The following is a 57671-nucleotide window of genomic DNA, read 5'->3' on the forward strand; positions in this document are numbered from 1 at the left end:
TTAACGAAGATTATGCACCCTTAAATGTGAAAAACATGGGTAGCAGTTTTAATGGAATAATTGATGGGTTTCAGGAAGCTTTTAAAAATAAACCATTTAGAAAACTATGCATCGCCACATTTTTAGTTTACAATGCTTTTAATACTGTTGCAGCATTTACTTTTTTCATTGTTGTATACTATTTATTTAATGGAGATGCTGGTGCAGCTGGAATTTGGCCAACGCTTTTTGGCAGTATTGGTGCTTTGGCAACTACATTTTTGGTTATACCAATTGTAACGAGAATGTCTAAAGTAATGGGTAAGAAAAAAGCGTTTATAACATCTCAAAGTATTTCAATATTAGGTTATATATTACTTTGGTTTCTATTTATTCCTGGAAAACCATATATGTTCATTTTTGGGTTACCATTCTTTGCCTTTGGAATAGGAAGTTTATTTACGCTTATGATGTCCATGACAGCAGATGTAATTGACCTTGATGAATTAAACACAGGTTTACGTAGAGAAGGTGTTTTCGGAGCCATATACTGGTGGATGGTGAAATTTGGATTTGCAATAGCTGGATTATTGAGTGGAATAATCTTATCAAGTATAGGTTTTAATGCTGACTTTGCTTCACAATCTGAAGGCGCAATTACTGGATTACGTCTATTCTTTTCTGGATTACCAATATTAGGAACATTATTCGCCATAATAGTAATGCGTAAATATGATCTTACTGAAGAACGTGCTCATGAAATTAGAGCAGAACTTGATAAACGAGCTAATGATAATGCTATTGAAGACAATGGATCATCAAGACACAATAAAAGTAAAATAACATCTAAAAATAAAAAATACAATGTCGGTTAGAGCTGGTAAAATAATGTCACTGGCAGGAGTAACTCTTGCCCAAAAGTCTGATAAAGAATTACAAGATGAATTCAATAACATTTTAGATAATGGAATGCATGGGTTGTGCTTTAGCCCTTATGAAGAAGGTCAGGAAGCTGGCGATCAAATTTCTGAAGCACAAATTCGTACACGTATGGAAATTATCAAGCCATATACAAAATGGATACGAACGTTTTCATGTACAGATGGTAATGAAATAATACCGAAAATAGCTCACGAATATGGAATTAAAACTATGGTTGGCGCTTGGTTAGGTGATGATACCGAAATTAACAAACGTGAAATTGCAGGTTTAATAAAATTGGGAAAACAAGGCTATGTAGATATAGCTGCAGTTGGTAATGAAGTTATGTATCGAGGAGATTTGAGTGAAGAAAAATTATTAGATTTCATGAACCAAGTAAAACAAGCCATACCAGATATACCTATGGGCTATGTTGATGCCTATTACGAATTTACTGAAAGACCAAAAATCACAGAAGCTTGTGATGTCATATTAGCCAATTGTTATCCGTTTTGGGAAGGTTGCCCTCTAGAGTATTCACTCTTGTATATGAAGGAAATGTTTGCTCAAGCAAAAGCTGCTGCTAATGGAAAAAAAGTAATTGTAACAGAAACGGGTTGGCCAAATTTAGGTTCAAGTTTTGAAGGATCACATCCATCATTTGAAAATGCAATGAAGTATTTTATAAATGCCCAGAAATGGTCTAAAAAAGATGATATAGATATGTTCTATTTTTCTTCTTTTGACGAGTCTTGGAAAGTTGGGGATGAAGGCGATGTTGGTGCATATTGGGGACTTTGGGATAAAGATGAAAAGTTAAAATTCTAGTCATTGTTCTTAACTGCATACTAGTAAATGACTGTTGTTATTCCTATATTTAATTAATTTAAATTGAAAATGAAAAAGACAATTATTCAATATTTAGTTTTAATCCTTGTCATCACTACTTTTTTTAGCTGTCAAGACGAACCTCAAAGAGATTTATATCCTGAGGAATTAATAGGTGGTCTTGTGCTATTGCCACAAGAAAGTACTGGAATAGATTTTAGTAACACAATACAGGAATCTACTTATTTCAATCATTATTACTACAGTCAAATGTATGTTGGCTCAGGAGTAGCAATTGGAGATTTAAATAATGATGGACTACCAGATGTTTTTTTTGGTGGCAATCAAGTTGCTGATAGATTATATCTTAATAAAGGAAATTTTGAATTTGAAGACATCACTAAAAAATCTAAAGCGGCAAAGAACTCTGGATGGACTTGGGGTGTAACCATGGCTGATGTAAATGCAGATGGTTATCTCGATATTTATGTGAGTCGAAATGGTAATTCTGATAAGCCTGAAGACCGTAGAAATCAATTGTACATTAATAATCAGGATTTGACTTTTACTGAGTCTGCTCTTAAGTATGGTTTAGGTGATTATGGTTTTTCTACACAAGCTGTCTTTTTTGACATGGATAATGATGGTGATCTTGATATGTATCAGGTAAACCAACTAGCTGACAAGAAACTATTACTTATTAATAAAATACCTAGAAATCAATTCAAATTTTTTAGAGATAGAATATATAGAAATGACAATGGGAAATATAAAGATGTTTCAGAAGAAGTTGGTATTTCTAGAGATGTATCATATGGGTTGAGTGTAAACGCTACAGATTTCAATAATGATGGTTGGATGGACTTGTATGTTGCAAATGATTATGCTGAACCAGATTATATGTATTATAATAATGGTGATGGAACATTTACAAATGTAATTAATGAACAATTAAACCACATCACACAGTTAAGTATGGGTTCTGATACTGGTGATATTAATAACGATGGATTACTTGACCTAATTACTACAGATATGACTCCTGATGATCATTACCGTTCAAAAACGAACATGGCTTCAATGAGTACTAAAGCATTTAATAGTATGGTAGAAGCTGGTGCTCATCGGCAGTACATGACTAATACATTGCAGATTAATACAGGTTTAGGTAGCTTTTCAGATATAGCAAATATGGCTGGTGTTTCTTTTACAGATTGGAGTTGGGCAAGTCTACTTGTGGATTTAGATAATGACGGTTGGAAAGACATTATGATTTCGAATGGGATAAAAAAAGATGTCGATAATAATGATTACAGAACTAAAGTTCAAAATTTAAGCAAAGGTGCTACTGCCGAAGATTTATTTCAACTAAGTAAAGACACGCCTTCTCAACCTATTTCTAATTATGCATTCAGAAATAAAGGAAATTTAGAATTTGAAAAGGTTACTAAAGATTGGGGTTTTGATACACCTAGCTTTTCAAACGGAATGGCTTACGGCGATTTAGATAATGATGGCGATTTAGATATAATAACTAATAATATTGATGCGCCAGCATTCGTATATGAAAATAAAGCGACTGGAAATTTTTTAAAAATTGACATCCAAGGTTCCGAGAAAAACACTTTTGGTATAGGAGCTAAAGCTATTATTTATCACAATGGTAAAATGCAAATGGCTGAAAACACTGTGACAAGAGGTTTTATTTCTTCAGTAGAACATAATTTGTTTTTCGGCTTAGGTAAAGATATCGAAGTAGAAAAAGTAGAAGTAATTTGGCCTAACGGGAAAGTGAATGTTTATGAAAATGTACAGGCAAATACTAAAATAGTTGCAAAATTCTCTAATGCTAAGTCTATTGAAAAGAAAGAAGAAAAAATAGAGACATTAACTACTCAAATAAAAACTAAAGAGATAGGTATTGATTTTGTTCACAAAGAAAATGATTATGACGATTTTCAAGAACAAATCCTCCTTCCTCATAAGTTATCAGAAAACGGACCTTTTTCAGCGGTTAAAGATGTAAATGGAGATGGATTGGAGGATCTATTTATTGGAGGAGCTCTAGGTCAAAGCGGAATGCTCTATTTACAGCAATCAAATGGTCAATTTACAAAGAGTATATCCCAACCTTGGAATAAAGACAAAGCTTCTGAAGATATGGGTTGTCTTTTTATTGATGTCGATGGCGATAAAGACTTTGACCTTTATATTGCTAGTGGAGGAAATGAATATAATACTGGTAGTACACAATTAAGAGATCGATTATATATTAATGATGGTCAAGGTGATTTTTCTAAGAATGAAAGTGCATTACCTGGAATTGCACAAAGCTCTCAATGCATTAAAGCGTCTGATATTGATAACGATGGAGATTTAGATCTATTTGTTGGAACAAGACTCATTAGAGGAAAATACACATTTCCCGCAACCAGCTATTTGTTGATTAACGACAATGGGAATTTTAAAAAAGCTGAAAACAAAATTGCTCCAGCTCTTACAGATATAGGAATGGTAACTGAAGTTGTTTTTACTGATATTGATCAAGATAATGATGAAGACTTGATGATAGTAGGTGAGTGGATGGGAATTAAAGTACTTACAAATAATGATGGTGTTTTTGAAGATGATTCAGAAAAGTACGGACTTAAAGACACAAGAGGAATGTGGTGGTCAATTACTGCTAGTGATTTAGATAATGATGGTGATGACGATTACATCATTGGTAATTTAGGTAAAAACAACAAGTTTAAAGCGTCGGCAGAACATCCTTTTAAAGTCTATACAAATGATTTTGATAATAATGGAACTAATGATGTTGTATTAGCTAAGTTTTATAAAGATGGTTATGTACCTGTTAGAGGCAGAGAATGCACAAGTCAGCAGATGCCTTTTGTTGCTGAAAAATTTGAAAGCTACGATAGTTTTGCATCATCAAAATTGATAGATATATTACCGGAAAACAAGATGGACGATGCCGTTGTATATGAAATCAAAAGTTTTGAAAGTATCATTCTTATTAATGACAATGGCAAATTGGTCAGTCAATCACTACCTAATGAAGCTCAAATTTCACCAATTAAATCAACACTTGTATTTGATATTAATAAAGATGGTCATCAAGATATAATTACCGTTGGTAATCATTATGGAGTTGAAGTTGAAACCACACGTTATGATGCTGGTTTTGGAAGTGTGCTTCTTGGTGATGGAAAAAACAATTTTAATTTTGTCTCTCCAAATAAAAGTGGCTTTTATGTGCCATTTGATAGTAGAGATGTAAAGCAATTGCATTTAAAAAATAAAGTCTTAATTCTTGTGACTAATAATAATGCCGACCTATCTGTTTTTAGCATGAAGCCTTAAATTTAAATTTGTATAGGTTTGTTTTTTTTGATATTTCTTCTTTTTATTTAATTTAACTTATTCGAAATCAGTTGATTAAATCTTAAATTATGTTGTGCCTTCAAATCATTTTTTTTTCAACTGTATGGTTTTTGTATAGGTGCCTTTAACAGTGTAATTGAATATAATTCATTTTCTTGCATGTATAAATAACAAATTCCTAAAAATTATGAAAAAAATTACATTATTAACATTCTTATTAACTTCATTGTTTGGCTTCTCGCAAACTTATACTTTGTTGGATAACTTTGATGCTGTTGTCACTGGCACTACTTGGATAGATGATAATGGTAGTACTACATCTACTATTGAGTCTGCACCTATTTCTGGATCAAATATGGTTGCATCTGATGGGAATTATGGGCAAATTATTACAGAAGAAGCCTCTGCTCCTTGGCAGGCTGGTGCATTAATACTACAAGATAATTATATAGATCTTGCTAACCAAAGAACAATGCAAGTAGATGTTTATTCTGATGTTACAACTTGGATTTTAGCTAAAGCTGTTGGAGTTGTTGGTGGTGGTGGTTCTGATGGAGCTACTCATGCAGAACATCCTGGTGGAGGATGGGCTACGTTAACATTTGATTTTGATGATATTCAAGATAACCCACCTTCAGGTGCATCAAATAGTGAGTTTGAGAGCATCTTCTTTTTTCCAAATTGGAATGGAGCAGGATGGGATGGTAATGCAGATGCAAATGGTCCTTCTCCAGTTACTACAACACTATATGATAATGTTAAAGGGCTAGTCGGTTCTGCAATACCACCAGATCCACAAGTTTACGACTTAATAGATAATTTTGATGCTGTTGTCGCTGGTACAACGTGGTTAGATGATAATGGTAGTACTACATCTACAGTTGAATCTGCACCTATTTCTGGATCAAATATGGTTGCATCTGATGGGAATTATGGACAAATTATTACGGAAGAAGCTTCTGCTCCATGGCAGGCTGGTGCATTAATACTACAAGATAATTATATAGATCTTGCTAACCAAAGAACAATGCAAGTAGATGTTTATTCTGATGTTACTACTTGGATTTTAGCTAAAGCTGTTGGAGTTGTTGGAGGTGGTGGTTCTGATGGAGCTACTCATGCAGAACATCCTGGTGGAGGATGGGCTACGTTAACATTTGATTTTGATGATATTCAAGATAACCCACCTTCAGGTGCATCAAATAGTGAGTTTGAAAGTCTCTTCTTTTTTCCAAATTGGAATGGAGCAGGATGGGATGGTAATGCAGATGCAAATGGTCCTTCTCCCGTTACTACAACACTTTATGATAATATTAGAGGATTACTCGGTGCTGCAATTACTCCTGATGATCCAGATCCTGAAGCTGCTCCAATACCAAATGCACCTGATGGTGAGACTTATAGTATTTATAATGATACCAACAGTTATTCTACAGTATTTCCTTTTGCATATGATTTTGGTACTATAGGTGGCGAGCCAGATTTAGATACAGGCGCTGGAGAGAATAAGGCTTTGAGATTTGATTTTACCTTTGCTGGGTATGGTCAAGGAGAAGGTGGTCCAGATGATGTGTCTGCTTATGGTTTTGTTCATTTTATGTATTGGGCTGAGGTTGGCGTACCTGGTTTTCAGTTTAGAATGATAAGTAATAATGGTGGTGTCACTGAACATACTTATGAAATTGGAACACAAGAAGCAATTGTTAATGGACAATGGATTCAAGTATCGATACCAATGACTTATTTTACGAATCTTGGGTTTTCTAGTACTAACTTGTTCCAATGGAAATTTGAACCATTTATGCAAGCTGTCACAGATCCTGGAAAAGTTTTTATAGACAATATCATACTTACTCAAAATCCGTTATCTGTTGATGAATTTGATACAGCATCTTTTAAAGCATATCCAAATCCAACTTCAACAAATTGGAATATCACTAGTAATAATCCAATTTCTAAAGTAACAGTATATGATGTATTAGGAAAAGTAGTAAGAACATTGACTTTTAGTGAAAATGAAGTTCAAATAAGTTCTGCTGGTTTGAATTCTGGAATATACTTCGCTAAATTAGAAAGTACCAAGGGATCTAAGACGATTAGACTTATTAAAGAATAAGATTGTAATATTATTGCTTAATAGCATTAAAAGCGTGTTTAATTTATTAAACACGCTTTTTTTATTTAACTGTTTTATACTATAACCAAAGAGCCATTTTTACTATATTGATAAAAAATTCAGCATTGAAAACTATTATCTATTTCATACTCGTTTTAATTCTATTTTGTAGTTGTTCTAATAAGAACAATTCGGCAATAACTGAAGATAAACCATTCACGAACGACTTAATTAATGAAACAAGTCCGTATCTGCTTCAACACGCCTATAATCCTGTAGATTGGAAAGCATGGAATCAAGAGACTTTAAAATTGGCAAAAGAGGAAAATAAACTCATCATTATTTCTGTAGGATATTCAGCTTGCCACTGGTGTCATGTAATGGAAGAAGAAAGTTTTGAAAATGATTCTGTAGCCAATATCATGAATGACAACTTTATTAATATTAAAGTAGACAGGGAAGAACGACCAGATGTGGATCAAGTGTATATGAATGCTGTTCAGTTAATGACTGGCAGTGGAGGTTGGCCTCTTAATTGCATAGCTTTACCAGATGGTAGACCAGTTTTTGGCGGTACATATTTTACAAAAACACAATGGACAAAAATATTAGAAGATATGTCCGACTTGTATCGTACAGATCCTGATAAAGTAATTGCATACGCTGAGAAATTAACACAAGGCGTTAAAAACTCAGATTTAATAGTATTAAACAAAGAAGATATTCAATTTACAAAGGAGTCTCTTAATGAGTTGAAAGATAAATGGATGCCAACTTTAGACTTTAAAGATGGAGGTCAAAAGAATGCTCCTAAATTCCCGATGCCATCCAATTTAGATTATTTGTTCAGATATGGTTTTCAAAATAATGATTTAGAGTTGAATGATTTTGTTGAATTGACATTAACTAAAATGGCTAATGGTGGAATTTATGATCAAATAGGTGGAGGGTTTTCTCGCTATTCTGTTGATGAGAGATGGCATGTGCCGCATTTTGAAAAAATGCTCTATGACAATGCTCAATTAGTGAGCCTTTATTCAAAAGCGTATCAGCTTTCAGGTAAAGAAGAGTTTAAAACTGTAGTGGTTGAAACTTTACAATTTATAGAAAAAGAACTTACAGATGATGAAGGTGCTTTTTATTCATCTTTAGATGCCGATAGTGAAACTGAAGAAGGAGAATTGGAAGAAGGTGTATTTTATACATGGACTAAAGAAGAATTGAAAATTATTCTGCAAGGAGATTTTGAGCTTTTTAAATCTTATTATAATATAAACTCAACAGGGAAATGGGAAAACAATCATTACATCTTATTTAAAACCAAAACCAACGAAGAGTTTTTAAAAGGAAACTCCTTGTCTCTAAAAGAATTAAAAGCTAAAGTTTCCGATTGGAAATCTAAATTGTTTAAAGCTAGATCAACTAGAAAGCGACCAAGAACAGATGATAAGGTGTTAACCTCTTGGAATGCTATGATGCTCAGCGCTTATATTGATGCCTACCGAGTTTTAGGAGAACAACAGTATTTAGATACCGCACTAAAAAACGCACACTTTCTAAAAGAGAATCAGATATCTAAAAAAGGTTCATTGTTTCATAATTATAAAAATGGAGTAAGTACCATTGAAGGATTTTCAGAAGATTATGCTCATGTTATTTCTGCTTATATAGATTTATATCAAGTGACCTTAGATGAGGTATGGTTACAAATTGCAAATGAATTAATGGATTATACTATTGCCCATTTTTTTGATAAAGATAATGGCATGTTTTATTTTACGTCAGATACTGAAACCAATTTGATAGCAAGAAAGATTGAAGTTTACGATAATGTAATTCCCTCTTCAAATTCAGTTTTAGCACATAATTTATTCAAATTAAGTCATTACTACTCAAATAATTCATACTCTAAAATGGCAAAACAGATGTTGAGTAATATTATTTCTGATTTAGAAAAGTCACCTTCAGCATATTCAAATTGGGGTAATCTTTATTTGAATTACTCAAACCCATATTATGAAGTTGCACTCTCTGGGGCTAATGCAAAAGAAAAAGTTAGTGAGCTTAATGGATATTACTTGCCAAACATTTTGGTAGCTGGAGCTATTACTGAAAGTGAAATTCCTATAATGAAAAATAGATTCAACGATGATGAAACTTATATTTATGTTTGTGTAGATGGTTCATGTAAATTGCCCGTAACCGAAACAAAACAAGCAGTAAGTCAATTATTGAAGTGATTATATACTTAATTAAAATCCAATGGTAACACTAAAACACTTAGCAGAACAATTAAACGTTTCAATTTCTACGGTTTCAAAAGCACTACATAATAGTGAAGAAATAAGTCCAGATACAATTGAACGCGTTAAAGCATTAGCTAAGCATCTTAATTATAAGCCTAATAAGGTGGCTATTAGCCTCAAGAATAGTAAAACAAATACGATAGGTGTAATTATACCCAATATCCTTAATCATTTTTTTGCGAAGGCGCTGTTAGCAATCGAAAAGGAAGCTTCTAAACAAGGGTATAATATTATTACATGTCTTTCAAATGAGAAAAAATCTAAAGAGATAAATAGCCTTCAATTATTATCTAACGGAAGCGTAGATGGTTTTATAATGTCTATTTCAGAAGAATCACAGATTTCAAATAATGTAGATCATATTAATCAAATACTTAGTCATAACATTCCCGTTGTTTTATTTGATCGAGTTTCAGATAATATAGACTGTGATAAAGTGATTATAGATGATTTTGGTGCTGCTTATGAAGCCACTAAGCATTTATTGTCTGAAGGTAGAAAACATATTGTTTTATTAAGTGACATTCATGATTTGAGTGTCGGTAAACTTAGAACAAATGGTTATATTGAAGCATTGAACGATGCTAGTGATTATAGTAATAAGCCTACTGTTATTTCTATAAAAAGAGGTGATGATTCAGCAGATGCAACGATTCAAGATCTATTTAAAAATAATCCTTCCGTTGATGGGATTATTTCTATTGACAATACATCAGGAGTTGTAGCTCTTCAAAAGGCTTTAAAATTGAATTATAATATTCCTGAAGATTTATCTATCATTGGTTTCTCTGACGAAAACGTACTTCAATTTACAGACCCAAAATTATCTTCTATTTCTCAAAATACATTAGATATCGGAAAAGCATCTGTGAAGCTATTACTTAATCGCTTAAATAATAAAGATCAGGTTAAGTCTACAACTAAAATTATAAAAACGAAGTTGGTTTTAAGAGAAACAACAAAATAAGATACTGTAGATTTAAGTAATTTCGAAAATCATTGTTTGTTAAATGAAGTCGATTGGCTTTTCTAAACTTTCCAAATGAGTTATATTTAAGGCATAAAATAAATTTATGTTAGAAGCATTAGAGGCAAATTATGGGTATTTATTTGAAGAAGAGTTACTTCAAGAAATAAATAGTGTAGGCACCTGCAAAGATATACCAGAAGGATATAAGCTTATAGAAATAGGAGATTACATTAGATCTATGCCACTTTTAGTGAGTGGAGCTATAAAAATTCTTCGAGAAGATGAGAATGGCGATGAACTCATCTTATATTTTATAGAGCGTGGAGATACGTGTGCCATGACGCTCTCTTGTTGCTTAGGTCAATCTAAAAGTGAAATAAGAGCTGTGGCTGAAACTGACACAAAATTGATTATGATTCCTGTTCAAAAAATGGAAGAATGGTTAGGGAAATACAAAAGTTGGCAAAAATTTATTTTGCAAAGTTATCATGATCGAATGTCTGAATTGCTTAATGCCATTGACACTATAGCATTTTTAAAAATGGATGAGCGTTTGTTTATATATTTAAAAGATAAAGCGATGGTCAATCATAATGATGTTATACATGTAACTCATCAAGAAATTTCACAAGACCTTCATACTTCACGTGTAGTAATTTCTAGATTACTAAAAAAGTTGGCTATTAACGGTAAAATTGAGCTTCAGAGAAATAATATTAAGGTTATAGACCTATAAAAGGTGACTTTTGTTACCAAATACCGTTCAAATTCAATTTAGATTTGAATGAAAATATAAGGTATGGATGTACAACAATTTTTAGGATACTTTGGAGCACTTTTAATAGGTGTTGTTTTAGGACTTATTGGCGGAGGTGGCTCTATTTTAACAGTTCCAATTTTAGTGTATCTAATGTTTATTAATCCAGTAACTGCAACTGCATATTCTTTATTTATTGTTGGAGTATCTGCATTGGTAGGTGCCATAAGGAATATTCAAAAAGGCCTTGTCGATTTTAAAACAGCTATTGTATTTGCAATTCCTGCATTTATTGCAGTGTATGCAACTCGAAAATATTTGGTGCCTGCCATTCCAGAAGAATTGTTTACCATCAATTCCTTTATAATGACTAAGAACATAGCAATCATGCTGTTCTTTGCACTAATAATGTTGGTGGCTTCTATATCAATGATAAGAAATAAACGAAACGATTCTGGAGAAGAAACCGTTGTTGTTTATAATTTCCCATTAATAATAATTGAAGGCTTTGTGGTAGGTGTTCTAACAGGTATCGTTGGAGCAGGTGGCGGATTTCTAATTATTCCAGCGCTAGTTCTTTTAGCCAAGTTGCCAATGAAAAAAGCAGTTGCAACGTCTCTTTTAATTATTGCAATTAAATCACTAATTGGTTTTATAGGAGATGTTGAAAACTTAGATATCGATTGGATGTTTTTAATCAAATTCACTTCAATTTCGGTCTTCGGGATCTTTTTAGGTATCTACTTGTCAAAGTTTATCAATGGTAAAAATCTTAAAAAAGGATTTGGTTGGTTTGTACTGGTAATGGGAGTTTATATCATCTTCAAAGAACTAACTAAGTAAGAGTGTGTAACTTTTGTTACATCACAGCATAAATTTATATACTACTTTTATACTGTTCAAATTAAATAACATTAAAAACATAAATGTTTAAGGATAGAGTTTGATTGCTTGTCCTAAAACAGCAAGATAGATTACATGATTTTTGGTTGGTAAAAAGCGTGTCCGAAATAATAGTAGGATGCGCTTTTTTGTGTAACAAAGGTTACAAATCTTAAACTGAAAATGGAGTACTTTTATTATGTTTTAGTTCTAGATTAATTATAATAAAAATAGTAAATAGTATGTCGTTTTTGTCTACAATTTTTGGTGGAAAACCACCTCACAATGAATACATTGAAGTGCTTTCGCCTATTGACTTTAAAAGTCAAATAAACGGTAAGAGCATTCAATTAATTGATGTAAGGACATCTAAAGAATACAAATCTGGTCACATTAAAAACGCTAAAAATATTGACTTTTTTTCAAGAAACTTTGATTTAGAGTTTAATAAACTTAGTAAGGAAAAACCTGTTTATGTGTATTGTAGAAGTGGGAGTCGCAGCAGACAGACTGCTAGAAAACTGTCAAATATGGATTTTAAAAAAATCTACGATTTAAAAGGAGGAATTCTAAATTATTAAATCATGAAAAATATAATATTTGTGTTTACATTATCTATACTGATTTTTAGTTGTAACGACACTAAAAAAGAAACAGCGTATGTATCAATGAAAGCGCTTGAAACGGAAAGTACACATCCTGGAAAGAAATTAATGGAAACAAATTGTTATGCTTGTCACAATCCAACAGCAAGCCATGATGATAGACTTGGACCTCCTATGATAGCTATCAAAAAGCATTATATAAATGAAGGAGTAACCAAAGAAGAATTTATTAGTGCAATTCAAAATTGGATTAAAAACCCAACTGAAGATAGTGCTAAAATGAATGGAGCAGTGAGACGTTTTGGAATAATGCCAAAGCAAGTGTTTCCAGAAGAAACAATTGAGCAAATATCCAACTATATTTATGACAATGAGATTGAACAACCTGAGTGGTTTGAAGAACACTTTAAGTCAAGAAAAGGGAAGAACAGAGGATAATAATTAGTTGAAATAAATATATAAATGTAATTTTAAACACGTAATAGTTTGTCAGGTATGAGCAAGTTTTTAGAAATAATAAATCAAAACAAACCAGTGTTAATCGACTTTTTTGCGGACTGGTGTGGACCTTGTAAAACAATGAGCCCTATTTTGAAAGATGTTAAACGTGTTTTGGGAGATAAGGTATCAATTATAAAAATCAATGTTGATAAAAACCAATCCTTAGCCGCTAAATATCAAGTTAGAGGCGTACCAACATTTTTATTATTTAAAGAAGGGAAGCAGATTTGGAGACAGTCTGGAATCATTCAAAAAGAAGAATTGCTAAATATTATTTCAAAAAATAATTAATGAATTTAAATGAAGATTTCTGGGATCATCGCTATAAAAACAATGATATAGGTTGGGATCTTGGGCAAATATCTACACCACTTAAAACTTATATTAATCAACTAACAGACAAATCAATAAGAATTTTGATTCCTGGAGGAGGAAATTCTTATGAGGCTGAATATCTATTTAATCTTGGTTTTAAAAATGTCTTTGTTGTTGATGTGTCGCAAACAGCGCTAGACAATATAAAATCACGAATTCCTAGTTTTCCTTCAGAACAATTGTTGAATAAAAACTTCTTCGATTTGAATATGATTTTTGATTTGATCTTAGAGCAAACGTTCTTTTGTGCAATCGAACCTCGGTTAAGAAATGATTATGTGATTAAAATGAATGCCTTGCTTTCTAATAAAGGAAAGTTGACAGGCCTTTTATTTAATGTTGCATTGTATACAGAACGTCCGCCATTTGGAGGTTCTAAATCTGAATATGTTAAGCGTTTTGGTAACTGTTTTAATATAAGAACTATTGAAAACGCATATAACTCACATGAGTCTAGAGTAGACCAAGAACTATTTTTTATATTAGAAAAAAAGACTAATTAATTATTTATGATACTTTTTAATTACTGACAATTATCATAGTTAATTGAACAACACAATTATAATTTTATAATCTCAAAACAACGACTAAATCTAAATAATATGATATCTCAAAGCATTGGATTATACAACTGGAATAATGGAGTAATAATGATAGTTATTTTTGGGCTAGTTTGTCTGACTCTTGTAGGTTTTTTAGTGAAATTTATGACAACTAGTGATAGAAATAAAGATGAGCCTAAAGAAAGGTAGCATTTAGTTTTCTATGGTTATTAAAAAAGGGACGCATTTATAATTCGTTCCTTTTTTATGTTCAAGATTGTCCTATAAAAACTTAATCCTTTAATAATTACCCAATTATCGATTTTATTATCCATTTGAGTAAATTATTTTATTATTTGAAGTTATCGCCTTATCTTTATTTTGATTTCTAGCAAAATTTGTATTCAACCAAACTAAAGTATCAGTTATGTTTTGCTATAATCGTATTCTAAATTTAAAGACTCTATGTTCTATTAGTCTTTTTCTTCTATTTTTTTCTAACGCTTTTGGACAATTACCTTTAGGATATACAGCATCTGAAGTTCAAGATAATTACAATACTATAATGGGTGTTGTTTTTAATGCTGACGGAACAAAAATGTTCGTTTGGGAAAAAAGAGGTCATGTTTATGTGTCCAATTGGGATGGATCCCAATACACAAGACAAGCTTCTCCTATTCTCGATATTTCTGATGAAGTTGGAGATTGGAGAGATTTTGGTTTTGCTAGTTTTTGTCTAGACCCAAATTTTGATACTAATGGTTTAGTATATATGTACTATATGGTAGATAGAGAGCATCTTATGAATTTTGGAACTCCTAGTTATGATCCTAACGATAATGATTATTTTGAAGCTTCTATCAGTCGAGTAACTCGATACCAAATTAATATTGGAAGTGATCCATTAACTACTGATTATAATTCTCGAGCTGTTCTTGTTGGTGAATCTGTTTCTACAGGAGTACCTTTAACACACGAATCTCATGCTGGTGGAACAGTCATTTTTGCAACCGATGGAACCTTATTGGTTTCAACTGGAGATAATGCTAGTTATTCTTCAACAGACACTGGAAGTGCTGGCGAAACATATTGGCAACAAGCTATTAACGATGGCATTATGCGTACTGAAGAAAATGTAGGCGCATTTAGAGCTCAAATGACAACCTCGCTTTGTGGAAAAGTATTGCGTTTAGATCCTGCGACTGGAGATGGAATTCCTTCAAATCCGCATTATAATGCATCTAATCCGCGTTTACCAGAATCAAGGATGTGGGCAATGGGTTTACGTCATCCATTTAGAATGTCAATTCAACAAGGAAGTGGAAGTACCAATCCAACTGATGGAAATCCAGGTATTATTCAAATTGCTGATGTAGGTTGGGGAACTTGGGAAGATTTACACATTTTTGATAAAGGAGGTCTAAATGGAGGATGGCCTTTATATGAAGGTTTAACACAACACAATGGTTACTATAATAGTGGTACAACAAATCCCGATGAAGGCAATGTGCTTTTTGTTGACAATTGTCCGCAACCAACAGATTTTATAGATAATACTGATCCAGCATTAAGACGTTTTGTACATGATCGACCAGAAGTAGCTTGGCGACATGGTGGTAGTAATGAAGCTAGAGTACCTTGGTTTAGTGGAACAACAGCTACAAACCCAAGAGTAGGAGCATCTGGGTCTCCAACAACAGGAATTGAGTTTAGAGGAAATACGGCAATTGCTGGAATTTATATTCAAGGTGATGCAATGGGTAGTAGTATGAATGGTAAATATTTGTTTACAGATTACGTCAGAAACTGGATTAATGTAGCAACGCTCACAGATGGATCGTTAAATTGGATAAGCGATATTTCAGAATTAGCGCCAATAAATTTTGGCGATGGAATTGTACATATGATGCAAAACCCTTTGGATGGTTTTATATATTATGTGAATATTTTTGATGGCACTCTATTTAAAATTTCTTTTGAAGGTCCAACATGGACTGACGAACCAACCGATTTAACTTTACAGTGTGATGCTATTACGAATCCGACTGATGAATTTAATAATTGGTTAGCTAGTTTTTCTGGAACTGTTTTATGTGGAAACGCGACGCTTACAAATAATAACTCAGGACTAACTATAACATGTGGTTCTTCTGCTTCAGAAACAGTTACGTTTACCTTAACTAATGACTGTGGAAATGAAATCACTAAGCAAGCTACATTTACGATTGAGGATAATGATGATCCAACATTCAATGAAGCTTTACCAGCAAGCACAACAGCAGAATGTGATAACATTCCAACTGAAGAAACGCTAACTGCGTCAGATACGTGCGGAACAGCAATCGTTACATTTGATGAAAGCACAATACCAGGATCATGTTCTGGAGAATACACGATTACAAGAACTTGGACAGCAACTGACGACTGTGATAATACAGCAGTTCACATCCAAACCATAACAGTTGAAGATAATGGTGATCCAACATTCAATGAAACCTTACCAGCAAATACGACAGCAGAATGTGATAACATTCCAACAGAAGAAACGCTTACTGCAACAGATACTTGCGGAACAACTATCGTTACATTTGATGAAAGCACAACTCCAGGATTATGCACTGGAGAATACACAATTACAAGAACTTGGACTGCAACTGACGACTGTGATAACACAGCAGTTCACGTTCAAACCATAACAGTTGAAGATAATGGTGATCCAACGTTTAACGAAACCTTACCAGCAAATACAACTGCAGAATGTGATAACATTCCAACTGAAGAAACATTGACTGCAACAGATACTTGCGGAACTGCTATCGTTACATTTGATGAAGAGACAACACCAGGAACATGTTCTGGAGAATACACAATTACAAGAACTTGGACAGCAACTGACGATTGCGATAACACAGCAATTCACGTTCAAACTATTGCAGTTGAAGATAATGGTGATCCAACATTCAATGAAGCTTTACCAGCAAGCACAACAGCAGAATGTGATAACATTCCAACAGAAGAAATATTAACAGCTTCAGATACTTGCGGAACAGCTATCGTTACATTTGATGAAAGCGAAACTTCAGGATTATGCGCTGGAGAATACACCATTACAAGAACTTGGACAGCAACTGACCAATGTGATAACACAGCAGTTCACGTTCAAACCATAACAGTTGAAGATAATGGTGATCCAACGTTTAATGAAACCTTACCAGCAAATACAACAGCAGAATGTGATAACATTCCAACAGAAGAAACATTAACAGCTTCAGATACTTGCGGAACAGCTATCGTTACATATGATGAAAGCGAAACTTCAGGATTATGCGCTGGAGAATACACAATTACAAGAACTTGGACAGCAACTGACGAATGCGATAATATAGCAATTCACGTTCAAACCATAACAGTTGAAGATACTACAAGTCCAATTTGGGATACTTTACCTAGTAATCTTACAGTAAATTGCGGCATTGATTATCAAGCAGCTTATGAAACTTGGTTAGATAGTTTTTCAGGAACAGATAATTGTAGTACACCAATAGTCATTCATAATGCTCCAGCAACTGTGTCATGTCCAGATGCAGTAGTAGTTACTTTTGAGTTGACTGATGCTTGTGACAACATGTCTATAGCTATATCAACATTTACTATAGAAGGCACATTACACATTTCAGAAGTTTTTGAAAAGGACATTGTAATATTTCCTAATCCCACAGAAAACTATATTTATATTAAAGGGTTAAAAGACGACAGTCATATGGAAGTCTTTAATTTAGCTGGTCAAAAAGTATTAACAAGACGTATTGTCAATAAAAATCGCATTGAATTCGATTTGAAATCTGGACTCTATATGGTTAAAATAATTTCAGGATCTAAAACCACAATAAAGAAATTAATAATTAGATAAAAAGACTTTGTAACATTTTTTATTATTCTGCGTCCAATAGGTAATCAATCAAAACAATCACTTAATCATGAGACAGGATAATCAACTTATAGTTTTAACACATTTAAGCCAATTACTAACCTTTATAACAGGTTTTGGCGGATTGTTAGTGCCATTAGTTATTTGGCTCACTCAAAAAGATAATGTGTATGCAATGGACGAACAAGGCAAACATATTTTGAACTTTCAATTAAGTATGCTTATTTATAGCATAATATGTATACCCTTAATATTGGCATTAGGATTAGGCATTTTAGGTCTATTTATTTTATGTGTTTTATCATTTATATATCCAATTATAAATGCAATTAGAGCAAGTCACGGAAAAACACCAAGATATCCTTTATCTCTTAATTTTATTAGTTAGTTATATTTTATAAAGAGGTAAATAAGAACGCGCACTTAATTAAGTGCGCGTTTTTTCTGTTTAATTAGTATCTAAAACTCTTATTCCTTTTTGGTAACATAAGTTACAAGGTTAGTAACATAGGTTACAGACTTCCATTTATCCTGAACGTACTTTTGTATAAGTAAATTAAAAGTTTAAATGAAAGCACATATTTATATTCCACTATTTCTTTTGGTTTTCACTTTATCAGTGCAAGCACAGGAAGTATTACCAATTACAAAAACAGAAGTCCTATCTAAAGTCTCTGAAAACAATACTAGCATTAAAATTTCTAAAGAAGAATTTAATCAAGCCAAAGCAGATTATAGACAAACGAATGCTGTGTTCTTACCAAATATCACAGCAAGTCATACAGCAATGGCAACTACAAACCCATTAATGGCTTTTGGGTCTAAATTAAATCAAGAAATTTTAACACAGAATGATTTTAATCCTGCGTTATTAAACAATCCTTCGCAGATTGAAAATTTTGCTACAAAACTTGAAATATTACAACCATTAATCAATTTAGATGGTATACACCAACGGAAAGCAGCGAAGTCTAAAATGCAAGCCATGTCTTTAAAAACGGAACGTACTCAAGATTATTTAGTATTTGAAGTTGAAAAAGCATACATGCAATTGCAATTGGCATATAAGGCAGTTGATGTTTTAGAAAAAGCCTTGAAAGCTGCAAATTCAAATAAAAAGCTAGCAGATAATATTTTTAAACAAGGATATTTACAACGTGCAGATGTGTTGAATGTTGAAGTACATGTAACCGAAGTTCAAAACCAATTACAATCGGCTAAAAGTAATATCCTAAACGCTTCTAATTACTTGTCTTTTTTAATGAATGATGAATCTTATGTGGTCTATACACCAACAGATAGCTTAACGGTTTCAACATTTGCTATTGAAGATAAAATGATTTCTGAAAACCGCTCAGATATTAAGGCTATGCAATTTGCTTCAGATGCTTATAAAGCGATGAATAGAGCTGATAAAATGGCATTTTTACCAAAATTAAATGCCTTTGGAAGTTATGAATTGTACGACAGTCAAGCTTTTCAAGGAGGTGCCAATGGTTATCTATTTGGAGCGCAACTAAGTTGGGACATTTTTCAAGGCTCTAAACGTTTTGGAAAAGTTCAAAAAAGTAATGCGGAATTTGAGAAATCTAAATTGGAATACAAACAATATGTTTCGAAAAGTAATTTGGAATTAAATAAGGCAAAGCGTGCCTTTTTAGATGCTGAAAATAAACTGACCTTAACCACTTTAGGATTACAACAATCGGAAGAATCTCTAAGAATACGAACAAATAGGTTTAAAGAAGGATTAGAGAAAACGTCGGATTTATTGCTGGCAGAAACACAATATGCCCAAAAGCAATTGGAATACTATCAAACAATATTCGAATACAATTACACACAAGCATATTTACAATTTTTAACTAAAGAATAATTTTTGAAATGAAATATATATATACAATCATAATCATTTCTGCAGCTTTTTTATTAGCGAGTTGTGGTAGTGAAGATAAAAAGTCCATAGAAGATAATTCTCCCGCAATTGGCGTAAAAGTGAATCAAGTGGAAACAAATGGGAATAGTCCGTTTTTAAGTGTTAGTGGTAAAATTCAAGCAACCAATAGTGCTGATTTAAGCACAAGGATGATGGGTTACGTAAATAATGTTCACGTAAATGTTGGTGATAAAGTGCAGAAAGGACAATTATTAGTGTCTATTAATAATACTGATTTACAAGCGAAAAGAGCACAAGTAAATGCAGGTATAACGGAAGCTACTGCTGCTTTTAATAATGCACAAAAAGATTACAACCGTTTTAAAAATTTGTTAGCAGATAATAGTGCTTCACAAAAAGAAATGGATGATATGACTGCTAATTTTGAAATGGCTAAGGCTCGCTTAGAATCTGCAAATCAAATGAAAAACGAAGTAAGTGCACAATTTGCTTATAGCAATATCACTGCACCATTTAGCGGAACAATTACAAGTAAAAATGTTAAGGCAGGAAACATGGCTAATCCAGGAATTCCATTGATTAGCATAGAAACTCCAGGAGATTTTGAAGTTATGGCAATGGTACCGGAAACTGAAATTTTAGAAATTATTAAAGGAACTTCAGTAAGTGTATTAGTGAAATCTATTAACAAAGCGATACAAGGAGAAGTTGCAGAAGTAAGTATCTCAGCAAAAAACACGGGAGGACAATATTTAGTAAAAATAGACTTGGATAAAACAAATGCCAATATTTTGTCGGGAATGTTCACAACAGTACAGTTTCCAGTAATGCGAAAAGGAAAATCTGAAATCACATTAATTCCAACAGAAGCAATTGTAACTAACGGTCAATTATCTGGAGTTTACACAGTAAGTCAGAGTAATACTGCCATTTTACGATGGTTGCGTTTAGGCAGATCTTATGGAAATCAAGTTCAAGTATTATCAGGTTTAAATGCAAATGAATCGTATATCGTTTCTGCTGATGGGAAACTCTATAATGGAGCTAAAATTACGATTCAATAACAAATAAGTTACGTTAAGGATAGAAGTGAAAATCCTTTTTTTGTTACCATTTATGGCAAAGAAAGATTGAAACGAATAGCCTGTTAAAACGCTCAAAAAAAAATAAAATGAAAGAAGGTATCGCAGGAAAAATTGCCAAAGTCTTTATGCAATCAAAGCTTACAGTGCTTTTAATGATTGTGTTTATGGTAGTTGGTGTATATAGTTCATTTTTGATTCCTCGTGAAGAAGAACCACAAATTGATGTGCCTATGGCAGATATTTTTGTTGGTTATCCTGGAGCAAGCCCTACTGAAGTAGAATCGCGAGTGATAAAGCCATTAGAACAATTAATTTCGAATATTAAAGGTGTAGAATATGTGTACTCTACGTCAATGAAAGAGCAAGGTATGGTTATCGTGCAGTTTTATGTTGGCGAAGATATTGAGCGTTCGTTTGTGAAATTATATAACGAGATTAACAAACACATGGATCAAATGCCTCAAGGCGTAACGTTTCCGTTAGTTAAAACTCGCGCAATTGATGATGTGCCAATGCTAGGATTAACGCTTTGGAGTGAAACTTATGACGATTATCAATTGAGTCAAATAGCTCAAGAATTAGAGTCCGAAATTAAGAAGATAAATGATGTTGCTATTACACATAAAATAGGAGGAAGGAACCGCCAATTACGTGTCGTATTAGATAAAGACAAATTAGCAGCAAGCGGCTTGGATTTCTTGTCGGTTTCTGAAATGATTAAGGCAAATAATTCACAATTAGTCTCCGGGAGTTTTGATAAGAACGACAGTGAATTCCTTGTAAATACTGGAAAATTTTTGGAATCTGTTACTGACGTTGAAAACTTAGTAGTTGGTGTGCAACAAAGTCAGCCTATTTATCTGAAGCAAGTTGCTAACATTATTGATGGACCTGAAGTGCCTCAAAATTATGTGAGTTTAGGTTTTGGACATGGCAGTGAGAAAGCGTCAGATTTCAAATCGGAATATCCTGCAGTAACCATTTCCATAGCGAAACGAAAAGGTGCAGATGCTATGAAAATAGCGGAAGTCATTATTGAAAAAGTGAATCACTTACGTGCCACTTTAATTCCAGATGATGTTCATGTGGAAGTTACCAGAAACTATGGTGAAACAGCATCACATAAGGTGTCAGAATTACTGTTGCACCTTATAGGATCTATATTTGCAGTAACTATTGTTGTGATGTTAGCAATGGGTTGGCGTGGAGGATTGGTCGTGTTTTTATCAGTTCCAATTACATTTGCATTGACTTTGTTAAGTTATTATATGCTCGATTACACATTAAACCGAATCACGCTTTTCGCTTTAGTATTTGTAACAGGAATCGTCGTTGATGACTCCATTATTATTGCCGAAAATATGCATAGGCATTTTAAAATGAAACGTCTGCCATTTAAACAAGCAGCTTTATATGCAATTAACGAAGTTGGTAATCCAACCATTTTGGCCACATTTACAGTAATTGCGTCTGTTTTACCAATGGCTTTTGTTTCTGGATTAATGGGGCCATATATGGCACCAATGCCAATAGGAGCTTCTATTGCAATGATTTTGTCATTGTTTGTAGCCTTGACAATTACACCATATTTAGGTTATATTTTCCTAAAGGAAAAAGATAAGAAAGGGAAAATTGAAAAAGTTGAAAAACCATTAGAAGAAACTTTCATATATAAAATTTACAACAAATTTGAACGTCCTTTATTAGAAAGCAAAAGAAAACGGTGGTTATTTTTATTGGGGACTTTTGTAGTCTTATTGGGAACAATGGTCTTGTTTTTTACCAATTCTGTAGCTGTAAAAATGTTGCCATTTGATAATAAGAATGAATTTCAGATTGTCATAGATATGCCAGAAGGCACAACCTTGGAGCGCACTGGAGTTGTAACACAAGAAATTGCACAATATCTATCTACACGACCAGAAGTGGTAAATTATCAGAATTATATTGGGACATCTGCACCAATAACTTTTAATGGTTTGGTGCGTCATTACGATTTGCGTGGTGGAAGCAATATGGCAGATATTCAAGTTAATTTAATTGATAAAGGAGAGCGTTCTGCACAAAGTCATGATATCGCTAAACTATTGCGTCCAGAGATCCAGAAAATTGCTTCAAAATACAATGCGAATGTAAAATTGGTAGAAGTTCCACCAGGACCACCAGTATTGTCAACTATTGTCGCTGAAGTTTATGGACCAGATTATGACGAACAAATTAAAGTAGCGAATAGTGTTAAAAACATATTGAAAAACACAGATGATGTGGTTGATATTGATTGGATGGTAGAAGCAGATCAAACCGAATATCAATTCGACATAAACAAAGAAAAAGCGATGTTGTATGGTGTTGCACCACAGCAAATAGCGTATACCATGAATATGGCTTTATCCAATAGAGCAATCACGAATCTATATGATGAAGATGCGGTTATTCAAGTTGGGTTGGTATTGGCTTTAGATGAAATGGAGAAATCTACAATTAATGATATTTCACAATTAAAAGTCAAGTCGAAACAAGGGAACATGATCCCAATTGCAGATTTGGTAGAAATTAAACAAACAACAGCTGCAAAAAGTATTTTCCGTAAGAACCAAAAACGTGTGGTTTATGTAATGGCAGATATGGCTGGAGAATTAGAGAGTCCTGCTTATGCTATTTTAGGAATGGAAGAAAAGTTGAAAGAAATACCCTTACCAAAAGGCTATGAGATTAACGAAATGTATTTGGGTCAGCCAGATTTTGAAGACGATTATACCGTAAAATGGGATGGAGAATGGCAAATTACTCTAGAAGTATTTAGAGATTTAGGAATTGCCTTTTTAGGAGCTATCATCCTTATTTACATTTTGATTGTTGGCTGGTTTCAAAACTTTAAAGCACCAATTGTAATGATGGTTGCCATTCCATTATCCTTAATAGGAATTATTCTAGGACATTGGATAATGGGAGCATTTTTCACTGCAACATCATTTATAGGTATGATTGCTTTGGCGGGAATCATGGTTCGAAATTCGGTATTGCTGATTGACTTTATCAATTTAAGAACAGCTGAAGGTGTGCCATTAAAACAAGCAGCAATTGAAGCAGGAGCAGTTAGAACGACACCAATTTTATTAACGGCAGGAACGGTTGTTATTGGCGCATTTGTAATCCTGTTTGATCCAATTTTTCAAGGGTTAGCAATTTCGCTAATGGGAGGAACTATTGTTTCAACCGTGTTGACATTATTAGTTGTACCACTTGTGTATTATATGATTGAGAAGAAAAATTATAAATAAAGAGATTCTGAAACAAATTCAGAATGACATATCAAAAGCTAATAATATGAAATTAGTCATAGTAACAGCAGTAGAAGAATTTAATAAAGAGGTATTGAAACTCTTCAAAAAAGCAAATATCAAAAATTTCAGTAGCTCAGAAATTGTAGGTTATAAGAATGAATCCTCATTACTGACGGCTTCAAACTGGTTCTCTGTAGAAAAGTCAGGTAATGAATCTAGGCTCTTTTTCTCTTTTACAGAAGATGAGCATATTGATGATTTATTCAATTTAATAAAAGAATTTAATTCAAACATAGAAACCAACAATCCTATAAAAGCGATTGTGGTTCCTATCGAAAAGTATATATAAAGAAGACGTTTAATCTTAAAATTAATTAAAATGCTAAATACATATTTTAGAGTTATAGTAGGAGTAATGGTATTGTTAAGTGTAGTATTAACTGTTTATGTAAGCCAATATTGGATGTGGTTCACCATATTTATTGGTGTTAACCTTATACAATCGGCTTTTACAAAATGGTGTTTGTTGGAGACTATTTTACAAAAACTGGGTATTAAAAAAGAAGGAGCTTCCTGCTAGATTGATAAATAGAGCAACCATTTATTTCATAGTTATAAACGAAATTGAAGAAAATAAAAAACGCGCACTTAATAAGGTGCGCGTTTTTTATTTTATGTATTAGATATCTAAATAGCAAAATAATTATTTGCCTATATCCTCAATTTCTTCTTTTGGAGTTTGTTTAGAAGTCCATTTCAAGGCATATTTAAAAAAAAGGAATCCAAATACTACTGTTAATACAATTGCTGTTATTATTTCAGCAGTCTCAATGGTACTTCCACCTCTTCGTCCTATAACTAGGCTTAAAACATTTCCAATGGCGCTTAAAACGCATAAAATGCCAAATAGAAAAAAGAAAACACCTAGAATTTTTTTAAACACTGAATTAACTATTCAGCATTACTGGCATTACCAACATTGTAACTTGCTCACCTTCATCTAAGCCATCAATAGGAGTTAAGATTCCAGCTCTATTTGGTAAGCTCATCTCTAATTGAACTTGATCGGCACTTAGGTTATTTAGCATTTCTGTTAAAAAACGAGAGTTGAAACCTATTTGCATATCATCACCTTGATAATCACAAGTTAAACGTTCTTCAGCTTTATTTGAGTAATCAATGTCTTCAGCAGAAATGTTTAATTCTGATCCAGCAATTTTTAAACGGATTTGATGTGTTGTTTTATTTGAAAATATACTCACACGACGAACAGAGTTTAAAAATTGAGTTCTGTCTATAGTAAGTTTATTCGGGTTCTCTTTAGGAATTACAGCTTCGTAATTTGGATATTTTCCATCAATTAAACGACAAACTAAGATTGAATTCTCAAAAGTGAATTTTGCATTAGAATCGTTATATTCAATAGTTAAAGCATCATCACTCGTTGCTAAAATTCCTTTTAAAAGATTTAAAGGCTTTTTAGGCATAATAAATTCAGCTACCTGATCTGCTTTTACATCTTCACGAGTATATTTTACCAATTTATGTGCATCAGTAGCAACAAAAGTTAAACCTTCAGTAGAAAATTGAAAAAACACTCCACTCATTACTGGGCGTAAATCGTCATTTCCAGCTGCAAATATAGTTTTGCTAATTGCAGTTGCTAAAATATCGCCTGCAATAGCAGTAGTACTTGGATTATCAAGTTCTACAGCTTTAGGAAATTCTTTACCATCAGCATATGCTAAAGCATACTTACCATGATTTGAACTAATTTCAACAGTGTTGTTTTCTTCAACGACAAAAGTTAAAGGTTGCTCAGGAAACGTTTTTAACGTATCTAACAGCAAACGTGCAGGTAATGCAATACTTCCATCTTCATCACTTTCAACATCTAAAGTAGATGACATAGTGGTTTCGAGATCACTAGCAGAAACTGTAAGTTTTGAATCTTTCAATTCAAAAAGAAAATTATCTAAAATAGGAAGTGTATTAGAATTATTAATGACACCACCTAATACCTGTAATTGTTTCAATAAATATGTACTTGATACTATAAATTTCATGTGTATTTATATAATAGAATTGAACAACAAATATATTTCATTAAACTGATAATCTTAAGCCTTATTTATATAATTTTATTAACACTTCATCATTAATTTTATTTAAAGCATTTAATACTGTTTCTAATCTTAGATATAGTGCATTAAATTAACACTTGTTAGTTTATTCGTATTAAATGATTTATTTTTAAAAAAAAATTGAATTTATGAAAAAAAGTACGTTTAAAGTACAACTTGTACTTACGATATGTTTATGCATGTCTTTTAGTTTGTTTGGACAAACTCCAGATCAAAAAAGGGCTATTGCAGAAACTTATGATCAAGAGTTATTAGCACAATTAGCTTTAGAATATTCTAGAACATTTAAAGAAGATTTCGAAGCGGCTAAAGCATATGCTGCTGTAAATAATATTCCGGTGTTTATTGAAAGAGAAAATGGAGGAATAGCCGTATTACATAAAGTTTTAGCTGATGGTTCATTATTGTATACGTCTACAACAAACCAAGGAGCAGCAAGGACAGTAGGAGCAAACAAATTGTATCCTGGTCCAAGTCCTTTAGATCTTGAAGTTGAAGGTGAAGGTATTGTTCTTGGTATTTGGGATGGTGGATTAGTTTTACCTACTCATGAAATGCTTGGAGGTAGAGTACAACAAATTGATGGTGCAACTGGACTTAGTAATCATGCAACTCACGTGTCTGGAACTATGATTGGTTCAGGAATTCCAGACTCAGCAGCAAAAGGTATGGCGCCAAAAGCAACCTTACTTGCTAATGATTTTGATAATGCTATGGGTGAAATGACACCTCAAGCTGCAGCAGGACTTATTTTATCTAATCATTCTTATGGTATTCCAGCTGGAAATGTAACAATTCCATTTTTAGGAAGTTATACTAATGGAGCTAGATCTTTAGATCAACTACTTTATAATACACCTTATTATATGCCAGTGTATTCTGCAGGTAATGATAGAAATTCAGGTGTTAATACTTCCGACAATGGTTATGATCTTTTAACAGGAGACAAAAATGCGAAAAATAATATCGTAGTTGCAGCAGTAAATACTGTAAACAATTATACTGGACCAGCAAGTGTGGTTATGTCAAACTTTAGTAGTTGGGGACCATCTGATGATGGTAGAGTAAAGCCAGATATTTCTGCCAAAGGCGTAAATACTTATTCTTCTCTTGCAAATAATAATGATTCTTATGGTTCTATGAGTGGTACATCTATGGCTGCTCCAAGTGTAACAGGAACTTTAGCTTTATTACAAGAATTATATAGTGATATTCATGGTAACTTTATGAAGTCTGCTACATTAAAAGGCTTAGTTATACAAACTGCTTTAGAAGCAGGTACAGATCCAGGACCAGATGCTAGATTTGGTTGGGGTTTACTTAATGCAGAAGCTGCTGCTCAAGCATTACTTGATGAAGATTTTGAGTCATTAGTTTACGAGAATTCATTAGCAAATTCAGGAACGTACACTAAAACAGTGACTTCAAATGGTGTTGACCCTTTAATTGTAACTATTGCATGGACTGATCCTCCCGGAAATGCTAGTGGTGCTGAAGATGATACAACTCCTCGTTTAGTTAATGACTTAGATTTAGTTTTAGAAGACCAAGGCGGAAATTTATTTTACCCATGGAGACTTATTCCAGGTTTAAACTCTTCTCCAGCTATTAGGTTTACAACCAATGACACTGATAATGTTGAAAAAGTAGAGGTTGATGTTCCATCTGGAGACTATATTATAAGAGTTACTCACCAAGGAAATTTATTAAACGGTATGCAAGATTATTCTCTTATTGCTACTGGTATTTCTGAATCTGATTTTACATACACACCTGATAACATCAGAAAAGAATCATGTGCTGATCAAGTGGCTCTATTTGAGTTTAACTATGAGTCAAGTGATACTTATATAGGACCAACAACTTTATCTGTAAGCGGATTACCAGCTGGTGCTGTAGCTACGTTTACTCCATCAGTAATTACTACAGATGAAGATTTTATTCTTGAAATATCAAATTTAAATTCAATTGGTGCTGGAATATTTCCTTTTACAGTTATTGCTTCAGGTTCTTCGTTAATAAAAGAAACTGATATGGAATTAGAAGTAATTGGTGCAGATCCTTTAACTAACCCAGTTTTAGATTATCCTAACAATGGAGAAACAGAAGTATTTATATTCCCTACATTAAATTGGGATACGGTTGCAAATGCATTAGAATATTTAGTTGAAGTGTCTTCTACATCTGATTTTTCAACAATTGTTTTTGAAACAACAACTACTGAAACTAATGTTGGTGTTCCTGGCTTAGATAGTAATATCGTTTATTTCTGGAGAGTAAAGCCTTTATCAGAATGTGTTGAAGGTAATTTTACTGATGCATCATTTACTACAGAAAGCGTCAGTTGCTCTAATGTAGTTACTGCTCAAGATACACCTTTAGCGATTAGCCTTATACCTAATGAAATTCAATCGGTAATTACTATTCCAGCTGCTGATGATGTTTTAATAGGAGATATCAATGTAACTGTGAATTTAAATCACACATGGTTAGGAGATTTAACGATTAGCCTAATTAGTCCTTCTGGAACAGAAGTTATACTAATGGATGGTGTTTGTGGTGAAGCTAATAATATTGATGTAATTTTTGATGATAGTGGAATTGTTTTTGAATGTGCTGATGACACACCTGCTGTAACTGGTATATTGAAAGGTCAAAATTTATTGACACCTTTTATTGCTGAAAATTCTGTCGGAAATTGGACGTTAAGAGTTGTTGATGGATTTAATGATGATGGTGGAGCGTTAAACAATTTTGCAATAGAATTTTGTTCTACAGCTGGACCTTTAAGCATTGCTGATAATAAACTAGAAGGTTTTGAATTATTCCCTAATCCAGCAAAGGATTACTTCGAATTTACATTACAAAATCAATTTAGTAATGTAAAGCTTGGAATTTATGATATCAATGGAAGAGCTTTAATTTCAAAATCATTTAATAGTCAGGATAGAAAAATAGTTGATACTACTAGTTTATCTGCAGGAATATATTTTGTAGAGATCAATAGTGGGAATCAAATAGGAGTAAAGAAGCTTATTATTAAATAAAGGTAATTACTTCTCAATTATAAAAAAAGACCACATATATTGTGGTCTTTTTTTATAACGTATACTTTCTTTTACGGAGATAACTAAAAACAAATCCAAATAGTGCTAAAAGAACTAAAGGCAAGGCAATATTAACTATTTGCCATTTGGTTTTTTCTTTCTCTATTTTTTGCGGATCTAAAAACTGAAGCGCAACGTCTTTAGTTCTTATGTCTATTAATCCGTCATCATTCAATAAATAATTCACTGCATTTTCAAGAAACTCTGAATTACCAAATCTTCGACCAGTCATACGATCAAACCCTAATTCTTGTGGCTTATTTTTAATAACGTCATTTTTAATAACATCACCATCAGCAATCACAATCATTTTTGTAGAGATACTATTGGTTTTGTCATCATTTAACTGAAACGGTTTCACTCTGTTTTTATAGACAGATGTAAATTCGCCTTCCAATAAAACGGCTAAAGATTGATGAGGGTTTAAATACGATTTTGGATCTGGTTCACTAGTGACGATTTCTAAATCAACTTCGCTAGGAACACCAACAAGTTTTGTGAGTTTTGAACTTCTTAATAGAATGGTCTTTTCTACTGAATTTTTCAAGGTATCAATCTGACTAGCGAAATCAAAACGTACAGGATTGATATTAGTTGTAATTGGATGATTAGGATTATTAGCGGCCAAAGGAGAATATGGCCATTGTACTGGTTGAAACTGAGCATTGCTACCTTCACCTATGGCTAACGTAATTGGAGCAGAGTAGAGGTCGTTAACCATAACAGGATTTACTCGAACACCATACTTAAAGAAAAAATCGCTAAGATTAAGATCTTTCATAATGGCAACAGCTTTTCCAGAATTATTATACAAGCTATCCTTATCCATTATAATAGCCTCGGTGAGCCAAAGACTTTTTCCTCCTTGCATCGTATATTGATCGAGGACATATTTTTCTTCTTCAGAAAAAGGTTCCATTGGTTTAGCCGAAATAATCAAGTCGAAACCTTTCAGGTCGTTTAATGTCTTTTGCGGATTACTAGCTACACTATCTAAAGTAAAAGGTGCCAATAAATAATGTGCTCCAAGTTTTTGAAGAAAATCTGCAACATATGCATCACCAAGTTGCTCATTACCGCGTAAAATTGCTATCTTTTTTCCTTTCGGATTAACTAGCTTTTTAAATGCTTCAGCAAATACATATTCTAAATTTTGAATGGAACCATTGACAAGCTCCTGATCTGAAGCACCCATTTTATTTTTAATTAACGGAACAATAACCGTTTGTCCATTATAGCTAGCCAGAGCCCAAGGAATCACGACTTCTTGTGACGTTTTGCCACTTTCTTGAATCGTAATTTGAAAAGGTTGCATACCGCGTTGTGCTAGTTGCTGAATGTTTTGATCTCGTGTATCTTCCTTTTCTAAAGGGTTAATAAAATTGAACTTTAAATTACTATTTGAAACAGAAAACTCTTCTAGAATCTGTTGTGTTTCATTTCGTAGTCGTCTAAATTCTGAAGGAAAATCTCCTTCTAAAAACACATCAACAATTATTGGTGCATCGATAGTTTCAATCGTTTGTTTTGCTGCATCAGAAAGTGTATAACGTTTGTCTTTTGTTAAGTCAAAGCGGCTATATACTTGACTAGAAATCAAATTAACCACAATGATTACTAACAATGTAACAACTACAACTATGATATGTTTCTTATTCTTTATCATCAAATTCTATAAGGTCTTTAAAAGGGTTTATAGTTACAACTTTATCATTTTTAAAAACGATTTCAATGCATTCTTTTTCTGTATTGAAGGCACCAGGTTCAATACCTAAGCCATAATTCCATTTGTTGTTGTTATGGTCTTTTTTTGTATCATCCCAAGACAACCATTCATAGGTTCCTAAAAGTGTAATCACTTCTGTTTTAGTTTTTCTAATCAACACTTTGGAAGTCAACATATCATCTGAAATCTCATAACGCAAGGCAGGTTTTTCTGTCCATAATTCTGATGAGAAATACTTCTGATGATGGTAATTACTAAAAATATTAATCATAGGATATAGCGCATAAAAATAGATAAAAGGTGTCATCGCTAAACTTACTAAAACTGTCAACCATTTACGTTTATCTATTGTTTTTACAAATAGAAAAACAAGTGCAAATACAACGCACATTAAAATCACCAATGGAACCGTAATTATCATTGATTGACGCTTTTAATATTCAATGTTGTTCCTGTTATAAATAAAGCTGTTATGCTTAAAAAGTAAATGATATCTCTGGTATCTAAAACACCTCGGCTCATACTTTTAAAGTGTGATTCCATTCCTAAATTTTCAATATAAAAAGCATCTCCAAATAGGTTATAGTTTGATAAGCCTTCAAATCCGAAATAGAAAAAGAAGCAAATAAATACAGCTATAATAAATGACACAATTTGATTATCTGAAAGGCTAGAAGCAAATACACCTATTGCAGTATAAGCAGCAACTAAAAACAACAATCCAAAATACGAACCCATAACACTTCCTAAATCAAGATTTCCTTCAGGATTTCCTAATTTAGAGATTGTATATACATATAATAAGGTAGGTACTAATGCAATAATGATAAGTACTAAAGCACCAAGGTATTTACCAAGAACAATATTTAAATGACTAATGGGTTTTGTGAGTAATAATTCTAAAGTACCTTGTTTTTTTTCATCAGCAAAACTTCTCATAGTTACTGCTGGCACCAAGAAAACAAGAATCCAAGGTGTTAATAAAAAGAAGCTTGACAAATCTGCAAAGCCATTATCGAGAATATTAAATTCGCCTTTAAATAACCAAAGGAATAAACCATTAAGCAATAAAAATACAGCAATCACCAAATAACCTATTGGAGAAGCAAAAAATGTGTTGATTTCTTTTTTAAGAATGGCAATCATTTAATTTTCGTTTAGGTGTTTTAAAGTTTGTCTGAATTTAATGATTTTAATAGCGTAAAAGATAGTAAATGTTAAGCTATATACTGAAGCAAAAAGACTAACGGTTTGAGGTGTAGGTTTTTTACTTCCAAGTCTATTAAAGAGAACTGAAACGATCAATAACACCACAAAAACAATAAACGGAGTAATTGTCTTCTTCCACGTCTTTTTTAGTTCGTCTTCAGTCATTCGCTATTTATTTTAAAGTGACCACTTTATCCACACTCCAAGCTTCAGGTTTAGCATTAAACAAAGGTTTTGTCTTTGCCCAAACTCCTTTAAACAATTCGGAATGTCTATAATTTTCTAAATCAGCTTCAGAGGCCCAATAACTATACGTAAAAAAGGTGTTTGTATTGTCTTTATCACGATAGAGTTCTAAAAATTGGCAGCCTTCAAAAGCTCTTATTTTATCTTTGACTACTTCAAAATCAGAAAGAAACTCTTCAATTTTTAAGGGGTCAAAACCCATTTTTACAATTCGTACAAACATATATTATCGTTCTAAAACTTCTTTTCCTTTAGGTGTTACAGGAGTTGCAACAATGTTTATAGTCACTGTATCTCTAAGTTTTAAGCCCATTAAACTAGTTGCGCTTCCAACGGTGTTACAATCACTTTTATACACTGCAATTTCTAAATAACCAGAAGAATTAAAAACCACTAAACCTTTACCAGCATCGTAGCGTTTTTCTTCAGGAATGTCAAAATTTATAGCATCACTGTATTTATCATATATCTTTTTAAACTTATAATTACGTGCCGAAATTTCGTAATTACGTGTTTTCTGAATCGATTCAAAAAAGCCTCTTTTTATATTCGTAACAACATTTCCATAGTTATCAATATAAATCACACTACCAATGATTTGATTTTTTTCGTCGTTCACAAACGGAATCAAATTCTTAATTGGTTTAATTGTATCAATCACTTTACCAATCACTTCTAAAGTTCCACCTCGAGCGATATGGCAAGCTACATTAACAAATACATCAAGTACAGGAAAACTAGTAGCTACACGATCATGAATATTAATTTCCACAATTTTCTGTGGCGCAATATCACTACATATCATACTCATAATACCATTATTGGCACAAATAAAGTAGTGATCATCCAATTGTACTGCAATATGTTTGTTCTCTGGATTGAGTTCAGAATCAATCCCAATCATATGAATAGTTCCTTTTGGGAAACTACTGTATGCATTCTGAATGATATAAGCCGCTTCAGGAACATTGAAAGGTGCAACCGAATGAGAGATATCAACAATTCGCACCTCTGACAATTCACTATAAATAGCACCTTTTATAGCACCAGCAAAGTGGTCTTTTTCGCCAAAATCGGTTGTTAATGTGATGATTGCCATAAATGAATTGCAAAAAATATTTAATAGATATTAACTCCTTTTTAATGTTAAACAAAACTGTTAAAAACTAATCAAAATTTTAATCTTCGGAAAACCCAATGAGTTAAATAGTTTAATTATTTTTGATAGAGGTGTAATTAAATGAGCTTCATTTTCTCTCATCACAAAACTAATAAAAGAAAACAGATTAATTTATAAATCGAATAGCTTTTGAACGAACTTATTTTAGAACTAGAAGAAATTACTCCCAAAGAATTTTTCGGAGCTCAAAATGCCAATATCAAATTACTTAAAGAATACTTTCCAAAACTGAAAATTGTAGCCAGAGGGAATAAAATAAAAGCCTATGGTGATGCAGATTTACTTGAAGAGTTTGACCGTCGTATGAATATGCTCATGGAGCATTTTGGTAAGTACAATAAAATTGATGAAAATGTCATTGAACGTGTATTAACGAGCCAGAGTAGTGATGATTATAAAACGTCTGCTCATAGCGGAGAAGCTATAATTCATGGCGTTAATGGTAAAATCATAAAAGCACAAACAGTAAACCAACGAAAATTGGTTGAGAGCGTGAATAGAAATGATATGGTATTTGCAATCGGTCCAGCAGGAACAGGTAAAACCTATACAGGAGTTGCTTTGGCTGTTAGAGCTTTGAAAAATAAAGAAGTAAAACGAATTATATTAACGCGTCCTGCTGTTGAAGCTGGTGAGAATTTAGGATTTCTTCCAGGTGATTTAAAAGAAAAACTGGATCCATACATGCAACCTTTGTATGATGCGCTTCGCGATATGATTCCTGCAGAAAAATTAGCTAGTTTTATCGAAAATGGAACCATTCAAATTGCACCTTTGGCTTTTATGCGTGGACGAACTTTGGATAATGCATTTGTTATTTTAGATGAAGGTCAAAATACGACACATGCTCAAATGAAGATGTTCTTAACACGAATGGGAAAAAGCGCGAAGTTTTTATTAACTGGAGATCCTGGTCAAGTAGATTTACCAAGACGATCAATTTCTGGATTAAAAGAAGCGTTGCTCGTTCTAAAAAATGTAGAAGGTATTGGGATGATTTATTTAGATGATAAAGATGTCATTCGTCACAAACTAGTGAAGAAAGTGATTGAAGCCTATAAGAGTATTGAAAATAGAGATTAAGCTAAATTAGTTATGTTACTGCACTGAGTATTGTCGAGGTGTTATTTAAAATTCAAAATGTCAAACAAAACCATAATAGAATCCAATTTCAATTTCCCTAACCAAAAAAGTGTTTATAAAGGGAAAGTAAGAGAAGTCTATAATATTAATGATAACGAGCTTGTTATGATTGCTACCGATAGATTATCTGCTTTTGATGTTGTAATGCCCAAGGGTATTCCATACAAAGGTCAAATTTTAAATCAAATAGCGACAAGTATGATGAAAGCTACTGAAGATTTGGTACCAAATTGGTTAACAGCAACTCCAGATCCAAACGTGGCTGTCGGACATTTATGTGATACTTTTAAAGTAGAAATGGTCATTCGTGGATATATATCAGGTCATGCAGCTCGTGAGTACAAAGCTGGACGACGTTTGTTATGTGGTGTTGAAATGCCTGAAGGCATGAAAGAAAACGATAAGTTTCCTGAACCAATCATTACACCTGCAACTAAAGCAGAAATGGGAGACCATGATGAAGATATTTCTAGAGAAGACATTTTGCAACGTGGAATAGTTTCCGAAGAAGATTATATAGTTTTAGAAGATTTCACACGCAAATTATTTCAACGTGGAAGCGAAATAGCAGCTTCTAGAGGATTAATTTTGGTGGATACAAAGTATGAATTCGGAAAGACGAAAGATGGCAAAATTGTATTGATTGATGAAATTCATACGCCAGATTCCTCTCGTTATTTTTATGCTGAGGGTTATCAAGATCGTCAAGATAAAAACGAAGCTCAAAAACAGTTGTCAAAAGAGTTTGTACGTCAGTGGTTAATTGCAAATAACTTCCAAGGTCTCGAAGGGCAAACAGTTCCTGAAATGAGCGATGACTATATTAAAACAGTTAGCGACCGTTATATTGAACTCTACGAGAATATTATGGGAGAAACTTTTGTAAAAGCCGATGTTTCAGATATTCAGAGTAGGATAGAAGCGAATGTTTTAGCGTATTTAAAAAACTAATACATCGTATTTGGATTAGCAGAGTTTTTAGGAATTTGCTGAATGGCATCCCAATGTTCACAAATCTTTCCGTTGTTATCAAATCTAAAAAAGTCCATCGTTATATATTGGTCATTTCCTGGCCACGTTTGATGTGTATGTAATGCTACTAATTCTCCTTCAGCTATACATCGTACAAATTCAATAGATTTGTTTGGATACTCGGTTTGCATGCGTTCAAAATAGACCATAAAACCTTTTAAACCATCAGCAACATCAGGGTTGTGTTGGATGTATTCATTACCAACAAAATTATCAATTGCTTTTTTTGGATTGCCTAAATACGCCATTTCGTAAAAAGCAATAGCATTTTTTTTGTTCTGTTCTAAATTCATAGTTTCAATTTTTAATTGCCCTAATTAGTTTTCTCACGCTATTATAAATAAATGCATTTGTTTTGATATAATGAAACGATATAAAACACACAACGACCATAAATAGTATTGCTCCAAGAATGGCTTCTGTTGGATTTAATGATTTTGATAAAAAATAATTTAAGCCTATTCCTGTAAAACTTCCGAAGATGATTATAAAATGAATGACATAAATAGATAAGGTTTTTTGACCGATTTTACCAATTAGAGATCCCTTTAAAAAAGGTTCGGCAGCGTAGAATACGCCAAATAACAAGAGTACATTTCCGAAGCGCGTAAATAGGTAATTGTAATATGCTGAAGATTTGAATAGTTCTATATCTGTCCAATAATGGATTCTCATTAAAAACCAAGATGAATACTCAATAAGCAAGCTTCCGAAGACGAAAAACGAAATCACAGTAATTAATCTGAATCTATTTTTATGCACATGTGAAAAGAATATTGTAGCAAGAAAACCTCCAAAAGCAGTAAAGCCAAACCAAGGTAAAATGGTAAAAATAGATCCATTGTTTCTGGTCATATAATTCGCAAATATCTTTGGAATATGACTCAAGTCTAAGCTACGATATAAAGGCTCCGTTAAAAAGCACAAGCAACCCAAAATTAGTAGTAAAATAGACAGAAGCCTTACGTATTTTCTAAGAATAACGTAACATGCAATAAGAATTATAAGAGATAATCCAATGCATTGTAGGACATCAATAACAAAAATATAATTGTTGAAATCACCATACAACCATCCAAAAATATCTATCCGTAATGCATAACCAATAACAATAAGTAATACACCTCTATATAATCCTTTTTTAATCCTAGGATAATCATCTCCTTTGTCTTTAGCTTTTAAGAGCAGATATAAAAAAACCAATCCAGATATCGTAAAAAAAGTAGGTGCAGTTATACCTCTAAAGTAAGACCATACTTGATATACAACATTAGCTTTGTCTCTATAAATTGGATTTAAAAGGGTATCAATAAAATGACCTTGAAGCATCATCAAAATAGCGAAGGCACGTACAGCATCAATGAAGAAAATTCGGTTGCTATTCAAAAAAAAAGTTTTAAAAAATAAAGATACTTTAAATTTTAAGGATTGCTAAAACTAAAATAATATCTTAGAGGAGTATTATCAAATCTATTCATGGAACAACTCAATACGCTATCTGAAAGATTTTCTTCCCTTGCTTGGGGAATTCCATTATTAGTTTTGCTCATTGGAGGAGGTCTTTACCTAATAATTATTTCACGTTTTTTACCATTTCGATTTTTTGGTCACGCTATTCAAGTGTTAAGAGGGAAATATGACGATCCAAATGATCCAGGAGAGATTAGTCATTTTAAAGCTTTAACGACAGCATTGTCTTCTACTATTGGCATGGGAAATATTGCAGGTGTAGCGCTTGCCATTTCTGTAGGTGGTCCAGGAGCCATGTTTTGGATGTGGATTAGTGCAATTGTTGGTATGAGTACCAAATTCTTTACGTCAACTTTAGCAATTATGTATAGAGGAAAAGACAGTAATGGTGATTTGCAAGGAGGACCAATGTATTTTATAAGAGAAGGTTTAGGGAAAAACTGGAAATTTCTGGCTATAATGTTTTCTATTTTCGGAATGCTAGGTGCTTTACCTGTTGTAAATGTGAATCAATTGAAGCAAGCTATAAATGATATTATTTTAATTCCGAATGGAGTAGACGTAAGTTTATCATCAGATTTGATGATTGCGGCAGTCTTAGTGATACTAACTTCAGTTGTAATTCTTGGAGGATTGAAACGGATCAGCAATATCGCTTCGAAACTGGTCCCAACGATGGTTATTCTCTATTTTATTCTTGTGGTAATTATTCTAGGACTTAACTATACAGAAGTTCCTAAATATTTGATGTTAATATTCACAGATGCTTTTGAAGCCAACTTCATAAAAGGAGATGCAGTATTTGGCGGACTATTAGGTGCTCTCATATTATTGGGAATTAAACGAGGAGCATTTTCAAACGAAGCTGGTATAGGAACAGCACCAATGGCTCATGGTGCTGCAAAAACTGATGAACCAGTTCGAGAAGGTTTAGTAGCAATGCTGGGCCCAGTGATTGATACACTAATTGTTTGTACGCTTACAGCCTTAGCAATTTTAGTAACTGGTGTTTGGGAAACTACTTCAGGAAATGGTGTTACCTTAACCGCTTCTGCTTTTCAAAATGCAATGCCAGGATACGGACAATATTTGCTTATGATTTGTGTGTTCATCTTTAGTATTTCTTCATTGTTTTCCTATGCATATTACGGAACAAAATGTATGTCTTTTCTAATTGGTGCAGATAAAAAACATTACTATAATTACCTCTATATTTTGAGTATTATCCTAGCAGCTACCACATCGTTTAGTACAATGATTAATTTTATAGATGGCATATTCGCATTAATGGCTATTCCGACGATGTTGTCAACGATTATACTTGCTCCAAGAGTTGTAAAAGAAATAAAATCCTACAGAAAGCGGATTAATTCTTAAAATAAAAGCAATTTTTTTCTAATAATTATTAAATTGAAGCTTAAATAAATTATTTATGAGTAATTATCATATAAAGCATTTAGAAGAATACTATCAAGTGTATCGTAAATCGGTAAGAAATCCAGAAATATTTTGGGAAGAAATTGCCGAAGAACACTTTATGTGGAGAAAAAAATGGGATAAGGTCTTGAGTTGGGATTTTTCTAAGCCTGAAATTAAATGGTTTGAAGGTGCTCAGCTTAATATTACTGAAAATTGTATCGATAGGCATTTAGCAACTAGAGGAAACAAAACGGCAATCATTTTTGAGCCAAATAGCCCTGAGGAAGCTGCACAGCATATTACTTATAATCAATTACATGATAAGGTTTGTCGATTTGCCAATGTATTAAAAAACAAAGGCATTGGTAAAGGAGATCGTGTTTGTATTTATTTACCAATGATTCCTGAACTGGCTGTTTCAGTATTGGCTTGTGCTAGGATTGGAGCAATCCATTCAGTAGTTTTTGCAGGATTCTCTTCAACAGCTTTATCTACTAGAATAAATGATTCAGATTGTAAAATGGTGATTACAAGTGATGGGTCTTTTAGAGGTGCCAAAACAATAGACTTAAAAGGTATTGTGGATGAAGCCTTAGAAGACTGTGATTGCATCGAATCTGTATTAGTCGCTAAACGTATCAATTCTGATATTCAAATGAAAGACAGTCGTGACCATTGGTTACAACCATTACTTGACGAAGCAAGTCCAGATTGTCCAGCAGAGACAATGAATGCGGAAGATCCATTATTTATATTATACACTTCAGGTTCTACAGGAAAACCAAAAGGAATGGTGCATACCACAGCTGGTTATATGGTATATACAGCTTACACGTTTAAAAATGTATTTCAGTACAGAGAAGAAGATGTGTATTGGTGTACAGCTGATATAGGTTGGATTACAGGACACAGTTACATTGTTTATGGTCCCTTATGTAATGGCGCAACAACTGTAATGTTTGAAGGAGTACCAAGTTATCCGGATTTTGGACGATTTTGGGACATCGTAGAAAAACACAAAGTCAATCAGTTCTATACAGCACCAACTGCGATAAGAGCTTTGGCAAAAGAAGGTATTGAGCATTTAGAAAATCGTGATTTATCATCGATTAAAGTTTTAGGAACCGTTGGAGAGCCAATTAATGAAGAAGCTTGGCATTGGTATGATGATAATGTAGGAAACAAAAAAGCTCCAATTGTTGATACTTGGTGGCAAACTGAAACAGGAGGTATAATGATTACGCCAATTGCATTCGCAACACCAACAAAACCAACATATGCGACTTTGCCATTTATTGGGATTCAACCAGCATTAATGGATGAAACTGGTCAAGAAATTAAAGGTAATCAGGTTGATGGACGCTTATGTATTAAATTTCCATGGCCAAGTATCGCACGAACCATTTGGGGAAATCATCAACGCTATAAAGACACTTATTTCTCAGCTTTCAAGAACATGTATTTTACGGGAGATGGAGCTTTGAGAGATGAAGTCGGTTATTATAGAATTACAGGACGTGTTGACGACGTGATTATTGTTTCAGGACATAATTTAGGAACTGCACCAATTGAGGATGCCATTAACGAACATCCTGCTGTAGCCGAAAGTGCTATTGTTGGTTTTCCACATGATATCAAAGGAAATGCACTATATGGTTATGTGACGCTCAAAGACATTGGCGAAGGTCGTAATCAAGACAATTTGAGAAAAGAAATTAACCAAATCATTACTGAACAAATTGGACCAATAGCAAAGTTAGATAAGATTCAATTTACCCATGGATTACCAAAAACACGTAGTGGTAAAATTATGCGTCGTATATTGAGAAAAATTGCTGGAAAAGATACCAGTAATTTAGGTGATACAAGTACACTTTTAAATCCTGAAGTTGTACAAGATATTATGGATAACGCTTTATAGTTTTAGTGAAATGACAAAAAAACTCGGTTTAATAATCTTTGTAACCTCATGTATTTTAATTGGTTTATACCCTTTGTTATACTTCATAATTGATACAAAATTTGGGATACTAAATTCTAAGAATGATTCTTTGTTAAATGACGGACTTTGGAATATAGGCTTTTACACACATATTTCACTTGGAGGGCTTGCGCTATTAATTGGTTGGACTCAATTCAGTAAAAATATTAGAAAAAAGAATATCAACTTACATCGTAATTTAGGTAAGGTCTATTTGATTTCTGTATTGTTTAGTGGCTTTTCAGGTTTATATATTGCTTATTTTGCAACAGGAGGTATTATATCTACAGTAGGTTTTTCTAGTTTAGCAATTATATGGTTGTATACCACTTTAAGAGCTTTTTTAGAAATTAAAAATGCAAGTGTCAGTAAGCACCAGAAATTTATGACTTACAGTTTTGCTGCTTGTTTTGCCGCTGTTACTTTAAGAATCTGGCTACCAGTGTTAACCTCTTTGTTCAATGATTTTATAATTGCATATAGAATAGTTGCTTGGTTATGTTGGATTCCAAATATGTTTGTAGCTTACTTTATGGTAAAGCACCAAAAATTTCTAAGGGACAGATAATTCTTATAACTTCTTCAACAATACTTTTTCATTTGTGAACTGATTGGCTTCATCTAAAAAGGCAATCATTTTTGACCAATTACTGTTTGGTTCGTAGTAATTTTTATAGCGTTTAGATGTTGTAATAATCAATTGGCCTCCTTCAATTTTAGCTGTACTAATAAATGCTCCAGTAGTATTATCAACATTTTTATTTAGTTTATCTAAACCAGCTACAGTATAGCCTTCAGGAATATTTAATGTAATGGTATAATTGAATACTCTTGGGTGAGGTAGATATACATTTTCTGTACGTTTACGTTCATTTTCATCCAAATCTATCTGTCCACCAATAAGCTTTCCAATTTCTAAAATAAAATTTGGTCCTGCTTTTTTGATTAATGCATTTTTTGCCGAAAAGTTTTCTGTAAAAGTAAAATAGGAATCATGTGAATAACGACCATTTTCATTGATCACATATGTGTAATCTTCTACCTCTTCAATACCATATTCACCTTTAGCACTTCCTTCAAAACTTTCTTTTTGATTCTTTTTTAGTTTTTCAATTAAGGCATCCATTTCTTTTTGAAACTTAATTTTGTTTTTCTTTCCACGAGTTACCTCAATCCAAGATTCAGTATCATAATGCTTATAATCTTCAAATACATAATCACTAAATAGCAACCTATCATATTGTTGTTCTCCTTTTTGGTGACCTTTAAAACTATTTACTGCTGTCATTGTTAATCCTGAGAAATCCTCATTTAAACTAAGTGTCATCTCTTTTTTTGTTTCGTTATCTTCATAACTAGATGTTGGTAGAGTTCCACGATCAATTTTATCTATTTTACGCTTGCTCTTTTCTGAAGACAACAAAAAGACATCTGTTCCTTCCATAAGAGGAGAAAACTCATTGATGTTAGTATGCGGACTGAAAAACTCTGCATATAAAGGATTAGCTGTATTGACCTTTACCATAACGTTTATGTTACGTTCAATAAGTAATTCATCAATATTACCATCAAAACGTTTCTTACCAACTACAATACTGTAATCGATTTTTTGTCGTTTTAGGAATTCAGTAAAATGTCTAATAAACTGTTTTTGATTTTGGATGAAGACAACATCATTCCCATAGACCATAAATGGATAACTAGAAATACTTGCTTCACGAGCATAAAAGGCTTCTAAGTAACGCGTTAAATAATAATGCCTCATGTAATAGTATGCTGCTGTAACTTTTTCGTTAGAATTTTTGAATGTTTTTCCTTTGAAAAATGATTTTACATCACCAACATCACCATCAGGTTTGAATCTATTGTCATATAAGTCTAATACTTCGTCTTTAGAAACGCTATTTTTTATAGTGGTTTCGTCTTCAGGTAGAAAAGCTAAAGCTCGATCTTCAAATTTTCCAGAACGTGCAAAATATACTTGAAATTTATAAGACGGTAATTCTACTAAAGGATAAAACCAACGTGTATATTCTCGCTTAGCAATATTTGTTTCAGTAAGCTCATAGCGTCTCATGTTCTTTTTGTCAGTTGTTATTTCTTTCAGTTCAGGAGCTCCATTAAATGATTTAAAATTGATAAAGAAATCGTTTTCAGTTTCAAAAAACAATTTAAAATCCATAATAGGATACTCTTCATTTAAACTTGTTTCTACAGGATCAAAACCAAAAGCATATGTGCTTTTAAAAGGTTCATTTCTATAGTAATAGTAGTCAATGATATCACCAACTTCAAGATTTGAAATAGCTAATTTTGTTTCACCATCAACTTCTACTGCATCTTTTTCTACATCTATTTCAGTACTACTTCCATCTGGCTTAATGACTTTAACACCAACATAATTATCGCCTTTTTTCTTCCAAGAAATACGACCTTTTGTAGATCTAAAGCGTTTGGTGAAAGCAAATTCTGAAAATTCTTCAACCGCAGCTTTGTCTAATAATTTAATACGTTTTCTTACAGAGGTAGTGTAGGTTACATTTTTACCATATTTGTGAAAATCGAAGTTGGCATTTTTATAAATGATAACTGCAGATTCATTTGATAAGTCTGCTGGAATATCATTAGCATTTTTATAATTGTCATTTGCTCCCCAAAAAAAGTCTTTGGCTTCTAATTCTTCTTTAGATTGAGAAAAGGCACTGGTTGATAATACCAAAATGAATAGTAGTAAATATTTAGATGTCATAAATTAGTCTTTTGTTAGGATAATTTGTTCGTTGTATAAAGCATCAAGTTTTTTGATGAAGCCATTCCATTCTTCAAAATCAGAAATTTCTATTTTTGCGTTATTTATACGGAATTGCTTTTTGTAGATAATTATATTGTTTTCTTTTGAGAAATTTACACTCATATCATAATTAGCACTTGTTACCGCAATGTTTTCTGGTAAGTGAGAGATATTATAGCCTTGAGGAATTTCTAAGCGTGTTATAGATTCTAAATCTTTTTTAGAGCTGAAAATGTAATCTGTTTTGCGCTCTTCCATTAAAAAAGTTGATAATTCTTTATCGAAATCAAGATCGATATAAACTTGGTCATCAAAAGATGAAACCGCATTTTTTATATCAACTTCGTAAGCTATATTAATCTTTCCTTCTCGGTTTTGTAAGTCTGAAGTTTCAATATTAGACACTTTAATATTGCTATTGCCTTTATTTAGATAATACTCTAAGAACTCGTCTTTCTTATCAGTTTTCAAACTATTGAAGTAATAAAGAAGACCAGATCTACTTTCGCCATTATAAATTTTATCAACTTTTCCTATAATATTATCTTCCGAAAGTTTCAAGCTGTATTCAAATTGCTCTTTATTAAAATCGGCTTCAGAAGTTGGAACATATTCTAAAATGAAATCATCTCCATTCTCTATTAAAACTTGTTTCCCTTGAATCCGATTTGCATATTCTCCAAAGGCATTAAATTTTTCTGTACCATCTAAGAAAATAGTTTTTCCATCCTTAAAAAGTGTACAAATCATATGATTATCTACAGAAAGATTTGGAGTAGAGTAGTCGTAAGCAATACGTTTAGTACCAATCCATGTCAAACGTGCATCAAAGCCTGCTTCAATAAGCATTTGTTTAGTAAGATTTGCCATCCCTTTACAATCACCATAACGTTTTGTAAATACATTGGCAGCTTCATCAGGTTTGAATCCAGCAATACCATCTTCAAAAGCGATATAGCGAATATTATCTTGAACCCAATAGTATATGTTTTTAATCTTCTCTTCGTCTGAAGTCGTATTTTCGGTGAGTTCCTTAACCTTGTCTTTTATAGGAGCAATATCGTTTTCTAAACTATTCACTAAAGATTTGTACCAATTATAAAGGTCTTGTGTTTCTTTAAAAATATTATTAGATGTTCCATTATACGTATACGATTTAGGTAAAATAAGTACATGAGGATAAATGTATGTTGGTCCAGGAGCAGATTCGTCTTTATACATTCCTGGTGCATCTTTTAAGGTATAAGTGTGAATCTTCCCATTACCTTTATGATTTGGACTAACTTTTTTCTCAATAGCATAACCCTCAAAATTCATTTCCTTTAACTCAACATCTAGCCAATCTGGAATTTCAATTCGAATCGTTTTTTTAACTGTTGGATATGCACCATTAAAATAGAGTTTAGTAAAGTATTTTATGTCTTTATATTCCTTTTTAATTGAAGTTAAGTAGCGATAGCCTTTTAATGGGAAATCTATATTGGCGTATTGTACTCGACTGTCATTGTGAAATAAATCATCACTAGTATAAGCTTCATCCTTCACATAAAAATTAGCTTCTTTTTTGTTCTTAAATCTAATTACAAATTCTTCAATGGTAGATTCACCATCATAAAAATTATAAACTTGAATATCAGCTCTGGAATCAATATTGATCATGTTTTCACTAACATGATGCATAACTGTAACTTTTCCATCACGCTTATTTAAACCAAAAGTAACGTCGTCTTTACTAGAAACTAAAGCGACATTGTCATCAGGATATTGTTCTTTTAACGAATTTGCTAAAGTTATATCTTGAGTAGCTGGTTCAATTCTTTTTTGGGAAAATGAGGAGAAGGTTAGTGTTAAACATAAGAAAACACTTAAAGTATATTTAATCATATATAATAGTTAAGAATGCTAATATATCATTTCGAGACATAAAGTAAAATTAAAAATAGGTCTTTTTTCTTATTAAACTTATGCTTTTAATTGAAATTTTAAAGTTATGCACGCATAGTATTTTTTATATCTTTACAAAAATTCATTACCATGACTTCTACAAAACTCACTGAGCTTTTAAATATTAAATATCCCATTATTCAAGCGCCAATGTTTTTGGTTTCGAATGTAGCAATGGTAAAAGAGGCTATGAGTGCTGGTATTGCAGGTTGTATTCCTGCTTTAAACTATAGAACCTTAGACGAATTACGGGCTGCAATCAAAGAATTAAAAGCAGCTAAAGTAGATAGAGGTTCTTTTGGATTTAATTTAATAGTTAATAAATCTAATCTTAAATATAAAGGACAATTAGAAGTGTTGTGTGAAGAAGGCTGTGACTTTATTATTACATCGCTAGGAAGTCCTGAGGAAACTATAAATCAATCACGTGCTGCTGGAATTAAAGTATTTTGTGATGTAACCGATTTAAAATTCGCAAAGAAAGTAGAAGATTTAGGAGCAGATGCCGCCATCGCAGTAAATAATGAAGCAGGAGGTCATCGAGGTAATTCATCACCTGAAGAATTGATTAAACTACTAAATGAAAACTTAACGATTCCAGTAATTTCTGCAGGAGGAGTTGGCTGTAAAGCCGATATTGATGACATGTTAAGTTACGGTGCAGAAGGCGTCTCTGTTGGAAGCCCTTTTATTGCTTCAATTGAAGCTGGAGTAACTAATGATTACAAACAAGCTTGTGTAGATTATGGAGCTGAAGATATTATTATGACCGAACGTATTTCAGGAACACCTTGTACAGTGATCAATACACCTTATGTTCAAAAAATTGGTACTAAAGCTACATGGTTAGAAAACTTATTGAATAAAAACCGTAAACTCAAAAAATGGGTTAAGATGGTTCGTTTCTCTATTGGAATGAAAGCTACAGAAAAAGCTGCTACACAAGCAACATACAAAACTGTTTGGGTTGCTGGTCCAAGTATAGAGCACACTAAAGCAATTTTACCAGTTAAAGATATTGTTGCGAACTTGGTGAACTAGCCAATATTAATTTCTTTCAGTAAACTGTAACATTCTCTTAGAAGGACTATCTTTATCATAACCATCAATTAGATATTAATGAAAAGAAATTTCAGTTTACTTATCATCGTGCTTCTTTTTTCCAATTGTAAAGAAAAAGCTAAAGAAGTTCAAAATGAACCTTTGAGTGCCATTGAATATTCAATGGTTAATAATGCCAATTTCATTCTTGAAAACCCAGAAATTAATTCGGTTTCTATAGGAATTTATAAAGATGGAGAAACACACATTGGATATTATGGCGAAATTGATAAGGGTAAAAACAATTTGCCAAATGATAATTCGCTTTTTGAAATAGCTTCAGTAACTAAATCATTTACTGGAATCATAACAGCTCAAGCCGTCCTAGATGGAAAAATTAAGGTTGATGATGATATTAGAACATACTTAGATGATTCATATCCTAATCTTGTATTTGAAGATCGACCAATTCAAATAAGAGATCTGTTAACACATACTAGCGGAATTAGAAGAGATTTTTCAGTAGTCTTATCTAAACTTTTTACACTCGATGCAACACAAGAAGAGAAAACCAATATTGTAAACTATAATAGTGAAGATTTACAAAAAGATTTAAAGCAATATAAACTAGATAGAATCCCTGGTTCTAGATATGAATATTCGCCAGTTGTTGGCCCTGAAATTTTAGCAATGATTCTTGAAAAAGTATACAATAAATCATTTTCAAATTTATTGAATGACCAAATATTGAACAAAGCCGACATGAATCAAACGCAACTTCAATTAACGACTGAAGAGTCTAGCAATCTTGTTAATAGCTACACAGATGAAGGTCTACTTGTTCAGCCAATGCCTCTTCCTGTGAAAGGTGCTGGGGCTGGCTTAAAATCTTCAATTCCTGATTTAATAAAATATACGAAATACCTGCTTGACACAGATAATCCTGTTATTAATGAAATGCAGAAACCTTTATTTAATGATGTATTAGAAGGGGATCTCTATGGTTATTTCTGGCAACTTAATGATGATGGTGAATTTATGCATAATGGAGGTACTCATGGAAGTACAAATTGGGTCATTGTTTCACCAGAAATCAATGCAGGTTTTACAGTAATGTTTAACTCTAATGGAGACACCTCTGGAACGTTAATTAATAATATTGCCAATAGAATTTTAAATGATTTAGAAAATTATCCTAAAAAGAATGCGTATTTCTCAGTTCGCAAAAAAATTATGGAAAACACGAATAAAGGTATTGAGTTTTATAATAAATTGAAATTAGAAAAGCTTGAAGATTTTGATTTTGAAGATTCATCTATGCTTAATAGTATTGGGTATGAACTTCTAGGACATGAACAAAATGAAGATGCGATCAAGGTTTTTAAGTTATTGGTGTCTGAATTTCCAAACGAAGGAAATCCTTATGACAGCCTTGGAGAGGCTTACTACATAAATGAACAATACGAATTATCATTGAAGAACTATAAAAAAGCTTTAGAACTTAATCCCAAAAATGATAATGCAAGAAATGCGATTGATGAAATAAACAAAATCATATAAATACTTGATTCATAGATTGTTTGTAACAAAACAGTAAATTTTACGACGTATAGATTAAACACGTTTAATTAAAAGAAAAAAGAAGTTATGATTCATAAAGGAGCTATCGTATTAGGAGTATTATTAGGAGCAGCAGCTGGAGTATTATTGGCACCAGAAAAAGGCAGTAATACCAGAGATAAACTAAAAAAAGAAGGTAAGGATATAAAAGATCAGTTGTCCAAAGATTTTGTAGAAGTTAAAGATGATTTATCCAAAACAGCTGCATCAGGAAAGGAGACGCTAAAACACGAGATAAAAGATATTGCCTCTAAAACTAGTTATAAAACAGAACAAGCCATTACGTTTTTAGAAAAACAATTGGCAATTTTAAAAGAAAAGAACAAAACGCTACAGAAGACGAGTTAAAAGGATTTAAATACTGTAGCTTTAATATTTGGCCATTCTTCTTTTAGAATGCCATAACAACATGTACTGCGTCTAAATCCGTCGTTCATGATTGTGTCTTTTCGTAAGATTCCTTCTAGTGTAGCACCCAACTTTTCAGCAGCTTTTCTAGATTTTGGGTTACGTTCATCAATTCTAAACTCTACTTTTTCGAATTTAAGAGTTTCAAACACATAGTGTAGCATTAAAAACTTCATGTGCTTATTTAGTCCAGTACCTTGAAAATCATGACCAATCCATGTCCATCCAATATGTAAGAGTTTGTTTTTCCAATTGATTAAACCAAATCTCGTACTTCCAGCATATTGTTGTTTTTCTTTATCATAAATAATAAAAGGCAATACTGTATTGTTCTGAAAACCTTCTTCGGCAATTTCTACATAGTTTCGTAGTTTTTCTGGAGTTGAAATATCACTTGGTGAATAATAAATCAAATCGTTTTCTTGAACAATAATTGTCAAATGATGGTAATTATCCAGAGTTAAAAGCGATAATTTCACTCGTTCGTTTTCTAAGGTTGGTATATTCATAAGGTTAAACTAAGCCATTAATTAATTCTACATTAACAATATGTTTACCATCAAACGGAAGAATTCTCAAATTGTTACCAAATAACGACTCGGCTCTTTCAGTTTCATATACAATGCGTTCTTCATTTAAAAATTCATCCTGAGTACCATAAATAAGTGTCACTTTAGCTTTTAAAAACTCAAAATCGTTTGGAGTTAATTCCATAGGAATCCCTCCAGAATGCAAAATGAGTTCACTGCACTGTAGTTTTCGCTTAGCTAGATATCTCATAGAAACACTAACACCTTGTGAGTATCCAAAAACGATCAAGTTGATATGTTTCGGAATAGATTCGTTTTCAAATATGGAATCAAAATAAGTCATCACATTTTCGGTTTCGACTAAAGTATTCTCTTTTGTTAACCAGCTTGCTCCAACATGTTTAAACTTGGGAGCTTGATAATATTTACTTTGTGCTTGAGGTGCAATAATATAATTCTCTTCAGAATGAAGCTCTTTAAAGTATTTTATAAAATAACGACTCAAATAACCCATACCATGACAAACAAACCAAACATTCTTTGTGTCTTTAGTTAGTTTGTTTAATGTAGAATAGCTGTTATTAATGGTGTAATAAATTTCCTTTTCGGTAGAATTCATTTCGTATTTTTGTTATCGACTTTAAAAATACAGTATTTCTATGCAATTATCCAAAGACGAGATATTGGCAGAAGCCAATTTAATAGCCAAAGGCACTTTATTGGAAACACTTTCTATTGAAATGATAGATTATGGTGATGACTTTTTGGTAGCTAGAATGCCTGTAACTCCTATAGTTCATCAACCAGATGGCGTTTTACATGGAGGAGCTACAGCAGCTTTAGCTGAAAGCGTTGGTAGTTTTGCAGCTCATTTATTTATTGATACAGACAACTTTTTTGTTCGTGGTTTAGAAATAACTGCCAATCATTTAAAAAGTGTTAAAGACGGTTTTGTATACGCTAAAGCAACATTCATACACAAAGGAAGAACTACTCAACTTTTAGATATAAGGATCACGGATGACGATGATAGATTAATATCGCTTTGCAGATTATCTACTATTTCGCTTCCAAAACAACAATAGAGAATGAGGCCAGACGATTTCTTTTCACATATAGAAAATCAATTCAATAACTCTTTACCTTTTGTAGCCTATAGAAAGCCTAATGACTCTGTTGCTAAAGCACTGCTTCAGAACACAGATAATTTATATACGACTCAGGATTTCAAAGAAAGCGGATTTGTATTTGCGCCTTTTGACAATTCACAACAGACAGTGCTAATACCTTTAGAAGGTTCTGAATTTTTAACCTGTGAAATAGAAGATGAAACCAATAATACTTCGTCTCAAAATAATGCAGAAGTTAATGATGATGACAAAGAGTCTCATTTAAAATTGGTGCAAAATGGTATAGAGTCTATTCAAGAAAGTCATTTGAAAAAGGTCGTATTATCAAGATGTGAATCCATTCAGTTTTCTGAAACTAAATCTATTTCAGTATTTAATCGATTGGTGCAGAATTATCCTAAAGCATTTGTGTACTGTTGGTATCATCCAAAAGTTGGATTGTGGTTAGGAGCAACTCCCGAAACATTACTTAGTGTTTCAGGGAATCGTTTTAAAACAATGGCTTTGGCTGGAACGCAACCTTATAAGGATTCTACAGATGTTAATTGGAAAGATAAGGAAAGAGAAGAACAACAATTTGTTACTGATTATATAGAAGATAGATTGAAGTCATCTGTAAGTAGTATATCAATCTCGGAACCTAAAACAATAAAAGCAGGAAACCTTTTGCATTTACAATCTAATATTAGCGGAATTCTGGATACAGAGTTGAACTATGTTTTAAAGAAATTGCATCCAACACCTGCTGTTTGTGGATTGCCAGTAAAAGAAGCTAAGACATTTATTCTCGAAAATGAATCGTACGATCGTGAATTTTATACAGGTTTTTTAGGTGAACTAAACTTAATGGAAACGACTTCGAGAAATACTAATAGTCGTAATGTAGAAAATAATGCTTACAGCTCAGTAAAGACTGTGAGTAACATGTTTGTAAATCTACGTTGCATGCAAGTAAAAAACAATCAAGCATTAATCTATGTTGGAGGCGGAATTACTAAAGATTCTAATCCAGAATTTGAATGGGAGGAAACGGTTTCAAAAGCCGAAACTATGAAGCGCGTTTTGATATCTTAATACAGCTATTTTTTTATTAAATTTGTAGTCATGGTTTACTCAAAAATCCCTTTAGCACAAACTGTAGTTCAGTTGTGCAAACTCAAAAATATTAAGCACATTGTTATTTCTCCAGGAAGCAGAAATGCACCTCTTACTATTGGCTTTACAAATGATGACTTTTTTACATGCTATAGCATTGTAGATGAGCGCTGTGCTGCTTTTTTTGGTTTGGGTATTGCCCAACAAACAAAAGAAACGGTTGCTATGATTTGCACGTCTGGTAGTGCATTGTTAAACTATTATCCAGCAATTTCAGAAGCATTTTATAGTGATATACCTTTAGTTGTGTTATCAGCAGACAGACCAAAGCATTTGATTAATGTTGGTGATGGGCAAACTATTAATCAGAAAAATGTATTTGAAAACCATATTTTATATTCAGCTAATCTAAAGTTAGATCTCAAAGACGAAAACAAATTACCTCAAAAGGAGGAATTGCCAATCTTTAAGAGTTTGGAGAATAAGCTTGAACGCATGTTAGGTTTACAACAAGGAATCCAGTCATTTAATGAAACTGAAATTAATACTGCTTTAAACTTAGCTAAGCTAAAAAAAGGTCCAGTACATATTAATGTGCCTTTTGATGAACCTCTTTACGAACTAACCGACACTTTAACTGTAAATCCAAAAGCAGAGGCTATAGACATTAAGCCTTTAAAAATTGATGCAACAGAATTAGATGATTGCCTTGATGAATGGTATGTTGCAAAACGAAAAATGATATTGGTTGGTGTTTTAGAACCAAATTCTATAGAGCAACAATTCTTAGAAGACTTAGCAAATGATGATGGCGTTTTAATTTTTACAGAAACGACTTCAAATCTGCATCATCCTAACTTTTTCCCAAGTATTGATAAAATTATTGCGCCTTTATCCGAAAAGGAGTTAAAAGATCTTCAACCGGATATTTTACTCACTTTTGGCGGTATGATTGTGTCAAAAAAAGTGAAGGCATTTTTACGAAAACACAAACCAAAACAGCATTGGCACTTAGACGAGAAGAAAGCATATGATACGTTTTTCTGTTTAACAAAGCATATTGAAGTTTCTCCTAATCAATTCTTATCTGCGTTTTTATCAAAAATTACACATGTTGCAAAGAGTAATTATTTTGAAAGCTGGACGTTAATAAAAAAACACAGAAGTAAAAAACATTTAGAATACATCAAGCAAATTCCTTTTTCAGATTTTAAAGTGTTTAATAATGTTTTAAAAGCTATTCCTAATAAAACAATACTTCAACTTGGAAATAGTTCAGCCATTCGATATGCACAATTATTTAATTTGAATCCATCATTAGAAGTGTTTTGCAATAGAGGAACAAGTGGAATAGATGGAAGTACATCAACAGCCATTGGATGTTCAGTAGCTGCAAATAAGCAAACCACGTTTATTACTGGAGATTTGAGTTTCTTTTACGATAGTAATGGCTTATGGAATAGTTATATTCCGAATAACTTCAGAATTATTGTTATTAATAATCAAGGAGGAGGCATTTTTAGAATTTTACCTGGTCATAAAAACACAGATAATTTTGAAAACTATTTTGAAACCACACATCATTTGACAGCTAAACACTTATCAGATATGTATTCGTTTGAATACAACAAAGCTTCAAATGAAACAGAATTGTCTGAGTTATTAAAAGATTTCTTTAATGAATCTAATTCGCCTAAACTTCTTGAAATTTTTACTCCAAGAACAGAAAATGATAGTATTCTCATTGACTATTTCAATTATATTAAATAATCGTTATTTGTGACCTTTTCATAATTTATGTGTCTTAAAATTGACTATCTTTATATATAGTTTTTTTAAACACTTAAAATTTATTAGACATGAGTAAAAGAGACGAATTAATAGCAAAGTATGCCACAGACTTAAAAGATAAATGTGGTGTAAATCCAGATATGGATTTATTGACAAAAGTAACTATTGGTTGTGGACCATCTATCTACAATGCTGATGCTGCTACAGTTTCAGGATCTGATGATTCAGAATTAGCTACTGTTAAGAATAACTTCTTAATCAAGAAATTAGGATTAAAAGATAGTGCAGATTTAAACAAAGGTATTGATGCTGTAATGGAAACTTACGGAAAGTCAAACCGTAACAAATACAGAGCAGTAGTGTATTATTTATTGACAAAACACTTTAAGAAAGAGTCAGTATATTAATTGCTAACTTTTATAAGTATAAAAAGCGTTATGATTCTCATAGAATTATAACGCTTTTTTTATTTCTATTCTGTAATATCTGTATCTTTGCCGCATGATAAAAGTTGGAGAATATAATACGTTAGAGATACTTCGTGAAAGTGAACAAGGTTTATACCTTGCAGATGCAGATGGAAATGAGGTTTTATTACCAAACAGGTATGTTCCTAAAGAATTTAAAATATGGGAACCTATTGATGTTTTTGTATATCTTGATAATGAAGAGAGACCAGTCGCAGTAACTGATGAACCTTATGTTACGGTTAATGATTTTGCAATGTTACGTTGTAATCAAGTGACAGATCATGGTGCGTTTTTAGATTGGGGAATGGTTAAAGAATTGTTCTGTCCATTTAGAGAACAAGCGTTTAAAATGAAAGCAGGAGGCTGGTATTTGATTTTTTGTTATTTAGATGAAGAATCAGGTAGACTAGTAGCATCAAGTAAAACAAATAGCTTTTTAGATAATAAAGAGTTAACTGTTCAACAGTTTGATGAAGTTGATCTTATTGTATCTCATCCTTCAGAACTTGGAATGAATGTTATTATTAATAAAGTACACCACGGATTAATTTTTAAAGATGATATTTTTAAAGAATTGAGCGTAGGTGATAAACTGAAAGGTATTGTTAAAAAAGTTCGTAATGATAACAAATTAGACATTAAATTAGGTCAAATTGGATATCGTAATATTGAACCAAATGCTGAAAAAATTCTTCATATTCTAGAAGATAGTGATGGCTATTTAGCTTTAACTGACAAATCTAATCCTGATCAGATTAAAGATCAATTAGAAATGAGCAAAAAGAATTTCAAAAAAGCTATAGGTTCTTTATATAGACAACGATTGATTACCATTGAAACTGATGGGATACGATTAGTTTAAAGGAATTTTAATTTCTTTCTTTCTGAATTATAACTGTATTTAATGCTTCAAATAATTTATTTAAAAGCAGTATTTTTGTGCTAAACAGATTTAACTATGGATAAAGCAAAATGGGTTACAGTAAAAACCTATGAAGATATCACTTATAAAAAATGTGATGGTGTCGCAAGAATTGCGTTTAATCGTCCGAATATTAGAAATGCTTTTAGACCAAAGACTACCAGTGAACTTTATGACGCTTTTTACGATGCAACTGAAGATGTAAATATTGGTGTTGTTTTATTATCTGCTGAAGGTCCTTCAACAAAAGACGGTATTTGGAGCTTTTGTTCTGGAGGTGATCAAAAAGCTAGAGGTCACCAAGGTTATGTAGGTGAAGATGGATACCATCGTTTAAATATTCTTGAAGTTCAACGTTTAATCAGATTCATGCCAAAAGCAGTAATAGCTGTTGTTCCAGGTTGGGCAGTTGGAGGTGGACATAGTTTACATGTGGTTTGCGATTTAACTATAGCGAGTAAAGAACATGCGATTTTTAAGCAAACAGATGCTGATGTAACCAGTTTTGATGGTGGTTATGGTTCAGCTTATTTGGCTAAAATGGTCGGACAAAAAAGAGCACGTGAGATATTTTTCCTCGGAAGAAATTACTCAGCACAAGAAGCTTATGACATGGGAATGGTAAACGCCGTAATTCCTCATGCTGAATTAGAAGATACTGCCTTTGAATGGGCTCAAGAAATACTAGAGAAATCACCAACATCCATTAAGATGCTTAAATTCGCAATGAATCTAACCGATGATGGTATGGTTGGTCAACAAGTATTTGCAGGAGAAGCAACACGATTGGCTTATATGACAGACGAAGCTAAAGAAGGTCGTGATGCGTTTTTAGAAAAACGTAAGCCAAACTTCGATAAAAAATGGATTCCATAAATAGATCTCTATTGTATGTTTAAAAAAATTAAACCTTGGATTTCTGCATTTCGATTGCGAACCTTACCCTTGTCAGTTTCCGGAATTATTATTGGTGCATGCTTGGCAGAACACAATGGTTCTTTTAGTCCATTTGTGTTTATTATCGCAATTTTGTTAACCATCAGTTTGCAAATTCTGTCCAATCTTGCTAATGATTATGGAGATGGAGTAAAAGGAACAGATAACGAAAATAGAGTAGGACCAGAACGTGCCATTCAAAGTGGAGCAATAAGTGAGGATGAAATGATGCTAGGTATTAAGAACAATATCTTAATTGTTGTTGGCTTAGCTGTTGCACTTATCTATGCGTCTTTTGGAGTAAGTCATTTATTATTATCGCTCTTATTTTTATTACTCGCAGGTTTATCAATTTATGCAGCTATTAGTTATACCGTTGGAGAATCGGCATATGGCTATAGAGGTTTAGGTGATGTTTTCGTTTTTATATTCTTCGGTTTAGTGAGTGTTGGCGGAAGTTATTTGCTATTTGCAAAGCATTTAGATCATCATATATTTCTACCTGCAGTAACTTTAGGTCTATTAAGTGTAGGTGTTTTAAACCTCAATAATATGAGAGATATCGATTCAGATCGAGCTTCTAATAAAATGACATTAGCCGTGAAATTGGGAAAGAAAAGAGCAAAACAATACCATTTGTTTTTGATAGGATCTGCTATAGCTATATCTGTGATTTTTGGAGTATTATATTTTTCTTCGTTTTATAATTTACTTTTCTTCATAGCTTTTATTCCTTTATGTATTCATATGATAAAGATTAGCAAAGCCAAAGTTCCTAATGATTTTGATTCGCAGTTAAAGGTATTAGCCTTAACTACTTTCTTGTTTTCTGTACTTTTAGGCGTTGGTTATATTTTATGATATTTTTAACATAATTGTTTGGTTATCAAAGAATTAATTCTTATATTTATTACAGAAATTTTGTAGGTCGGCATTAATTGCTATTATGTTGGCAATAAAATTTGGGGCTTTAAAACTCAGACAAATTATCTTTAATCTGTCTGAGTTTTTTCGTATTTTACACTTCTATAATTATCCATTAAAAACTTCCTTCTTATGCAAATCACATTTTATGGTCACGCAAGTCTAGGTATTAAAATTGCTGATATTAATATTCTTGTTGATCCTTTTATCTCTGGAAACCCAAAAGCATCAGAAATAAATATTGAAGAGCTTGACGCTGATTTCATTTTAGTGACACATGCACATCAAGATCATATTTTAGATGTTGAAGCTATAGCAAAGCGTACAGGAGCAGTTGTAGTTTCAAATTTTGAAATTGCTACACATTACGATAAACTAGGAATAGAAAATCATCCTATGAATCATGGTGGTCAGTGGGAATTTGAATTTGGAACCGTAAAATATGTAAATGCCATTCATACATCTTCTTTCCCAGATGGTAGTTATGGCGGACAACCAGGAGGATTCGTTATTGAAGGTGAACACAAAAATATTTACATTGCTGGTGATACAGCTTTAACAATGGATATGAAATTAATTCCATTGCAAACAAAATTAGATTTGGCCATTTTACCTATTGGAGACAATTTTACAATGGGAATTAACGATGCACTAATTGCAAGTGATTTTGTAGAATGTGATAAGGTTTTAGGGTATCACTTTGATACGTTTGGTTATATTGAAATTGATCATGAAACTGCAAAGCGAAAATTCTTCGATCAAGATAAAGATCTCATGCTTCTGGGAATTGGAGAAAATATTGAATTATAGAGCTTAATTGTTTTCTAACCAATCTTTCCTCAAATCTTCACTTACCGTTCCTGTTCCATCGTGTTTCCAACCAGGTGGTTTGATGAGATAAAGCAACCTATTCTTAAAAGATTTTCGTCCTGAAAAAGCATCTTTAAACATATGAATCCATTCTATAAATGCAATTTTTATAGGATTATACGTATTGATGTTTTTTACCAATCCATAAACAACCTTTTCGTTTTCTAATTCTGGTTGAA

Annotated in this window: 52 protein-coding genes (2 of these 52 cut by a window edge); 37 read left to right on the forward strand and 15 right to left on the reverse strand. The window is 32.6% G+C overall.

Annotated features, from left to right (window positions below):
- The 20 genes from RH81_RS03700 to RH81_RS03790 all read left to right on the forward strand — a co-directional run.
- A protein-coding gene (locus RH81_RS03700; RefSeq protein WP_081988195.1) for an MFS transporter crosses the window boundary here: on the forward strand, window positions 1–854 show its 3' portion. It extends 634 nt beyond the left edge of the window; the window shows 854 of its 1488 coding nt (coding positions 635–1488); its start codon lies off the left edge, out of view; the stop codon is at window positions 852–854.
- A complete protein-coding gene (locus tag RH81_RS03705; RefSeq protein ID WP_033957940.1) occupies window positions 844–1728 on the forward strand; it encodes a glycoside hydrolase family 17 protein in 885 nt (294 codons plus the stop codon). The genes RH81_RS03700 and RH81_RS03705 overlap by 11 nt, the downstream gene beginning before the upstream one ends.
- Window positions 1729–1797: 69 nt before the next feature.
- Window positions 1798–5094, forward strand: a complete 3297-nt coding sequence (locus RH81_RS03710) for a VCBS repeat-containing protein (RefSeq protein ID WP_033957941.1) — start codon at window positions 1798–1800, stop codon at window positions 5092–5094.
- A gap of 208 nt (window positions 5095–5302) precedes the next feature.
- Window positions 5303–7231 carry a T9SS type A sorting domain-containing protein gene (locus tag RH81_RS03715; RefSeq protein ID WP_033957942.1) on the forward strand — a complete coding sequence of 643 codons (1929 nt, stop codon included), beginning with the start codon at window positions 5303–5305 and terminating at the stop codon, window positions 7229–7231.
- 125 nt (window positions 7232–7356) lie between these two features.
- Window positions 7357–9471 (forward strand): thioredoxin domain-containing protein, encoded by a 2115-nt coding sequence (locus RH81_RS03720; RefSeq protein ID WP_081988221.1) that lies wholly within the window; start codon window positions 7357–7359, stop codon window positions 9469–9471.
- Between the two features lie 22 nt (window positions 9472–9493).
- Window positions 9494–10504 carry a LacI family DNA-binding transcriptional regulator gene (locus RH81_RS03725; RefSeq protein ID WP_033957945.1) on the forward strand — a complete coding sequence of 337 codons (1011 nt, stop codon included), beginning with the start codon at window positions 9494–9496 and terminating at the stop codon, window positions 10502–10504.
- A gap of 106 nt (window positions 10505–10610) precedes the next feature.
- Window positions 10611–11243, forward strand: a complete 633-nt coding sequence (locus RH81_RS03730) for a Crp/Fnr family transcriptional regulator (RefSeq protein ID WP_033957947.1) — start codon at window positions 10611–10613, stop codon at window positions 11241–11243.
- A 63-nt stretch (window positions 11244–11306) separates the two neighbouring features.
- Window positions 11307–12107 (forward strand): sulfite exporter TauE/SafE family protein, encoded by an 801-nt coding sequence (locus tag RH81_RS03735; RefSeq protein ID WP_033957950.1) that lies wholly within the window; start codon window positions 11307–11309, stop codon window positions 12105–12107.
- Between the two features lie 281 nt (window positions 12108–12388).
- Complete coding sequence (locus RH81_RS03740) at window positions 12389–12727, forward strand: rhodanese-like domain-containing protein (protein WP_152604779.1); 339 nt, start codon at window positions 12389–12391, stop codon at window positions 12725–12727.
- Between the two features lie 3 nt (window positions 12728–12730).
- Entirely contained in the window at window positions 12731–13189 is a 459-nt protein-coding gene (locus tag RH81_RS03745) for a c-type cytochrome (protein ID WP_033958711.1), read from the forward strand.
- Window positions 13190–13246: 57 nt separating this feature from the next.
- Window positions 13247–13543, forward strand: a complete 297-nt coding sequence (gene trxA, locus RH81_RS03750) for a thioredoxin (protein ID WP_033957958.1) — start codon at window positions 13247–13249, stop codon at window positions 13541–13543.
- Window positions 13543–14130: a class I SAM-dependent methyltransferase gene (locus RH81_RS03755; protein WP_033957959.1), complete on the forward strand. Its 588-nt coding sequence runs from the start codon at window positions 13543–13545 to the stop codon at window positions 14128–14130. Before trxA ends, RH81_RS03755 begins: the two co-directional genes overlap by 1 nt.
- Before the next feature lie 99 nt (window positions 14131–14229).
- The gene (locus RH81_RS17195; protein ID WP_206539386.1) at window positions 14230–14379 is read left to right on the forward strand and encodes a hypothetical protein; all 150 of its coding nucleotides are present in this window, start codon (window positions 14230–14232) and stop codon (window positions 14377–14379) included.
- A gap of 217 nt (window positions 14380–14596) precedes the next feature.
- A complete protein-coding gene (locus RH81_RS16340) occupies window positions 14597–18079 on the forward strand; it encodes an HYR-like domain-containing protein (RefSeq protein ID WP_052172403.1) in 3483 nt (1160 codons plus the stop codon).
- Window positions 18080–18146: 67 nt separating this feature from the next.
- On the forward strand, window positions 18147–18485 hold the full coding sequence (locus RH81_RS03765; protein WP_033957960.1) for a DUF4870 domain-containing protein: 339 nt from the start codon (window positions 18147–18149) through the stop codon (window positions 18483–18485).
- A 180-nt stretch (window positions 18486–18665) separates the two neighbouring features.
- Complete coding sequence (locus tag RH81_RS03770) at window positions 18666–19973, forward strand: TolC family protein (protein WP_033957961.1); 1308 nt, start codon at window positions 18666–18668, stop codon at window positions 19971–19973.
- A gap of 8 nt (window positions 19974–19981) precedes the next feature.
- Entirely contained in the window at window positions 19982–21058 is a 1077-nt protein-coding gene (locus tag RH81_RS03775; RefSeq protein WP_033957962.1) for an efflux RND transporter periplasmic adaptor subunit, read from the forward strand.
- Between the two features lie 107 nt (window positions 21059–21165).
- Window positions 21166–24360 carry an efflux RND transporter permease subunit gene (locus RH81_RS03780; RefSeq protein WP_033957963.1) on the forward strand — a complete coding sequence of 1065 codons (3195 nt, stop codon included), beginning with the start codon at window positions 21166–21168 and terminating at the stop codon, window positions 24358–24360.
- Window positions 24361–24406: 46 nt separating this feature from the next.
- Window positions 24407–24712 carry a hypothetical protein gene (locus RH81_RS03785; RefSeq protein ID WP_033958714.1) on the forward strand — a complete coding sequence of 102 codons (306 nt, stop codon included), beginning with the start codon at window positions 24407–24409 and terminating at the stop codon, window positions 24710–24712.
- A gap of 30 nt (window positions 24713–24742) precedes the next feature.
- Window positions 24743–24943 carry a YgaP family membrane protein gene (locus RH81_RS03790; protein WP_033957964.1) on the forward strand — a complete coding sequence of 67 codons (201 nt, stop codon included), beginning with the start codon at window positions 24743–24745 and terminating at the stop codon, window positions 24941–24943.
- A 123-nt stretch (window positions 24944–25066) separates the two neighbouring features.
- On the opposite strand, the gene RH81_RS03795 is transcribed toward RH81_RS03790, so the two are convergent.
- Both RH81_RS03795 and dnaN read right to left on the reverse strand, forming a co-directional pair.
- Window positions 25067–25306, reverse strand: a complete 240-nt coding sequence (locus tag RH81_RS03795; protein WP_033957965.1) for a hypothetical protein — start codon at window positions 25304–25306, stop codon at window positions 25067–25069.
- 4 nt (window positions 25307–25310) lie between these two features.
- Entirely contained in the window at window positions 25311–26429 is a 1119-nt protein-coding gene (dnaN, locus tag RH81_RS03800; protein WP_033957966.1) for a DNA polymerase III subunit beta, read from the reverse strand.
- 206 nt (window positions 26430–26635) lie between these two features.
- Between dnaN and RH81_RS16345 the strand changes: the two genes are divergently transcribed.
- Window positions 26636–29554 (forward strand): S8 family serine peptidase, encoded by a 2919-nt coding sequence (locus RH81_RS16345; protein WP_081988197.1) that lies wholly within the window; start codon window positions 26636–26638, stop codon window positions 29552–29554.
- A gap of 52 nt (window positions 29555–29606) precedes the next feature.
- Here RH81_RS16345 and gldG read toward each other — a convergent pair whose 3' ends face one another.
- The 6 genes from gldG to RH81_RS03835 are packed head-to-tail and all read right to left on the reverse strand — an operon-like array spanning window position 29607 to window position 33894.
- Window positions 29607–31280 (reverse strand): gliding motility-associated ABC transporter substrate-binding protein GldG, encoded by a 1674-nt coding sequence (gene gldG / locus RH81_RS03810; RefSeq protein WP_033957967.1) that lies wholly within the window; start codon window positions 31278–31280, stop codon window positions 29607–29609.
- Window positions 31267–31761: a hypothetical protein gene (locus tag RH81_RS03815; protein WP_033957970.1), complete on the reverse strand. Its 495-nt coding sequence runs from the start codon at window positions 31759–31761 to the stop codon at window positions 31267–31269. Before RH81_RS03815 ends, gldG begins: the two co-directional genes overlap by 14 nt.
- Entirely contained in the window at window positions 31758–32486 is a 729-nt protein-coding gene (gene gldF / locus RH81_RS03820; RefSeq protein ID WP_033957973.1) for a gliding motility-associated ABC transporter permease subunit GldF, read from the reverse strand. Before gldF ends, RH81_RS03815 begins: the two co-directional genes overlap by 4 nt.
- Window positions 32487–32714 carry a hypothetical protein gene (locus RH81_RS03825; protein ID WP_033957976.1) on the reverse strand — a complete coding sequence of 76 codons (228 nt, stop codon included), beginning with the start codon at window positions 32712–32714 and terminating at the stop codon, window positions 32487–32489. It lies immediately after the preceding gene.
- A gap of 7 nt (window positions 32715–32721) precedes the next feature.
- Window positions 32722–33018 (reverse strand): putative quinol monooxygenase, encoded by a 297-nt coding sequence (locus tag RH81_RS03830; protein WP_033957979.1) that lies wholly within the window; start codon window positions 33016–33018, stop codon window positions 32722–32724.
- A 3-nt stretch (window positions 33019–33021) separates the two neighbouring features.
- Entirely contained in the window at window positions 33022–33894 is an 873-nt protein-coding gene (locus RH81_RS03835) for an SAM hydrolase/SAM-dependent halogenase family protein (RefSeq protein WP_033957982.1), read from the reverse strand.
- 210 nt (window positions 33895–34104) lie between these two features.
- Between RH81_RS03835 and RH81_RS03840 the strand changes: the two genes are divergently transcribed.
- On the forward strand, window positions 34105–35058 hold the full coding sequence (locus RH81_RS03840; RefSeq protein WP_033957985.1) for a PhoH family protein: 954 nt from the start codon (window positions 34105–34107) through the stop codon (window positions 35056–35058).
- 57 nt (window positions 35059–35115) lie between these two features.
- A complete protein-coding gene (locus RH81_RS03845) occupies window positions 35116–36069 on the forward strand; it encodes a phosphoribosylaminoimidazolesuccinocarboxamide synthase (protein ID WP_033957987.1) in 954 nt (317 codons plus the stop codon).
- Here the strand turns inward: RH81_RS03845 and RH81_RS03850 are convergent.
- Entirely contained in the window at window positions 36066–36443 is a 378-nt protein-coding gene (locus tag RH81_RS03850; protein WP_033957989.1) for a nuclear transport factor 2 family protein, read from the reverse strand. The two genes, RH81_RS03845 and RH81_RS03850, sit on opposite strands and share 4 nt — an antisense overlap.
- A 4-nt stretch (window positions 36444–36447) precedes the next feature.
- Window positions 36448–37536 (reverse strand): heparan-alpha-glucosaminide N-acetyltransferase domain-containing protein, encoded by a 1089-nt coding sequence (locus RH81_RS03855; RefSeq protein ID WP_081988199.1) that lies wholly within the window; start codon window positions 37534–37536, stop codon window positions 36448–36450.
- A 90-nt stretch (window positions 37537–37626) separates the two neighbouring features.
- Here RH81_RS03855 and RH81_RS03860 point away from each other — a divergent pair, with 90 nt between their 5' ends.
- The 3 genes from RH81_RS03860 to RH81_RS03870 are packed head-to-tail and all read left to right on the forward strand — an operon-like array spanning window position 37627 to window position 41588.
- Window positions 37627–38997, forward strand: coding sequence for an alanine/glycine:cation symporter family protein (locus RH81_RS03860; RefSeq protein ID WP_033957991.1), 1371 nt, complete (start codon window positions 37627–37629; stop codon window positions 38995–38997).
- A gap of 55 nt (window positions 38998–39052) precedes the next feature.
- Window positions 39053–40960: an acetate--CoA ligase gene (gene acs / locus RH81_RS03865; RefSeq protein ID WP_033957995.1), complete on the forward strand. Its 1908-nt coding sequence runs from the start codon at window positions 39053–39055 to the stop codon at window positions 40958–40960.
- 10 nt (window positions 40961–40970) lie between these two features.
- Window positions 40971–41588, forward strand: coding sequence for a DUF2306 domain-containing protein (locus RH81_RS03870; RefSeq protein ID WP_033957996.1), 618 nt, complete (start codon window positions 40971–40973; stop codon window positions 41586–41588).
- Between the two features lie 3 nt (window positions 41589–41591).
- Here the strand turns inward: RH81_RS03870 and RH81_RS03875 are convergent, their stop codons facing one another.
- On the reverse strand, window positions 41592–43769 hold the full coding sequence (locus RH81_RS03875) for a DUF3857 domain-containing protein (RefSeq protein ID WP_033957998.1): 2178 nt from the start codon (window positions 43767–43769) through the stop codon (window positions 41592–41594).
- A gap of 3 nt (window positions 43770–43772) precedes the next feature.
- The gene (locus RH81_RS03880; protein WP_033958002.1) at window positions 43773–45695 is read right to left on the reverse strand and encodes a transglutaminase-like domain-containing protein; all 1923 of its coding nucleotides are present in this window, start codon (window positions 45693–45695) and stop codon (window positions 43773–43775) included.
- Window positions 45696–45845: 150 nt separating this feature from the next.
- On the opposite strand from RH81_RS03880, the gene RH81_RS03885 reads away from it, so the two are divergent.
- The 3 genes from RH81_RS03885 to RH81_RS03895 all read left to right on the forward strand — a co-directional run bounded on the left by RH81_RS03885 (window position 45846) and on the right by RH81_RS03895 (window position 48764).
- Entirely contained in the window at window positions 45846–46796 is a 951-nt protein-coding gene (locus RH81_RS03885; RefSeq protein WP_033958006.1) for an NAD(P)H-dependent flavin oxidoreductase, read from the forward strand.
- A 78-nt stretch (window positions 46797–46874) separates the two neighbouring features.
- Window positions 46875–48356, forward strand: a complete 1482-nt coding sequence (locus RH81_RS03890; RefSeq protein ID WP_033958008.1) for a serine hydrolase — start codon at window positions 46875–46877, stop codon at window positions 48354–48356.
- Window positions 48357–48443: 87 nt separating this feature from the next.
- On the forward strand, window positions 48444–48764 hold the full coding sequence (locus RH81_RS03895; RefSeq protein ID WP_033958010.1) for a YtxH domain-containing protein: 321 nt from the start codon (window positions 48444–48446) through the stop codon (window positions 48762–48764).
- Here the strand turns inward: RH81_RS03895 and RH81_RS03900 are convergent.
- Complete coding sequence (locus RH81_RS03900; RefSeq protein ID WP_033958012.1) at window positions 48761–49333, reverse strand: GNAT family N-acetyltransferase; 573 nt, start codon at window positions 49331–49333, stop codon at window positions 48761–48763. The two genes, RH81_RS03895 and RH81_RS03900, sit on opposite strands and share 4 nt — an antisense overlap.
- A 4-nt stretch (window positions 49334–49337) precedes the next feature.
- Window positions 49338–49973 carry an alpha/beta hydrolase gene (locus tag RH81_RS03905; protein WP_033958015.1) on the reverse strand — a complete coding sequence of 212 codons (636 nt, stop codon included), beginning with the start codon at window positions 49971–49973 and terminating at the stop codon, window positions 49338–49340.
- 40 nt (window positions 49974–50013) lie between these two features.
- On the opposite strand from RH81_RS03905, the gene RH81_RS03910 reads away from it, so the two are divergent.
- The 8 genes from RH81_RS03910 to RH81_RS03945 all read left to right on the forward strand — a co-directional run bounded on the left by RH81_RS03910 (window position 50014) and on the right by RH81_RS03945 (window position 57432).
- Window positions 50014–50439, forward strand: coding sequence for a PaaI family thioesterase (locus RH81_RS03910; RefSeq protein WP_033958017.1), 426 nt, complete (start codon window positions 50014–50016; stop codon window positions 50437–50439).
- A 3-nt stretch (window positions 50440–50442) separates the two neighbouring features.
- Window positions 50443–51558 carry a chorismate-binding protein gene (locus tag RH81_RS03915; RefSeq protein WP_033958019.1) on the forward strand — a complete coding sequence of 372 codons (1116 nt, stop codon included), beginning with the start codon at window positions 50443–50445 and terminating at the stop codon, window positions 51556–51558.
- Between the two features lie 30 nt (window positions 51559–51588).
- The gene (menD, locus tag RH81_RS03920; RefSeq protein WP_033958023.1) at window positions 51589–53349 is read left to right on the forward strand and encodes a 2-succinyl-5-enolpyruvyl-6-hydroxy-3-cyclohexene-1-carboxylic-acid synthase; all 1761 of its coding nucleotides are present in this window, start codon (window positions 51589–51591) and stop codon (window positions 53347–53349) included.
- Window positions 53350–53438: 89 nt separating this feature from the next.
- Entirely contained in the window at window positions 53439–53777 is a 339-nt protein-coding gene (locus RH81_RS03925; RefSeq protein WP_033958027.1) for a DUF2853 family protein, read from the forward strand.
- 94 nt (window positions 53778–53871) lie between these two features.
- On the forward strand, window positions 53872–54702 hold the full coding sequence (locus tag RH81_RS03930; protein ID WP_033958028.1) for a CvfB family protein: 831 nt from the start codon (window positions 53872–53874) through the stop codon (window positions 54700–54702).
- A gap of 96 nt (window positions 54703–54798) precedes the next feature.
- Window positions 54799–55638 carry a 1,4-dihydroxy-2-naphthoyl-CoA synthase gene (locus tag RH81_RS03935; protein WP_033958029.1) on the forward strand — a complete coding sequence of 280 codons (840 nt, stop codon included), beginning with the start codon at window positions 54799–54801 and terminating at the stop codon, window positions 55636–55638.
- A gap of 15 nt (window positions 55639–55653) precedes the next feature.
- Window positions 55654–56559: a 1,4-dihydroxy-2-naphthoate octaprenyltransferase gene (gene menA / locus RH81_RS03940; RefSeq protein ID WP_033958031.1), complete on the forward strand. Its 906-nt coding sequence runs from the start codon at window positions 55654–55656 to the stop codon at window positions 56557–56559.
- Window positions 56560–56754: 195 nt separating this feature from the next.
- A complete protein-coding gene (locus tag RH81_RS03945; RefSeq protein WP_033958034.1) occupies window positions 56755–57432 on the forward strand; it encodes a metal-dependent hydrolase in 678 nt (225 codons plus the stop codon).
- A gap of 3 nt (window positions 57433–57435) precedes the next feature.
- On the opposite strand, the gene RH81_RS03950 is transcribed toward RH81_RS03945, so the two are convergent.
- Window positions 57436–57671, reverse strand: the 3' portion of a protein-coding gene (locus tag RH81_RS03950; RefSeq protein ID WP_033958037.1) for a sterol desaturase family protein. Its footprint extends 658 nt past the window's final position; 236 of the gene's 894 nt are visible here — the last part of the coding sequence; its start codon lies off the right edge, out of view; its stop codon occupies window positions 57436–57438.

Source organism: Psychroserpens jangbogonensis (genome assembly GCF_000797465.1).
Taxonomy (GTDB): Bacteria; Bacteroidota; Bacteroidia; order Flavobacteriales; family Flavobacteriaceae; genus Psychroserpens; species Psychroserpens jangbogonensis.

Excerpts from the sequence above, each read along its gene's own strand:
- RH81_RS03845 (WP_033957987.1), top strand. The coding sequence starts at position 35,116 with ATGTCAAACAAAACCATAATAGAATCCAATTTCAATTTCCCTAACCAA.
- RH81_RS03875 (WP_033957998.1), bottom strand. The coding sequence starts at position 43,769 with ATGACATCTAAATATTTACTACTATTCATTTTGGTATTATCAACCAGT.
- RH81_RS03790 (WP_033957964.1), top strand. The coding sequence starts at position 24,743 with ATGCTAAATACATATTTTAGAGTTATAGTAGGAGTAATGGTATTGTTA.
- RH81_RS03785 (WP_033958714.1), top strand. The coding sequence starts at position 24,407 with ATGAAATTAGTCATAGTAACAGCAGTAGAAGAATTTAATAAAGAGGTA.
- RH81_RS03740 (WP_152604779.1), top strand. The coding sequence starts at position 12,389 with ATGTCGTTTTTGTCTACAATTTTTGGTGGAAAACCACCTCACAATGAA.
- RH81_RS03730 (WP_033957947.1), top strand. The coding sequence starts at position 10,611 with ATGTTAGAAGCATTAGAGGCAAATTATGGGTATTTATTTGAAGAAGAG.
- RH81_RS03765 (WP_033957960.1), top strand. The coding sequence starts at position 18,147 with ATGAGACAGGATAATCAACTTATAGTTTTAACACATTTAAGCCAATTA.
- RH81_RS03830 (WP_033957979.1), bottom strand. The coding sequence starts at position 33,018 with ATGTTTGTACGAATTGTAAAAATGGGTTTTGACCCCTTAAAAATTGAA.
- dnaN (WP_033957966.1), bottom strand. The coding sequence starts at position 26,429 with ATGAAATTTATAGTATCAAGTACATATTTATTGAAACAATTACAGGTA.
- RH81_RS03885 (WP_033958006.1), top strand. The coding sequence starts at position 45,846 with ATGACTTCTACAAAACTCACTGAGCTTTTAAATATTAAATATCCCATT.
- RH81_RS03925 (WP_033958027.1), top strand. The coding sequence starts at position 53,439 with ATGAGTAAAAGAGACGAATTAATAGCAAAGTATGCCACAGACTTAAAA.
- RH81_RS03755 (WP_033957959.1), top strand. The coding sequence starts at position 13,543 with ATGAATTTAAATGAAGATTTCTGGGATCATCGCTATAAAAACAATGAT.
- RH81_RS03910 (WP_033958017.1), top strand. The coding sequence starts at position 50,014 with ATGCAATTATCCAAAGACGAGATATTGGCAGAAGCCAATTTAATAGCC.
- RH81_RS03770 (WP_033957961.1), top strand. The coding sequence starts at position 18,666 with ATGAAAGCACATATTTATATTCCACTATTTCTTTTGGTTTTCACTTTA.
- RH81_RS03890 (WP_033958008.1), top strand. The coding sequence starts at position 46,875 with ATGAAAAGAAATTTCAGTTTACTTATCATCGTGCTTCTTTTTTCCAAT.
- RH81_RS03705 (WP_033957940.1), top strand. The coding sequence starts at position 844 with ATGTCGGTTAGAGCTGGTAAAATAATGTCACTGGCAGGAGTAACTCTT.
- gldF (WP_033957973.1), bottom strand. The coding sequence starts at position 32,486 with ATGATTGCCATTCTTAAAAAAGAAATCAACACATTTTTTGCTTCTCCA.
- RH81_RS03945 (WP_033958034.1), top strand. The coding sequence starts at position 56,755 with ATGCAAATCACATTTTATGGTCACGCAAGTCTAGGTATTAAAATTGCT.
- RH81_RS03835 (WP_033957982.1), bottom strand. The coding sequence starts at position 33,894 with ATGGCAATCATCACATTAACAACCGATTTTGGCGAAAAAGACCACTTT.
- menA (WP_033958031.1), top strand. The coding sequence starts at position 55,654 with ATGTTTAAAAAAATTAAACCTTGGATTTCTGCATTTCGATTGCGAACC.
- RH81_RS03710 (WP_033957941.1), top strand. The coding sequence starts at position 1,798 with ATGAAAAAGACAATTATTCAATATTTAGTTTTAATCCTTGTCATCACT.
- RH81_RS03900 (WP_033958012.1), bottom strand. The coding sequence starts at position 49,333 with ATGAATATACCAACCTTAGAAAACGAACGAGTGAAATTATCGCTTTTA.
- RH81_RS17195 (WP_206539386.1), top strand. The coding sequence starts at position 14,230 with ATGATATCTCAAAGCATTGGATTATACAACTGGAATAATGGAGTAATA.
- RH81_RS03735 (WP_033957950.1), top strand. The coding sequence starts at position 11,307 with ATGGATGTACAACAATTTTTAGGATACTTTGGAGCACTTTTAATAGGT.
- RH81_RS03825 (WP_033957976.1), bottom strand. The coding sequence starts at position 32,714 with ATGACTGAAGACGAACTAAAAAAGACGTGGAAGAAGACAATTACTCCG.
- RH81_RS03725 (WP_033957945.1), top strand. The coding sequence starts at position 9,494 with ATGGTAACACTAAAACACTTAGCAGAACAATTAAACGTTTCAATTTCT.
- RH81_RS03860 (WP_033957991.1), top strand. The coding sequence starts at position 37,627 with ATGGAACAACTCAATACGCTATCTGAAAGATTTTCTTCCCTTGCTTGG.
- gldG (WP_033957967.1), bottom strand. The coding sequence starts at position 31,280 with ATGATAAAGAATAAGAAACATATCATAGTTGTAGTTGTTACATTGTTA.
- acs (WP_033957995.1), top strand. The coding sequence starts at position 39,053 with ATGAGTAATTATCATATAAAGCATTTAGAAGAATACTATCAAGTGTAT.
- RH81_RS03880 (WP_033958002.1), bottom strand. The coding sequence starts at position 45,695 with ATGATTAAATATACTTTAAGTGTTTTCTTATGTTTAACACTAACCTTC.
- RH81_RS03775 (WP_033957962.1), top strand. The coding sequence starts at position 19,982 with ATGAAATATATATATACAATCATAATCATTTCTGCAGCTTTTTTATTA.
- RH81_RS03895 (WP_033958010.1), top strand. The coding sequence starts at position 48,444 with ATGATTCATAAAGGAGCTATCGTATTAGGAGTATTATTAGGAGCAGCA.
- RH81_RS03745 (WP_033958711.1), top strand. The coding sequence starts at position 12,731 with ATGAAAAATATAATATTTGTGTTTACATTATCTATACTGATTTTTAGT.
- RH81_RS03850 (WP_033957989.1), bottom strand. The coding sequence starts at position 36,443 with ATGAATTTAGAACAGAACAAAAAAAATGCTATTGCTTTTTACGAAATG.
- RH81_RS03930 (WP_033958028.1), top strand. The coding sequence starts at position 53,872 with ATGATAAAAGTTGGAGAATATAATACGTTAGAGATACTTCGTGAAAGT.
- RH81_RS16340 (WP_052172403.1), top strand. The coding sequence starts at position 14,597 with ATGTTTTGCTATAATCGTATTCTAAATTTAAAGACTCTATGTTCTATT.
- RH81_RS03780 (WP_033957963.1), top strand. The coding sequence starts at position 21,166 with ATGAAAGAAGGTATCGCAGGAAAAATTGCCAAAGTCTTTATGCAATCA.
- RH81_RS03935 (WP_033958029.1), top strand. The coding sequence starts at position 54,799 with ATGGATAAAGCAAAATGGGTTACAGTAAAAACCTATGAAGATATCACT.
- RH81_RS03915 (WP_033958019.1), top strand. The coding sequence starts at position 50,443 with ATGAGGCCAGACGATTTCTTTTCACATATAGAAAATCAATTCAATAAC.
- RH81_RS16345 (WP_081988197.1), top strand. The coding sequence starts at position 26,636 with ATGAAAAAAAGTACGTTTAAAGTACAACTTGTACTTACGATATGTTTA.
- RH81_RS03905 (WP_033958015.1), bottom strand. The coding sequence starts at position 49,973 with ATGAATTCTACCGAAAAGGAAATTTATTACACCATTAATAACAGCTAT.
- trxA (WP_033957958.1), top strand. The coding sequence starts at position 13,247 with ATGAGCAAGTTTTTAGAAATAATAAATCAAAACAAACCAGTGTTAATC.
- RH81_RS03870 (WP_033957996.1), top strand. The coding sequence starts at position 40,971 with ATGACAAAAAAACTCGGTTTAATAATCTTTGTAACCTCATGTATTTTA.
- RH81_RS03815 (WP_033957970.1), bottom strand. The coding sequence starts at position 31,761 with ATGATAATTACGGTTCCATTGGTGATTTTAATGTGCGTTGTATTTGCA.
- RH81_RS03715 (WP_033957942.1), top strand. The coding sequence starts at position 5,303 with ATGAAAAAAATTACATTATTAACATTCTTATTAACTTCATTGTTTGGC.
- menD (WP_033958023.1), top strand. The coding sequence starts at position 51,589 with ATGGTTTACTCAAAAATCCCTTTAGCACAAACTGTAGTTCAGTTGTGC.